Annotated in this window: 51 protein-coding genes, 1 tRNA gene and 1 riboswitch (2 of these 53 cut by a window edge); of the genes, 25 read left to right on the forward strand and 27 right to left on the reverse strand. The window is 68.4% G+C overall.

The features are described from left to right. Positions 1–300, forward strand: the final stretch of a protein-coding gene (locus ACFOD4_RS00495; protein WP_379592482.1) for a hypothetical protein. 3,492 nt of this gene lie to the left of the window's left edge; 300 of the gene's 3,792 nt are visible here — the last part of the coding sequence; the start codon falls outside the window, past its left edge; the stop codon is at positions 298–300. Positions 301–337: 37 nt separating this feature from the next. Here ACFOD4_RS00495 and ACFOD4_RS00500 read toward each other — a convergent pair whose 3' ends face one another. Then, complete coding sequence (locus ACFOD4_RS00500; RefSeq protein WP_379592484.1) at positions 338–646, reverse strand: hypothetical protein; 309 nt, start codon at positions 644–646, stop codon at positions 338–340. Positions 647–1,347: 701 nt separating this feature from the next. On the opposite strand from ACFOD4_RS00500, the gene ACFOD4_RS00505 reads away from it, so the two are divergent. The 6 genes from ACFOD4_RS00505 to ACFOD4_RS00530 all read left to right on the forward strand — a co-directional run bounded on the left by ACFOD4_RS00505 (position 1,348) and on the right by ACFOD4_RS00530 (position 6,315). Further along, positions 1,348–1,419: transfer RNA gene (locus ACFOD4_RS00505), tRNA-Thr, on the forward strand. Between the two features lie 501 nt (positions 1,420–1,920). Further along, positions 1,921–2,652, forward strand: a complete 732-nt coding sequence (locus ACFOD4_RS00510) for a maleate cis-trans isomerase family protein (protein WP_379592486.1) — start codon at positions 1,921–1,923, stop codon at positions 2,650–2,652. 66 nt (positions 2,653–2,718) lie between these two features. After that, on the forward strand, positions 2,719–3,060 hold the full coding sequence (locus tag ACFOD4_RS00515; protein ID WP_379592488.1) for a hypothetical protein: 342 nt from the start codon (positions 2,719–2,721) through the stop codon (positions 3,058–3,060). Between the two features lie 92 nt (positions 3,061–3,152). Next, positions 3,153–4,118 (forward strand): GAF domain-containing protein, encoded by a 966-nt coding sequence (locus ACFOD4_RS00520; protein ID WP_379592490.1) that lies wholly within the window; start codon positions 3,153–3,155, stop codon positions 4,116–4,118. A gap of 200 nt (positions 4,119–4,318) precedes the next feature. After that, a complete protein-coding gene (gene adh, locus ACFOD4_RS00525; protein ID WP_379592492.1) occupies positions 4,319–5,836 on the forward strand; it encodes an aldehyde dehydrogenase in 1,518 nt (505 codons plus the stop codon). Between the two features lie 56 nt (positions 5,837–5,892). Then, on the forward strand, positions 5,893–6,315 hold the full coding sequence (locus ACFOD4_RS00530) for a DUF779 domain-containing protein (RefSeq protein ID WP_379592494.1): 423 nt from the start codon (positions 5,893–5,895) through the stop codon (positions 6,313–6,315). A 2-nt stretch (positions 6,316–6,317) separates the two neighbouring features. On the opposite strand, the gene ACFOD4_RS00535 is transcribed toward ACFOD4_RS00530, so the two are convergent. Continuing rightward, on the reverse strand, positions 6,318–7,040 hold the full coding sequence (locus ACFOD4_RS00535; protein WP_379592496.1) for a methyltransferase domain-containing protein: 723 nt from the start codon (positions 7,038–7,040) through the stop codon (positions 6,318–6,320). Between the two features lie 58 nt (positions 7,041–7,098). Next, complete coding sequence (locus ACFOD4_RS00540) at positions 7,099–7,887, reverse strand: phosphatase PAP2 family protein (RefSeq protein ID WP_379592498.1); 789 nt, start codon at positions 7,885–7,887, stop codon at positions 7,099–7,101. A 151-nt stretch (positions 7,888–8,038) separates the two neighbouring features. Here ACFOD4_RS00540 and ACFOD4_RS00545 point away from each other — a divergent pair, with 151 nt between their 5' ends. The 3 genes from ACFOD4_RS00545 to ACFOD4_RS00555 all read left to right on the forward strand — a co-directional run bounded on the left by ACFOD4_RS00545 (position 8,039) and on the right by ACFOD4_RS00555 (position 10,360). After that, the gene (locus tag ACFOD4_RS00545) at positions 8,039–9,007 is read left to right on the forward strand and encodes a lipid kinase (RefSeq protein WP_379592500.1); all 969 of its coding nucleotides are present in this window, start codon (positions 8,039–8,041) and stop codon (positions 9,005–9,007) included. Continuing rightward, positions 9,007–9,756, forward strand: coding sequence for a TerC family protein (locus tag ACFOD4_RS00550; RefSeq protein WP_379592502.1), 750 nt, complete (start codon positions 9,007–9,009; stop codon positions 9,754–9,756). The genes ACFOD4_RS00545 and ACFOD4_RS00550 overlap by 1 nt, the downstream gene beginning before the upstream one ends. Positions 9,757–9,841: 85 nt before the next feature. After that, positions 9,842–10,360 (forward strand): hypothetical protein, encoded by a 519-nt coding sequence (locus tag ACFOD4_RS00555; protein ID WP_379592504.1) that lies wholly within the window; start codon positions 9,842–9,844, stop codon positions 10,358–10,360. Positions 10,361–10,478: 118 nt separating this feature from the next. Here ACFOD4_RS00555 and ACFOD4_RS00560 read toward each other — a convergent pair whose 3' ends face one another. From ACFOD4_RS00560 to ACFOD4_RS00580, 5 genes are all read right to left on the reverse strand, one after another. Further along, a complete protein-coding gene (locus tag ACFOD4_RS00560; protein ID WP_379592506.1) occupies positions 10,479–11,018 on the reverse strand; it encodes a hypothetical protein in 540 nt (179 codons plus the stop codon). A 139-nt stretch (positions 11,019–11,157) separates the two neighbouring features. Beyond that, a complete protein-coding gene (locus ACFOD4_RS00565) occupies positions 11,158–11,637 on the reverse strand; it encodes a GNAT family N-acetyltransferase (RefSeq protein ID WP_379592508.1) in 480 nt (159 codons plus the stop codon). Positions 11,638–11,677: 40 nt separating this feature from the next. Next, positions 11,678–13,105 carry a metalloprotease TldD gene (gene tldD, locus ACFOD4_RS00570; RefSeq protein ID WP_379592510.1) on the reverse strand — a complete coding sequence of 476 codons (1,428 nt, stop codon included), beginning with the start codon at positions 13,103–13,105 and terminating at the stop codon, positions 11,678–11,680. Continuing rightward, a complete protein-coding gene (locus ACFOD4_RS00575) occupies positions 13,102–15,366 on the reverse strand; it encodes a sensor histidine kinase (RefSeq protein WP_379592511.1) in 2,265 nt (754 codons plus the stop codon). Before ACFOD4_RS00575 ends, tldD begins: the two co-directional genes overlap by 4 nt. After that, positions 15,363–16,430 (reverse strand): COX15/CtaA family protein, encoded by a 1,068-nt coding sequence (locus ACFOD4_RS00580; protein ID WP_379592513.1) that lies wholly within the window; start codon positions 16,428–16,430, stop codon positions 15,363–15,365. Before ACFOD4_RS00580 ends, ACFOD4_RS00575 begins: the two co-directional genes overlap by 4 nt. A gap of 160 nt (positions 16,431–16,590) precedes the next feature. Here ACFOD4_RS00580 and ACFOD4_RS00585 point away from each other — a divergent pair, with 160 nt between their 5' ends. The 3 genes from ACFOD4_RS00585 (at position 16,591) to ACFOD4_RS00595 (ending at position 19,299) form a co-directional block, all read left to right on the forward strand. Continuing rightward, positions 16,591–17,385 carry a glycosyltransferase family 2 protein gene (locus ACFOD4_RS00585; RefSeq protein ID WP_456316857.1) on the forward strand — a complete coding sequence of 265 codons (795 nt, stop codon included), beginning with the start codon at positions 16,591–16,593 and terminating at the stop codon, positions 17,383–17,385. Next, the gene (locus ACFOD4_RS00590) at positions 17,340–18,098 is read left to right on the forward strand and encodes a TVP38/TMEM64 family protein (protein WP_379592515.1); all 759 of its coding nucleotides are present in this window, start codon (positions 17,340–17,342) and stop codon (positions 18,096–18,098) included. Before ACFOD4_RS00585 ends, ACFOD4_RS00590 begins: the two co-directional genes overlap by 46 nt. A 70-nt stretch (positions 18,099–18,168) precedes the next feature. Beyond that, entirely contained in the window at positions 18,169–19,299 is a 1,131-nt protein-coding gene (locus tag ACFOD4_RS00595; RefSeq protein ID WP_379592517.1) for an ABC transporter substrate-binding protein, read from the forward strand. Positions 19,300–19,317: 18 nt separating this feature from the next. On the opposite strand, the gene ACFOD4_RS00600 is transcribed toward ACFOD4_RS00595, so the two are convergent. Beyond that, positions 19,318–20,241, reverse strand: coding sequence for an FkbM family methyltransferase (locus tag ACFOD4_RS00600; RefSeq protein ID WP_379592519.1), 924 nt, complete (start codon positions 20,239–20,241; stop codon positions 19,318–19,320). Between the two features lie 154 nt (positions 20,242–20,395). Continuing rightward, a complete protein-coding gene (uvrB, locus tag ACFOD4_RS00605; protein WP_379592521.1) occupies positions 20,396–22,600 on the reverse strand; it encodes an excinuclease ABC subunit UvrB in 2,205 nt (734 codons plus the stop codon). 207 nt (positions 22,601–22,807) lie between these two features. Between uvrB and ACFOD4_RS00610 the strand changes: the two genes are divergently transcribed. Beyond that, positions 22,808–23,146 carry a hypothetical protein gene (locus ACFOD4_RS00610; protein ID WP_379592523.1) on the forward strand — a complete coding sequence of 113 codons (339 nt, stop codon included), beginning with the start codon at positions 22,808–22,810 and terminating at the stop codon, positions 23,144–23,146. 43 nt (positions 23,147–23,189) lie between these two features. On the opposite strand, the gene ACFOD4_RS00615 is transcribed toward ACFOD4_RS00610, so the two are convergent. Together ACFOD4_RS00615 and ACFOD4_RS00620 are read right to left on the reverse strand one after the other, a co-directional pair. Beyond that, positions 23,190–24,533, reverse strand: coding sequence for a glutamate--cysteine ligase (locus ACFOD4_RS00615; protein WP_379592525.1), 1,344 nt, complete (start codon positions 24,531–24,533; stop codon positions 23,190–23,192). Between the two features lie 49 nt (positions 24,534–24,582). Next, complete coding sequence (locus ACFOD4_RS00620) at positions 24,583–25,311, reverse strand: 16S rRNA (uracil(1498)-N(3))-methyltransferase (protein WP_379592527.1); 729 nt, start codon at positions 25,309–25,311, stop codon at positions 24,583–24,585. Here ACFOD4_RS00620 and ubiA point away from each other — a divergent pair. The 4 genes from ubiA (at position 25,304) to ACFOD4_RS00640 (ending at position 30,336) form a co-directional block, all read left to right on the forward strand. Next, positions 25,304–26,239, forward strand: coding sequence for a 4-hydroxybenzoate octaprenyltransferase (ubiA, locus tag ACFOD4_RS00625; protein WP_379592529.1), 936 nt, complete (start codon positions 25,304–25,306; stop codon positions 26,237–26,239). The two genes, ACFOD4_RS00620 and ubiA, sit on opposite strands and share 8 nt — an antisense overlap. After that, complete coding sequence (locus ACFOD4_RS00630) at positions 26,236–26,898, forward strand: class I SAM-dependent methyltransferase (protein ID WP_379592531.1); 663 nt, start codon at positions 26,236–26,238, stop codon at positions 26,896–26,898. The genes ubiA and ACFOD4_RS00630 overlap by 4 nt, the downstream gene beginning before the upstream one ends. A gap of 124 nt (positions 26,899–27,022) precedes the next feature. Beyond that, entirely contained in the window at positions 27,023–28,120 is a 1,098-nt protein-coding gene (locus ACFOD4_RS00635; RefSeq protein WP_379592534.1) for a branched-chain amino acid aminotransferase, read from the forward strand. Between the two features lie 212 nt (positions 28,121–28,332). Next, positions 28,333–30,336 carry a BCCT family transporter gene (locus ACFOD4_RS00640; protein ID WP_379592536.1) on the forward strand — a complete coding sequence of 668 codons (2,004 nt, stop codon included), beginning with the start codon at positions 28,333–28,335 and terminating at the stop codon, positions 30,334–30,336. A gap of 36 nt (positions 30,337–30,372) precedes the next feature. Here ACFOD4_RS00640 and ACFOD4_RS00645 read toward each other — a convergent pair whose 3' ends face one another. Further along, positions 30,373–32,448, reverse strand: a complete 2,076-nt coding sequence (locus ACFOD4_RS00645) for a 3-hydroxyacyl-CoA dehydrogenase NAD-binding domain-containing protein (RefSeq protein WP_379592538.1) — start codon at positions 32,446–32,448, stop codon at positions 30,373–30,375. A 352-nt stretch (positions 32,449–32,800) separates the two neighbouring features. Between ACFOD4_RS00645 and ACFOD4_RS00650 the strand changes: the two genes are divergently transcribed. Then, a complete protein-coding gene (locus ACFOD4_RS00650) occupies positions 32,801–35,644 on the forward strand; it encodes a glycerophosphodiester phosphodiesterase family protein (RefSeq protein WP_379592540.1) in 2,844 nt (947 codons plus the stop codon). Positions 35,645–35,768: 124 nt separating this feature from the next. Then, positions 35,769–36,308, forward strand: coding sequence for a histidine phosphatase family protein (locus ACFOD4_RS00655; RefSeq protein ID WP_379592542.1), 540 nt, complete (start codon positions 35,769–35,771; stop codon positions 36,306–36,308). Here ACFOD4_RS00655 and cobS read toward each other — a convergent pair. Genes cobS through ACFOD4_RS00670 form a run of 3 tightly spaced genes read right to left on the reverse strand, consistent with a single transcriptional unit; the run spans position 36,292 to position 39,401 of the window. After that, positions 36,292–37,044, reverse strand: coding sequence for an adenosylcobinamide-GDP ribazoletransferase (gene cobS / locus ACFOD4_RS00660; protein WP_379592544.1), 753 nt, complete (start codon positions 37,042–37,044; stop codon positions 36,292–36,294). The genes ACFOD4_RS00655 and cobS overlap by 17 nt on opposite strands. Then, complete coding sequence (gene cobT / locus ACFOD4_RS00665; RefSeq protein ID WP_379592546.1) at positions 37,041–38,051, reverse strand: nicotinate-nucleotide--dimethylbenzimidazole phosphoribosyltransferase; 1,011 nt, start codon at positions 38,049–38,051, stop codon at positions 37,041–37,043. The genes cobS and cobT overlap by 4 nt, the downstream gene beginning before the upstream one ends. Before the next feature lie 3 nt (positions 38,052–38,054). Beyond that, entirely contained in the window at positions 38,055–39,401 is a 1,347-nt protein-coding gene (locus ACFOD4_RS00670; RefSeq protein WP_379592548.1) for a cobyrinate a,c-diamide synthase, read from the reverse strand. Positions 39,402–39,717: 316 nt separating this feature from the next. Between ACFOD4_RS00670 and ACFOD4_RS00675 the strand changes: the two genes are divergently transcribed. After that, the gene (locus tag ACFOD4_RS00675) at positions 39,718–40,278 is read left to right on the forward strand and encodes a hypothetical protein (protein WP_379592550.1); all 561 of its coding nucleotides are present in this window, start codon (positions 39,718–39,720) and stop codon (positions 40,276–40,278) included. Continuing rightward, complete coding sequence (locus ACFOD4_RS00680; protein WP_379592552.1) at positions 40,278–40,850, forward strand: hypothetical protein; 573 nt, start codon at positions 40,278–40,280, stop codon at positions 40,848–40,850. The genes ACFOD4_RS00675 and ACFOD4_RS00680 overlap by 1 nt, the downstream gene beginning before the upstream one ends. Positions 40,851–40,948: 98 nt before the next feature. Here ACFOD4_RS00680 and cobA read toward each other — a convergent pair whose 3' ends face one another. Next, positions 40,949–41,845, reverse strand: coding sequence for a uroporphyrinogen-III C-methyltransferase (cobA, locus tag ACFOD4_RS00685; protein WP_379592554.1), 897 nt, complete (start codon positions 41,843–41,845; stop codon positions 40,949–40,951). Positions 41,846–41,859: 14 nt separating this feature from the next. Between cobA and ACFOD4_RS00690 the strand changes: the two genes are divergently transcribed. After that, positions 41,860–42,969: a cobalt-precorrin-5B (C(1))-methyltransferase gene (locus tag ACFOD4_RS00690; protein WP_379592556.1), complete on the forward strand. Its 1,110-nt coding sequence runs from the start codon at positions 41,860–41,862 to the stop codon at positions 42,967–42,969. Between the two features lie 257 nt (positions 42,970–43,226). On the opposite strand, the gene cobM is transcribed toward ACFOD4_RS00690, so the two are convergent. From cobM to cbiE, 3 genes are read right to left on the reverse strand one after another with little or no spacing between them, the layout of a single operon-like run. Continuing rightward, complete coding sequence (gene cobM / locus ACFOD4_RS00695; protein WP_379592558.1) at positions 43,227–43,976, reverse strand: precorrin-4 C(11)-methyltransferase; 750 nt, start codon at positions 43,974–43,976, stop codon at positions 43,227–43,229. Continuing rightward, the gene (locus ACFOD4_RS00700) at positions 43,973–44,353 is read right to left on the reverse strand and encodes a cobalamin biosynthesis protein (protein ID WP_379592560.1); all 381 of its coding nucleotides are present in this window, start codon (positions 44,351–44,353) and stop codon (positions 43,973–43,975) included. The genes cobM and ACFOD4_RS00700 overlap by 4 nt, the downstream gene beginning before the upstream one ends. Then, positions 44,350–45,555 (reverse strand): precorrin-6y C5,15-methyltransferase (decarboxylating) subunit CbiE, encoded by a 1,206-nt coding sequence (gene cbiE / locus ACFOD4_RS00705; protein ID WP_379592562.1) that lies wholly within the window; start codon positions 45,553–45,555, stop codon positions 44,350–44,352. Before cbiE ends, ACFOD4_RS00700 begins: the two co-directional genes overlap by 4 nt. 11 nt (positions 45,556–45,566) lie before the next feature. On the opposite strand from cbiE, the gene ACFOD4_RS00710 reads away from it, so the two are divergent. Next, the gene (locus tag ACFOD4_RS00710) at positions 45,567–46,331 is read left to right on the forward strand and encodes a cobalt-precorrin-6A reductase (protein ID WP_379592564.1); all 765 of its coding nucleotides are present in this window, start codon (positions 45,567–45,569) and stop codon (positions 46,329–46,331) included. Here ACFOD4_RS00710 and cobJ read toward each other — a convergent pair. The 7 genes from cobJ to ACFOD4_RS00745 are packed head-to-tail and all read right to left on the reverse strand — an operon-like array spanning position 46,283 to position 54,381. Next, positions 46,283–47,059: a precorrin-3B C(17)-methyltransferase gene (gene cobJ / locus ACFOD4_RS00715; RefSeq protein ID WP_379592566.1), complete on the reverse strand. Its 777-nt coding sequence runs from the start codon at positions 47,057–47,059 to the stop codon at positions 46,283–46,285. The two genes, ACFOD4_RS00710 and cobJ, sit on opposite strands and share 49 nt — an antisense overlap. Then, positions 47,056–47,781: a precorrin-2 C(20)-methyltransferase gene (locus tag ACFOD4_RS00720; RefSeq protein WP_379592568.1), complete on the reverse strand. Its 726-nt coding sequence runs from the start codon at positions 47,779–47,781 to the stop codon at positions 47,056–47,058. The genes cobJ and ACFOD4_RS00720 overlap by 4 nt, the downstream gene beginning before the upstream one ends. Continuing rightward, positions 47,778–48,410 carry a precorrin-8X methylmutase gene (locus ACFOD4_RS00725; RefSeq protein ID WP_379592570.1) on the reverse strand — a complete coding sequence of 211 codons (633 nt, stop codon included), beginning with the start codon at positions 48,408–48,410 and terminating at the stop codon, positions 47,778–47,780. Before ACFOD4_RS00725 ends, ACFOD4_RS00720 begins: the two co-directional genes overlap by 4 nt. After that, complete coding sequence (locus ACFOD4_RS00730) at positions 48,407–49,588, reverse strand: precorrin-3B synthase (RefSeq protein WP_379592572.1); 1,182 nt, start codon at positions 49,586–49,588, stop codon at positions 48,407–48,409. Before ACFOD4_RS00730 ends, ACFOD4_RS00725 begins: the two co-directional genes overlap by 4 nt. Then, a complete protein-coding gene (gene cobN, locus ACFOD4_RS00735; protein WP_379592574.1) occupies positions 49,585–52,884 on the reverse strand; it encodes a cobaltochelatase subunit CobN in 3,300 nt (1,099 codons plus the stop codon). The genes ACFOD4_RS00730 and cobN overlap by 4 nt, the downstream gene beginning before the upstream one ends. Positions 52,885–52,924: 40 nt before the next feature. Then, complete coding sequence (gene cobW / locus ACFOD4_RS00740; RefSeq protein ID WP_379592576.1) at positions 52,925–53,968, reverse strand: cobalamin biosynthesis protein CobW; 1,044 nt, start codon at positions 53,966–53,968, stop codon at positions 52,925–52,927. Next, positions 53,965–54,381, reverse strand: a complete 417-nt coding sequence (locus ACFOD4_RS00745; protein ID WP_379592578.1) for a DUF1636 family protein — start codon at positions 54,379–54,381, stop codon at positions 53,965–53,967. The genes cobW and ACFOD4_RS00745 overlap by 4 nt, the downstream gene beginning before the upstream one ends. Positions 54,382–54,519: 138 nt before the next feature. Then, positions 54,520–54,729: riboswitch (cobalamin riboswitch) on the reverse strand. 429 nt (positions 54,730–55,158) lie between these two features. On the opposite strand from ACFOD4_RS00745, the gene proV reads away from it, so the two are divergent. Further along, positions 55,159–56,379: the 5' portion of a glycine betaine/L-proline ABC transporter ATP-binding protein ProV gene (gene proV / locus ACFOD4_RS00750; protein WP_379592580.1), read on the forward strand. 27 nt of this gene lie beyond the right edge of the window; the window shows 1,221 of its 1,248 coding nt (coding positions 1–1,221); it begins with the start codon at positions 55,159–55,161; its stop codon lies off the right edge, out of view.

Consider the following 56,379-nt stretch of genomic DNA (forward strand, 5'->3'; position numbering starts at 1 on the left):
GATCCTGCCGATGAAGCGTGGCCGCATAGGGCGGTGCGCGAGGTGATCGAGGGGGCCGCAAGCGACGAGTTGGAACGCGGCATCCAAGTAGAACGCTTCAATATGCGTGGGGTCTTCTCCAAGGATCCGTATGAAGGCGGTGGTGCCGAACGAGCGCTCGCCGTGCAGGCACGGCAATGGGCGGATGTTTCGACCGCTTGGCCGCGGACAGCGGGGATGCTCGCGCGCATTGCCGAAAGCTGGGAGCATCATGCTGAGCGAGAGGACATTGAGGCACAGAAACGTTTTATGGGGGGGTGAGCTTTCGGCTGGGCAGCATCGGCCGCGTCCGGCAAGGTCATTGAGTCCAATCGTGCTTTACCGCGTCACTCGCCGGATGCGATGTCCGCCTGCTCAGATCGAGACTAGCCCGCTGTTGATGCCAGACCGCCGATGCGCATGAAAGCAGCGGAGGTAGACCCAAGCCATTCATCTCCCGCCCCTCCAGAATGTCCTCGACGAGGTCTGGAGAAAGCAGCGTGAGCTGTAGCAGGCGCCCGAGGTAGCCGCGGTCGATCTTCTCCGCGGCCGCCATGTCGGTGACCGAGCCGTAGACTCCATTGTCCAGCAGGCGTTGGTACCGGAACGCCCGAGCCAGCGCCTTCACCAGCGCCGGCCGGCGCGCGTTGTGACCGGCGCCACGCCATCGGCAATCGGAGTCACGACTGTCTTCAGCCCGGTCTGTGTCGGATGGCCAGCGGCACCCGGACCGTGATGCTGGTCGCGGCCGTCATGCCGCCCTCAAGGCGTCTGGCGCGATGGCGGTCATCGCGGCCGAGGCCGCCGAGCCCATCCAGCCGTAACCGAATGTCCGCGCCGCCTCGGCGGCCGGTTTTCTGCCAACCGGATCAAGCTCGCACTTCAGTGCACAGAAACCTCAAATTTAGTTCCCGTAAGAGTGGATCGCTTGACCGGGGCGGGGCACCCCTAGCATCTGTCCAGGTGAAGGGGGGGAGGGAGGAGGCAGATTCTCGTTACTACTGTAGGGGGTGGCAGGTTAGGCGCTGTCGACAGCCCGCCTCCATGCCGGGGCTATCCTGTCGATGCCGTCGCTGCAGGTAGAGATTGTGGCCGCTTCGGCGGTAATTTCTGTCCAGCTACCGCAAGAAAGGGTTCCTGCGACCGAGGCGCACAGATGCTCCGAACATCATACAGACAACAGATATCCTCATTTTGCGGGACATCTGAGGGACAGTAGCTCAGGTGAGTGGTGCATATTTGGACAAACGCTGAAAACTAGGGTATGCGACAGAAGGGGCCGTAACCTGCTGAATTGGGTGACGTTTCCCTTCGTAAGCCTTGCTCTGCGCCGGGTTAGCACAGCGGTAGTGCAGCGGTTTTGTAAACCGAAGGTCGGGGGTTCGATCCCCTCACCCGGCAAATTCTCCCCGCAAAGGCAAGTTCATGTTCCGGCGCGGGGGCACAGGCAGGCGAACTCGCCTACCGATCTGCGCCGGGTTTCTCCTGCTTCGGGGGCTCCCCTGTCCATTCATCCGTGATCTGTGCCTGGGCCTCCGAAATCTGGTCCAACTCGGGTGCCGATGGAGGCTTCGGAATGTAGCCTCCCGTGGCATCTTTCGAGGGGAATTGTGCTTTCGGGCCTTCCGGTGGGCGATCCGCCATGGCCTTGATCCTTTCTTTGTCCCGGAAAAACAACGTCGCAACTGCTGCACCGTTCCACGCTCCAAATGCGCTTGTCGGCCAAGGCCGGTGTTCCGGATGAACGGGCTGGCCGGGTGGAGGGGTGACCGGCCAGCCCGTTCTCTGGCAGCATCGCCCTTGGATTGCGGGCCAAGCGGCAGGAGCGGCCTTGTGCCGCATGAGCCGGGGAGGAAAGAACATGGGTTCCAGATCGTCGCGCCAAGGACAAGGAGAAAGGGTATGAGCGAGCACCGGATCCGGCTCGGCGTGCTGACGCCCTCTTCCAATACGGTGCTGGAGCCGGTGACGCAGGCGATGATCGCCGGCCTGCCAGACGTATCGGCTCACTTCAGCCGCTTTCGCGTCACCGAGATCGCGTTGTCCGAGAGTGCGCTGGCGCAGTTCGACGACACGCCCATTCTGCGCGCTGCGGAACTGCTGGCCGATGCCCGAGTCGATGCGATTGTCTGGAGCGGGACCTCCTCGGGCTGGCTTGGCTTCGCAGCGGATGAGCGGCTGTGTGCGCGCATCTCCGCGGCGACGGGCATCGCCGCCACCACGTCCATGCTGGCACTCAATGACGTGCTGACCTCGACGGGAGTGAAACGGCTCGGGCTGGTCACGCCCTATCGCGACGATGTGCAGGCGCGCATCCTCGCCAATTATGCGTCCTTCGGTTTCGATTGCGTTGCAGAGCGGCATCTCGGTCTGCAGGAGAATTTTTCCTTTGCGGGGGTGGACGCGGGTGAATTGTCCGGAATGGTAGGGGCGGTGGCGGCTGAGGGCGCCGACGCCCTGGCGGTGGTCTGCACCAATCTGCGGGCTGCACCGCTGGTTGCCGAATGGGAGGCGCGGCTCGGCCTGCCGGTTTATGACACCGTGGCAACGGCGGTGTGGAAGGGATTGTCACTGGCGGGCGCCGATCCGGCATGCATCCAGGGCTGGGGGCGGTTGTTCTCGGTGAAGCCGTAGCACCGCAAACCTCGGATCGGTCACGGGCGTTGCCCCTGCGGAGAAGATCGGTAGGAGGGCGTTGCCATGCTGTTGCGCGCACGGCTGGTGCTGGTGCTTCCGCTGCTGGGTGCTTGCGCCGGGTGGGAGAAGCCCGGGACGGATGCCGCGCAGCGGGACGCTGCCCTGGCGCGGTGCGAAGGCCAGGCCGGCGGCATCGCACCGCAATGGGAAACGGTGGTGGAACGCCCCGGCCGCTTTGTGCCCTCCTTCGTGGAATGCGGGGCTGACGGGCGCTCCTGCCGTAGCACAGGCGGCTATTTCGACTCCCCCCAATATCGGAGCCGGGATTCGGCGGCGCCGCTGCGCGAGGCGGTGGTGGAAAGCTGCATGCAGGAACAGGGCTGGCGCCGCACCGGCGGACTTTAGCCCCCGCCGAAGTGCTGTGCGCCATGCGCCGAGATATGCCACCTTGCCGCGGACAGAACCCGCTAAGGGTCCGGGAGGGAGGAAGCGGAGCCATGCGCCCAGATGCCCATCTTCACCATGCCGAGCGCGTGCACGCCACCCTGCGCGATCATTCCGCTGCGGCGCGGTCGGCTGTTGTGGCCTCCTGGCTCCGCTCCGCGCGGGATCATGGGCTGGATCCGGAAACGTCGCGTCCGCCTCACCGCATCGAGGAAGCCAGATTGCGGGAAGCGCATGAGCGGCTGGCGCCAATGCTGCGCGCGGCACGGCCCACCCTGGACCGGTTGCTGGAAACAGTGGGGGACAGCGGGTGCTGCATCCTGTTGACCGACCGCGACGGCGTGCCGCTGGAACGGCGGGGGCGCCCCGGCGATGACGCGGCCTTCCTGAACTGGGGCCTGTGGACCGGCATGGTCTGGAGCGAAGCGCGGGAAGGCACCAATGGCGTCGGCACTTGCCTGGCGGAGGGGAGGGCGTTGACCATCCATCGCGACCAGCATTTCTACACCCGGAACATCGGCCTATCATGCACCGTGGCGCCGCTGCACGACCATGAGGGACGGCTGGTGGGTTGCCTGGATGTTTCCAACTGCCGGCGCGATGCCGACCGGGCGATGGTGGCTCTGGTCGCGGCGGCTGTGGGCGACGCCGCCCGGCGGATCGAGGCGGCACATTTCCGCCAGGCCTACCCTCAGGCGCGCATCCTGCTGTCCGCCGAAGAAGCGGGAGCCGAAGGCGCGCTGTTGGCCCTCGACCGGGACGACCTAGTGATCGGCGCCACCCGCGCCGCGCGACGCCTCTACGGCATCACCGCGGAGCGCATCGCCGCAGGGTTGCCCGCCTCCGCCGTCGTGGGCGGGCCGGCGAGCACCGGGGACGGGCTGCGCGAAGCCGAGCGCGGAGCCGTGAGCCGGGCGCTGGCACGGGCGGAAGGGAACGTTTCGGCCGCCGCACGCAGCCTCGGCATCAGCCGCGCTACCCTGCACCGCAAGCTGGCGCGGCTTGGCCTGCAGAACTGAAAGGCCAGGAAAGGCAGCGCTCGCGGTTGAGGGGTGCCAGAGCACGGTCGCAGCCTCTTGGTGAGGTGCGCCATTGTCGCAGCTCTGCGACAGGTTTGCGCCGCAGCAAGGGCAGAGATGGCTGGCACCCGGCCCGTGATCGGAGGATGCTGCGGCTCAAGGGCGCTGAATGGCGCCAAATCAGCATGGGAGGGGACCCGATGACCCAGATGGAATTCGACCGCGCCTCGAAGCCGCCCTTCGCCGCACGCTATGGCAACTTCATCGGCGGACAATGGGCCGAGCCGAAGAGCGGCCGGTATTTCGAGAATACCTCGCCGGTTAACGGCAAGGTGTTGTGCGAGGTGGCGCGCTCCGATGCCGCCGACATCAACGCGGCCCTTGATGCAGCGCACGCCGCCAAGGAAGGCTGGGGCCGCACCAGCGCGACCGAGCGCGCCAACATCCTCAACCGGATCGCGCAGAAGATCGAGGACAACATCCCGCTGCTGGCCGCCGCCGAGAGCTGGGACAATGGCAAGCCGATCCGCGAAACCACGGCCGCCGACCTGCCGCTCGCCGTTGACCATTTCCGCTACTTCGCCGGCTGCATCCGGGCGCAGGAAGGCGGCATCTCGGAAATCGACCACGACACGGTGGCCTACCACTTCCAGGAACCGCTGGGCGTGGTCGGCCAGATCATCCCGTGGAACTTCCCGATCCTGATGGCGTGCTGGAAGCTGGCGCCGGCACTGGCCGCCGGCAATTGCGTGGTGCTGAAGCCGGCCGAGCAGACGCCCGCCTCCATCATGATCCTGGCCGAGCTGATCGCCGACCTGCTGCCGCCCGGCGTGCTGAACATCGTCAACGGCTTCGGGCTGGAGGCAGGCAAGCCGCTGGCCTCCTCCAGCCGCATCGCCAAGATCGCCTTCACCGGCGAAACCACCACTGGCCGGCTGATCATGCAGTATGCCAGCCAGAACCTGATCCCCGTCACGCTGGAGCTGGGTGGCAAATCGCCTAACATCTTCTTCGCCGATGTCGGCGCGGAGGATGACGACTTCCTCGACAAGGCGGTCGAGGGCTTCGTCATGTTCGCCCTCAACCAGGGCGAGGTCTGCACCTGCCCGTCCCGAGCGTTGATCCATGAGAAGCTGTTCGACCGCTTCATGGAACGGGCGCTGAAGCGCACCGCCGCCATCACCCAGGGGCATCCGCTCGATCCCTCCACCATGATCGGCGCCCAGGCCTCCAGCGAGCAGCTGGAGAAGATCCTGAGCTATATCGACATCGGCAAGCAGGAGGGTGCCGAGGTGCTGGCCGGCGGCACGCGCAACGAGCTGGGCGGCGAACTGGCGGGGGGCTACTACGTCAACCCGACCATCTTCCGCGGCCACAACAAGATGCGGGTCTTCCAGGAGGAGATCTTCGGCCCCGTTGTTTCCGTCGCCACCTTCAAGGATGACGAGGAGGCGCTGTCCATCGCCAACGACACGCTCTACGGCCTCGGTGCCGGCGTCTGGACGCGGGATGGCAATCGCGCCTACCGCTTCGGCCGCGCCATCCAGGCCGGGCGTGTCTGGACCAACTGCTACCACGCCTACCCGGCGCACGCGGCCTTCGGCGGCTACAAGCAGTCGGGCATCGGGCGGGAGAACCACGCGAAGATGCTGGACCACTATCAGCAGACCAAGAACCTGCTGGTCAGCTACAGCCCGAAGAAGCTCGGCTTCTTCTGAGCCATCCGGCGGCGGGGAGGGCAGCCCTCTCCGCGCCCAGCAGCAGGAGCGGCAGCATGAACGACAACACCCCGCCCCGCGTGCGCGCAACCGCCGCCGCCCTGGCCCTGATCGACACGCTGCGGCAGGAACACGGCCCCATCCTGTTCCATCAATCGGGCGGCTGCTGCGACGGCTCGTCACCCATGTGCTACCCGCAGGATGATTTCCTGATCGGCGATGGCGATGTGAAGCTGGGCGAGATCGGCGGCGTGCCGGTCTACATTGGCGGCGCGCAGTTCGAGGCCTGGCGGCACACCCAGCTCATCATCGACGTGGTGCCCGGGAGGGGTGGCATGTTCTCGCTCGACAATGGGCGGGAACAGCGCTTTCTCACCCGCTCCCGCGCCTTCAGAAACGAAGAGTTGGCGCAGCTTGGGGAAGCGCCACGGCCAGGGCCGGAGCCTTCGGGCGAAATCTGCGCCGTTCCGCCCCGCTGAACTCAGTCTCGTTCCGCCAGCAGCAGCACGTTGGGCAGGGGCAGCCTTCCCCAGCAGGGGCGCCGCTCGACCCGGAAGCCTCCGCCGCGCAGCACCGCCTCGATGCGCGGCAGCGGCAAGGGGCTGACCCGCGCCCCGGGCTCGCCGCGCAGCACGGCGTTGACCCGTTCCATGCCGCGGCCGAAACGGCTGCGCCAGCCCAGATCGGGGTCGAACAGCCGGATCACCATGCGCCGCCGCGCCGCCCGCAAGGCGGGTGCCAGCAACGCCATCTGTGCTGCCTCCGGCATCTGATAGAGCACGTCTACCAGAAGCAGCGTGTCGCAGTCCGGGAGGGCGGCGCGGGTTTCCGGACGTGCCAGATCGGCCTGGATGTAGCGCGCCGGCAACCCGGCGGCAGCGGCATTGGCTTCCGCCACCTGCGGGCCGATCACGTCGATGCCCGTTGCTTCCCGCGCCAGCCCCGCCTGCACCAGCAGCAGCGCGAGCTGACCGCGTCCGCAGCCAAGGTCCAGCACATGGCCAAAGCCGCCGAGCTGCGCCGCATGGCGCAGCACCACTTCCGTCGCGGGGTCGCCACGCAGCTTGCCGGGCACGAAGCCACGGCTGTAGCGGGAAGCCCCCGCATAGCGTGCGGCGACCTGGCGGATCAGCCCGGGCAGTGCCGCCATCACCGCCTCCGGCCTGGGCGCCGCCGGCTGCTGCGGCTGCAAGACCTGACTCACCTTTCCTCTGCTCCTCCTGCTGGCAGCGCCGGACGGCATCCGGCGCTGCCAGCATCAATCATGCTTCGGGGCCGGAGGGGAAGCCTGGGCGCGCAGGCGCGTGCGCGGTGCCGGCATCTGCCGCGCCCTCGCCACGGCTGCGCCACTCCTTGCGGTTGACCCAGAGCCGCAGCCCCAGCCAGCACGCCATCGCCCACGCGGCGCCCAGGGCCCAGCCCGCCAGAACGTCGGTCGGCCAGTGCACGCCCAGATAGACCCTGCTGACGCCGATGATCACCGTAAGCCCAACGGCCGCCGCCATGACATAGGCCTTCAGCCGGCGCGGGCGAGCAACCCCCGCCAGCAAGGTGCCCAGCACCAGGTAGCAGGTGGCGGAAAGCATGGCATGGCCGGACGGAAAGCTCGCCGTATGCACCTCGGCCAGATGCGCGACCAGGTCGGGGCGTGGACGGTCGAAGCCCTGCTTCAGCAGCCCGTTGATCGCCATGCCGCCGCCAAAGGACACCACCAGCAGCACGGCCGACGCCCATTTGCGCAGAAAGGCGATATATCCCAGCGCCAGCAGGCCGGCCAGGATCAGCACGGCGTGGCTGCCGAGCGCGGTGTAGTCCCGCATCATGATCTCCAGCCAGAATGGTCCGATCGGGTCGGCTCGATCGGCAGGATCGCGCAGGGCCAGCAGGATGGCCTCGTCGAACGCGCGGGTGTCGCCTTCCAGCGCCTCGTCCACAAGCCAGGCGAAGCCGAGCAGCCCCAGCGCACTGCAGAGCAGCGCCGCAAGAGCGGCGAACTGTCCCCAACCGAAACGGCGACGCAGACGTTGCAGGGCGGACGGGCCTGGGAACATGGAAGCCTTCCGGGTTGCGGTCAGGGCTGAGACGCTGCCGTGGCGTGACAGTTGCCGTAAATCTGAGGACCGACCGTAACGCAACATTGCGGAATGTATGGTTTTCCGCAATGTGACGCATGGCCGGGCATTGATGAGGATAGAGGATCCCATGCAGCATCAGGGTAGCCGGGCCGCTGCCGCGACGCCGGAGGGGAACCCTGCACATCAGGCCGCCCCCGGCCCGAAGCACGCGCTGCTGATTGTCAACCGCCGCGCCCGCAATGGCGGCGCCGTCATCGAGGAAGCGCTGGCCATTCTGCAGCGGGCCGGCTGGCAACTACAGGAAGTAGCTTGCCCCGAGGGCGGCAACGCGGCCGATGCCATCCGCGCCCATGCCGGGCAAGGAGCGCAGGCAGTGATCCTGGGCGGCGGAGACGGCACGCTGAATGGCGCCGCGCCGGCCTTGATCGAGACCGGCCTGCCTTTTGGTATCCTGCCTCTGGGCACCGCCAACGACCTGGCGCGCAGCCTGTTCATCCCGCCCGACCCGGTGGAGGCTGCCCGCATCATCGCCGCCGTCGCGCCCCGCCCCATCGACCTCGGCGAGGTGAACGGCATTCCCTTCTTCAACGTGGCCTCTATCGGCTTCTCGGCGGAGCTGGCGCGCGACCTGGGCGCCGAGGTGAAGAAGCGCTGGGGCAAGCTCGGCTACGGCATCGCCGCCTTCCGCCTGCTACGCCGTTCACGACCCTTTACCGCCTGGATCAGCCATGACGGGGTGGAGGAGCAGGTGAAAACCATCCAGGTCTCCGTCGGCAATGGACGCCACTACGGCGGCGGCATGACGGTCGCGAGCAATGCCCGCCCCGATGACGGCAAGCTCGATGTGTACAGCCTGGAGCTGAATCACTGGTGGCGCCTGCTGGCGCTGCTTCCCTATCTGCGGACCGGCACGCACGGGCAGTGGCGGGATGTGCGCGCTTTTCCCACCCAGGCCTGCGACGTACGCACCCGTCGCCCCATGCCGGTCAACACCGATGGCGAGTTGAACACCATGACTCCCGCCCGGTTCCGGCTTCTGCCGGGGGCCGTTCAGGTCTTCGCACCCTCTGAAAGTTCCGAGGAGACGTTCTTCTGATGGATGCTTTGCTTGCCCTGGCCGCCGACCCCGCGGTCTGGATCGCCCTGGTGTCGCTGATCGCGATGGAGGTTGTGCTCGGCATCGACAACCTGATCTTCATCTCGATCATCACCAACAAGCTGCCCGCGCATCAGCAGGCGCGGGCACGTCGGATCGGCATCGGGCTGGCGTTGATCATGCGCCTGGCGCTGCTCGGCACGGTGGCGCTGATCGTCCGCGCCACCGCGCCGGTGTTCGAGGTGTTCGGCCACGCCTTCTCCTGGCGCGACCTGATCCTGATCGCGGGCGGGCTCTTCCTGGTGTGGAAGGCAACCAAGGAGATCCACCACAATGTCGATCCGCCGCAGGAAGGCGACATGTTCGCGGGGCAGGGCGCGAGCCTCACCTTCGGTTCCGCCATTGTGCAGATCCTGCTGCTGGACCTCGTCTTCTCGGTGGACAGCATCATCACCGCCGTGGGCATGACGCCGCATGTGCCGATCATGGTGATCGCGGTGCTGGTTGCCGTCACCGTCATGCTGCTGGCGGCCAATCCCTTGGCCGAGTTCATCAAGCGAAACCCGACCGTGGTGATGCTGGCACTCGCCTTCCTGATGATGATCGGCATGACGCTGATCGCCGAAGGCATGGGAGCCCATGTGCCGAAGGGCTACATCTACGCGGCCATGGCCTTCTCGGTGATCGTTGAGGGGCTGAACATGCTGTCGCGTCGCGCCCGGGAACGGAAGGCGCAGCCGTTGTCCTGATGCGGAAACGGCAACCTTGGACGCATGAAGGAATTTTCATGATAGTTGCCGCCGGCTTGCCGGCGGCTCGTCTTGAGGAGGTTTCATGAGTCAGCCCATCTCTGCCGAGCGTCGCATGCTCACCGGTTCCGAACTCGCAGCGGTGGAGCGCAGCCATTATCCTGCCATCTGCGGCCTGGAGCGCCGCGAACTGGTGGAGGTGGCGCGGAACCTGCGCGAGTTCCGTGACAAGGCCCGGGACATCAGCCGTTCCCGCCGCCGGGAGATGCGGGGCAAGGCGGAGCAGCGCGGCGCCCGTCCGGCAGCGGAGACCAGCGGCCTGATGGAGAAGAAGCAGGTCTTCGCCTCCGCGCTGAAGCGAGTGAACCGGGAACTCACCCGGCAGGAAGAAACCGAGCGGCGTGGCCGGCAGGGCGAGATCGCTCGCAAAGCATTGGAGATGAAGCGGGCCAACCGCGTGCGGCGGCATCCGAGCGCCGGCCGGACCGCTCGTCACGGCATGAGGACCGTGGAAAGCGATGCCGTCACCACCTCAGTCGATCCACGGCAGGTCGGCAGCGTGTCGCAGCAGAACAAGAACTTCCAGGCACGCAACGACGGGTAACCGGCGCGGGCGGAAGGCGGCCTCAGATCGTCAGCAGCGTCGCCTCGACGTAGCATTTGGCCCGGCGGGTGTCATTCTCCCGCCGGGCCGTTTTCCTGTCACCACGGCGCATGGCCTATCAGCCCGCACTCGCCTTGGCCTGCACCCCTTCGCGCAGCCTTGTCACCTGTTGCAGCACCGCTTCGGCGGCGCCATCGCTCTCACCCGGCTCGGTGCCCTGCACGATCTTCGCCAGGCTCTCGCGGATGCTGCGCTCGGCATCCTCATACAGCGAATCGCTGCGGAAGCTGTTGGGCGCACGGCGAACCGTATCGAACGCATTCTGCGCCGCTGCCTGCATGTCCATGCGCGCCGGTGTCATGGCCTTTTGCTGGTTGCCTGCGGGTTGCTGGCCACTGCGCTCCAGCGATGTCTTCAACTGCTGCTCCGCCGACAGAAGCATGGCGGCGTAATCCGCCAGATTTCCCGCAGCGGGGCTGGATGCCTGCGCCTGGTCGGGCTGCGACCGGGGCTGGTTGGGGCTGACCTCGGGCGCCTGCGCCGGCTGTGCCGCCACGGGGGGAGCCAGAATCAGGCTGGCCCCCAGGGCCAGAATGCAAGGGGCGGCGATGCGGGATGCCGCCCCTCGCCGGGCCGTGCGGGAGGGGGAAGGGGCCATGAAGAACTCCGTTGCCGCTGAGAATGACACCGGAAAAACGAAGCGGCGTGGCTAGGGGTTGCTTCCCGCCCAACCGGCACGAGCGGTGCTCCCCTGCGAAAGCCAAGAGGGTGTGAGCAACCCTCGGCGGCGCGGCAACTCAGCCCGCCAGCTTCTCCGACGGAATGGCCATGATCACGCGACGGAAGGCGCCTTCCTGCCGTCGCTCCGCCTCGGTAAAGCCGAGGCGCGCATAGAGGGCGATGTTCCGCTCCATCTTCTCGTTGGTGTAGAGACGCACCTCCGGCAGGCCACGCCGCAACGCTTCCTGCCCCACGAAGCGCAGCATGGCGAGCCCCAGGCCCGTTCCGTGCCGGTCCGGCTCCACGGCGATGTTGTCGAGCAGCAGGCAGGGCGGGGCGGCGTCGCGCCGCTCCTCGACCACCGCCAGCGCGGCGAGGCCGCCGCCATCCTCCGCCACCCAGGCCTGGGATGCCGCGATGCGCGCGACGTAGTCGTCCTGCATCGGTGCCGGACGGCGGCCGACCACTGACACCCAGGGGGCGTAGGCGCGTTCCACCAGCGCAGCGAGCAACGGTGCCTCGCCCGCCATGGCCAGTCGCGGGGCGATGTCGGGCAATCGGCGCCGGGCGGTATCCGACCCCGGTCGCAGATCTTCCTCAGACAGCGGTGCCACCGATGGTCAGCCCGGTCATCTTCAGGGTGGGCTGACCCACCCCCACCGGCACGCCCTGGCCCTGCTTGCCGCAGGTGCCGATGCCGGGATCCAGAGCCATGTCATTGCCGATCATGGTGATCTTTTGCATGGCGTCCGGCCCGTTGCCGATCAGCATCGCACCCTTCACTGGCGCACCCACCTTGCCGTCCTCCACCAGATAAGCCTCGGACATGGAGAAGACGAACTTGCCCGAGGTGATGTCCACCTGTCCGCCACCGAAATTCACGCCCCAGATTCCGCGCTTCACCGAGCGGAGGATTTCCTCCGGGTGCTTGTCTCCGGGCAGCATGACCGTGTTCGTCATGCGCGGCATGGGGGCATGGGCATGGCTCTGGCGCCGACCGTTGCCGGTGGGTGCCACGCCCATCAGTCGGGCATTCTGCCGGTCTTGGATGAAGCCCTTCAGGATGCCGTCCTCGATCATCACCGTGCGGCCGGTCGGCGTGCCCTCATCATCCACGGTGAGAGAGCCGCGGCGGTTGGCAAGGGTGCCGTCATCGACCACCGTCACCCCGGGTGAGGCGATCCGCTGCCCCAGCAGCCCGGCGAAGGCCGAGGTCTTCTTGCGATTGAAATCGCCTTCCAGCCCATGACCGATCGCCTCGTGCAGCAGAATGCCGGGCCAGCCCGGGCCGAGCACGACCTCCATCTCGCCGGCCGGGGCGGGTATGCTTTCCAGGTTCAGCACGGCCTGGCGCAGCGCTTCGTCCACAGCGAATTTCCAGGCTTCCGGCGCCATCACCAGGTCATAGGCATGGCGTCCACCCATGCCATGCATGCCGCTTTCCCGCCGTCCGCCGGCTTCCACCACCACGGAAACATTGAGCCGTACCAGGGGGCGTAGATCGGCCAGGCGTTGCCCATCCGCGCGAAGGATCTGCACCGCCTGCCATTCCCCGGTCAGGTTCGCCATCACCTGCGTCACGCGGCTGTCGCGGGCCCGGGCATAGGCATCGATCTCCGCCAGCAGCGCTGTCTTGGCCGGGAACTCCACTGCCGAAAGGGGATTGGCCGAGTCGTAGAGGCGGGCATTGGTGGCACGTGGCCCGATGGCGGCCTTGCCGGAATGTCCGGCGGCAACGGCCCGCACGGTGGCGGCGGCGCGGGACAGGGCCGCTTCGGAGATTTCGCCGCCATGCGCGTAGCCCGACGCATCCCCGGCAACGGAACGCAGCCCGAAACCGCGGGTGGCATCGAAGCTCGCGGAGCGGATGCGACCGTCATCCAGGCTGATGGCCTCGCTTTCCACGTATTCCAGGAACAGCTCACCGTCCTCGGCGCCGCGCAACGCGGCGGAAGCCAGGCGCTCGGCATCCGTCAGCGCCAGTTCGCGGAAAAACAGCCGGTCGGTGGTCTCGAGTGCGGTCATGCCGTCTGCTCCTGCGCTTGCATGGCGGTGGCGAGGCGAAGCCGGGCCACAGTGCCGCCGCCGCGCTCGCTTTCGAGCGTCAGCGTGGCATCCATCGCACCGGCCAGCGCCCGGGCAAGATACAGCCCCAGCCCGGATCCTCCATATCGGCGGGCATGGCTCGTTTCCAACTGCACAAAGGGCTCGAAGGCGCGCTCAAGCTGGTCGGGCGCCATGCCGATGCCCGTATCGGTGACGGTGATCTCCAGCAGACCGGGCGAAATCGCCGCCGCACTCAGCCGCACCTGCCCGCCAGCCGGCGTAAACTTCACCGAATTCGCCAGCAGGTTCAGCAGGATCTGCCGCAGCCGCCGCTCATCGGCATGGGCGCGCGGCAGATCCGGCAGAGCCTCCAGCACTAGCTCGACGCCGGCCGCATCGGCGGTGGTGCGCATCAGCCTGAGGGTGCTGTCCAGCACGCTCGGGATATAGAGCGGCCGGGTTTCGACCCGCAGCGCCCCTGCGCCCGCCTGGGCAACGGCCAGCACCTCGTCGATCAGCGACAAAAGGTGCCGCCCGGCCTCCAGGATGGTGCCGGCGAATTCGGCGACTTGCAGCGGGTCCCGCTCCGCCGCGCCTTCGGCCAGCAGAGCCTCGGAAAAGCCGATCACCGCATTGAGGGGCGTGCGCAATTCATGGCTCATGGTGGCCAGAAAGCGAGTCTTGGAGAAATCCGCCTGCTCGGCCGCGCGGCGCGCCTGCTCGATCGCCGCCAGGGCGGTGTGCTCGGCCGTGACATCGGTGTAGATGCGGACGAACCCGCCATCCGGAGTAGGATCGGTGGCGGTTTCGATCACCCGTCCATCGGCCCGGGTCCGGGTAAAGGTTTCCAGCAGCGCCGGGTCATGGGTCGATCGGCTCTGGAAGATCTGCTCTGCGCGGAGGCCATTGCCGAACTGGCCGCGCTCAAGCTGGATGCGACGCAGATCCTCGAGGCGTGCGCCGGGTGCGAGTTCCTGCCGCGACAAGCCGGTCATTTCGTAGGCCAGCGTGTTGGCGACCACCACGCGGTGCTCGCGGTCGAACAAACATACGCCGTGACGCATGCTGTCCATGATGAGCTGCAGCAGGTCTGCGCGCCGTTTGGCTTCCTCCTCCGCCGCATGCAGGGCGGTAACGTCACCCAGGACGGAGATATGTCCTCCATCGGGCAGTGGCGCCGTGTTGCCGCTCAGCAGCTTGCCGTCGGCACGCCGCCGGAGAACAGGGTCCCGGCCGAAATCGAACTGGCGGCGGTAGACGACTTCTGGGTCCTCGCCCCTGGTATATTCGCTGGCGGCTTCCCGGCGGCGGAGGATATCGCGCAGATGCTCGCCGATCCGCACTTCCGACGCGCCCACCATGCCGCGGAAAGCGGCATTGGCCATGCGCAGCCGCCTGTCGGGGCCGTAAACGCAAACCCCCTGCGGCATGGCTTCCAGCACCGCATCCAGCAGGGCTGCGCGTCGGTTGGCCTCGTCTTCCGCAGCGCGCAGCGGGGTGACATCCTCCTGCACCACCAGAAATCCGCCATCGTCCAGCGGCTGGCTGGTGACCCGCAATGCGCTGCCATCGCCGCGCTGCCGCAGAAATTGGCCGCGCTGGCGCCGGTCCACATGGCGGCGGCTTTCAAACAAAGCCCGTTGCTCGTCATCCAGTGGCGTGTTGTCGATCACGAGGCTGGTGACAGTGTCGAAATCCATGCCGATATGGATGCTGCCCGCCGGCACCTCGAGCATGGCCTCGTACTGGTCGTTGTAGAGGACGAGCCGTCGTTCCGCGTCATAGATGGCGACGCCGGAGGGATTCTTCCGCAGGGCCATGTCCATCAGCCGCATTCTCTGCCGGCTGGAAGCCTCGGCCTGGCGGTGCGGCGTGACGTCCTGGGTGACGCTGGCCCATCCTCCACCGGGCAGAGGAATGGAGCGCACCTCGAGGAATCGGCCATCCGTCGTGCGCAAGACGCGACAATGGTGCTGACGGCGATCGATCTCCATGGCCGCCATGACCTGGGCTTTGGGGTCACCGGCGCCATACAGGCCCTTGTATGACGCCAGGCTGGCGATCGCCTCCAGTGACAGGCCGGCAAGGGGCGTTTCCGACTGCGGGCTGAACATGTGCTGGGCGGCGGGGTTGGCCAGCACCACCTGATCCGCGCTGTTGTAGATCAGCACGGCACTTGGCAGCGCGAGCAACAGCCGGGCCGCGTCCGCCGCGCCGTCTGTTCCGCCCCCCTCGCTCATGTCTGCCGCGGACGGCGCAGCCCGTGCAGCGCGGCGAGGGTAGCGGTCAGCACGGCCACGGCGACGGTCTGGTGCAGTGTGCCGAGCCAGGCCGGCACCACCAGCAGCAGGGTGGCGACGCCCAACGCGTATTGCAGTGCCACCACCCAGCCGAGCGCAAGAAGGCTGGTGCGCGCGAAGGAGGCCGGAAGCGCGGCGGCGCCCCAGAAGGCGGCGCCCACTGCGCCGCATGCGGCGAGCGTGGCAAGGAATCTATGGTTGAACTGCACAGCAGCAATATTCGCTGTAAAATTATGAATGAATGGTGAAAGCTGGGCGTAACCGTCCGGAATCAGGCGCCCTTCCATCAGCGGAAAGGTGTTGTAGGCGAAGCCCGCATGGATGCCGGCAGTGAAGCCGCCCGCCAGCATGGCCAGCACAACCAACCCCGCAGTGCCGTGTGCCAACCGGCGCAAGCCGGACGGATGCGGCGGCGCGTCGCGTCCCGGTCGGAACAGGCCCATCGCGGTCCACAGCACCACACCGTAGAGCAGCAACGCCAGCCCGAGATGCACCACCAGCCTGTAGGGCGAGACAGCGGTGCGGTCCGCCTCGAAGCCGGAGGCCACCATGAACCAGCCGACGGCACCCTGGGCCCCCCCCAGCAGGAACAGCAGCAGCAGGCGGGGCTTGAGGCCCGATGGGATGCGGCCGCGCAGCCAGAACCAGGCCAGCGGCAGTGCGAAGGCGAGGCCGATCAGCCGGCCCCAGAGCCGGTGCAGCCATTCCAGCCAGAAGATCTGCTTGAAGCCTTCGAGCCCGAATCCCTGGTTGACGATCTGGTACTGGGGAATGGTGCGGTACAATTCGTAGAGGCGCTCCCATTCCGTCTGCGACAAGGGGGGCAGCATGCCCGAGATCGGCGCCCATTCCATGATGGACAGGCCCGAGCCGGTCAGCCGCGTGGCGCCGCCGAGCGCCACCATGACCCAGATCATGAAGGCAATGCCGAGCAGCCACCAGCCGATGGCCTGTCGGTCGGCGAGGTCGCGGTTGCGCGGGGTGGGATGAGGATCGAACGGCATGATGCCGGCCCTTCTAGCACGGGCGGCGATCCTGCGAGCCTGGGCAGCTTGTCTCAACCCCATCGATGTGATGCTGAGGGGCCATTGGCAGCCGCAAGAGGGTGCGGCACTCCCTTGTCGCCCGCTTCCGCGCCTGCTACCCCGCGCCGCCATGCCGGAAATGACGCGCCCTGCCGACGCCGCGCCGGGCGCCCTGGAATCCGGGGCGCCGCTGTTGTCGGTTGTTGTGCCCGTGCGCAACGAGGCCCCGAACATCGGACCGCTGGTGGAGGAGATCTCCACCGCCCTGGCCGCCATCAGGCACGAGATCGTCTATGTGAATGACGGCTCGGCCGACAACAGCGCGGCGGTGCTGGCCGATCTGGCGGCGCGGGTACCGACGCTGCGGGTGCTGACCCATGCAGTATCCTGCGGACAATCGGCGGCAATCGTTTCGGGCGTCCGCGCGGCGCGCGGCGCCTGGATCGCCACGTTGGATGGCGATGGCCAGAACGACCCGGCAGACATTCCCGCGCTGTGGGACTTCGCCCAGAACGAGGCGCGGCCCGAGGCACCGGCGTTGATGGTGGCGGGCTGGCGCACAACCCGGCGGGACACCCAGGTGAAGCGCCTGTCCTCCCGGTTGGCGAATCGCATTCGGGCCCGGCTGTTGGGCGATGCCACACCCGACACGGGCTGCGGGCTGAAGCTGTTCCCTCGCGCACTGTTTCTGGAACTGCCGCCCTTCGACCACATGCACCGCTTCCTGCCCGCCCTGGTGCTGAGGCAGGGCGGACGCGTGGTCAGCCGCCCGGTCAACCACCGCCCCCGCCTTCGGGGCCAATCGAATTACGGCACGCTTGACCGGCTGGCCGTGGGCATCACCGATATTCTGGGTGTGATGTGGCTGCAGCGCCGGTGGAAGAGGCCGTGCCTGGTCGCGGCGCCGGAGCCGGTCTCCCCTCCCGCGCCGTGAGCATCGCGCCCGGCTCCCATCCGCGTTCTGCCCCGCTGGCGGCTCTGGGCAAGCTGCTGGTGCTGGCCGCCGGGCTGGCGCTGGCAGGCTGGCTGCTGCGCGAACTCGGCGGAGCACCCGGGGGCGATGCCGCAGCGCAATGGGTCCGGCGCTTTGGCATGGACCAGTCGGCCCGTGGCGAGGCGGTTTATCTGGTTATCGCCACTGTGGCGCTGGCCATCGGCATGCCGCGCCAGGCGGTCGCCTTTCTGGGGGGCTACGCCTTCGGTCCCTGGCTTGGAGGGGCGTTGTCGCTGGTGGCGCAGGGGGTGAGCTGCCTCGCAACCTATGGCTGGGCGCGGCTGGTCGGGCGTGGCTGGGCCGAGCGGCGGCTGGCGGGGCGGTTCGGCCGAAGGCTGCGCCGCCTGCGCGACGTGCTGGCAGCCAACCCCTTCGGAGCCACCCTGTCGCTGCGACTGCTGCCGGTGGGCAACAACCTGGCGCTCAACCTGCTGGCCGGGCTGTCGGGCATCCCGGCACTGCCCTTCCTGGCCGGTTCGCTGATCGGCTACCTGCCACAAACGGCCATCTTCGCCCTGGCCGGTGCCGGAGTGGCGGTGGACCGCGTCGCCCAGCTCTGGCTGGCCGGGCTGCTGTTCCTGGGCTCGGCGGCCATCGGCGTTTGGCTGCTTCGGCGCCACCGGGCTGGGCAGGCCATGGACACCGAAGACTGAGCCCCGCGCTTGCCGCATAGCCCCGCGTCGGGCTATCTGCGAGCGCCTCGCAACTGATCGGAGCCCAGCCGTGCAGCGACGCTCTTTCTGCCTCTCCGGCTTGGCGGCCGGCGCGGCTGCCCTTGCACGGCCTGCCCTCGGGCAATCCGCTACCGGCTGGCCACGCGCGCTGACGGACCTGCTCGGCCGCCGCGTCACCCTGCCCGCCGCACCGCGCGCCATCCTGCTCGGCGAGGGCTTCCAGCTGCTGAGCCTGGCCCTGATCCACCCCGATCCGGTTTCCTTGCTGGTGGGTACGGGGGGTGACTTGCGGCAGGCCGATCCCGTCATGGATGCCGCCTTCCGCCGCGCTTTCCCGGCGTTGGAACAGGTGCCACAGCCCACGACAACCGTTGGCCAGACCCTGCCGGTGGAAACCGCGTTGGCGCTGCGGCCAGACCTCATCATCCTCGCGGTCTGGCAGTTCGACTCGCCGGAAGTGCAGCAAAGCGTGACGATTCTGGAACGCGCCGGGGTGCCGACGCTGTTTGTGGATACCTTCCAGAACCCGCTCACCAACACCCCGCGCAGCATCCGCCTCCTGGGCCAGGCACTCGGGCGGGAGGAGCAGGCGGAAGCCTACGCGGTGCTTTATGACGCCCGGGTGGCGCGAGTCCGCGAGCGGGTCGCCGCCGCCCAGGGCATCCCCCCCGCCGTTCTGCTCACCGCCTTCCCTGGACGCTGGCCCTGTTGCTGGGCGGCGGGGGAGGGTGGGGCCGGGGAGTATCTGAAGGCGCTGGGCGCCCGCAACGTCGCGGGGACGATGCTGCCCACGCCGCGCGGCGGCACGCTGGGGCTGGAGCAGATTCTCAGCCTGTCACCCGACGTGTTCATCGGAACCGGCCTTCACCGCCCCGGGGACGAGGGAGGTCTCATCCTTGGCAGCGGCGCGTCACCGGAACGGGCGCAGCAGAGCCTGCGGGAGGTGTTGCGGGCACCCGAGCTGGCGAACCTTGCCGCCGTGAAGGCCGGGCGGGCGCACGGCCTGTGGAACTACTTCAGCGGCACGCCTCTCAGCTTCGTGGGGCTGGAGGCCATGGCACGGTGGGTTCGGCCAGAGCTGTTCGCCGATCTTGATCCGGCCGCTGCCCTGGCCGAGGCGAACCGCTTCACCCGCGTTGCCTTTGAGGGAACCTACTGGACCAGCCTGCCGCCGGGCTGACCACCCGGCCATCCGGCTTCACGTGCCGCGTGTCATGTAGAGATAGCCGAGGTCGCCGCCGAGCTTGGTCAGGATTTCCTGCGGGGTCATCGGCGGCGTCAGCCCGGCAGGCTCGATCAGGGAGAGGCCAAAGCCCAGATCAACGAAGTTTTGCAGGTATTGCAGGGGAGAAAGGATGGGCCGGGTGCTGCCCTCGTGGAACTCCACGACCAGCGTCAGGTTGGGCGAGCGTTCCATGAGTTGTCGGGCACCGTCAAAGACGTAGGGCTCCGCTCCTTCCACATCGACTTTCATCACCTGCACAAAGGGCACGTCGGCCAGCAGCACGTCGAGGGGCGCGGCGCGCACCTCGACCTCATGGGCGCCGTGCGGCGCGCCCATGGTGGAGCCGCCGCCGGAATACTCGTCGGTGTAGCCGAAGCGCAGCGTTCCCTCGGTAGAATGCACCGCAAGATTGTGCAGCTTCACCCGGCCGCCGAAGCCGTTGATGGAAACAGATTTTTCCAGATGGCGGAAGATCTTGGGATTGGCCTCGAAGGAATAAACCCGACCCGTGGCGCCCACCCAGGACGCCCCCAGCAATGTGTAGTAGCCAAAGTTGGCGCCCACATCGAGAAAGGTCATGCCCGGCTTCACGGCGGCGGCGATGATCTTCTCGATCCAGGGCTCCCACCGGCCTTCCAGCATCAGGTGCGAGCAGATGCCGACATCGCGCGTATCCACATAGATGCGGTGCCCTGTGTAGAGCCGCGTCAGCGCCTCATGCCCGCCCAGGAACAGGGTGTGGCTGTTACGCAGCTGACTTAGCTGCGCTTCCAATCCCGTGATGCGACGATTCATGCTGGCGTCGAGCGTTTTCAGCTGCTCCTGCAAGGCGCGAATACCCGCCTCCAGGCTGGCCATGGTTTGCGCGCTGGCGGCGGGCGGACTTGTTTCGCTCATGCGGTATCCTTGCAACGCCAGGGGGAATTTTTTCAGCTGACGCGGGCCGAAAACTACTCGTTCGCGCCCTGATCGCGCAAGCGTGAGCAACGCTCGTCCTGCGCGAGACTTCCTCTTCTTATTGCCTGCCCTGGTTTGCGCTTGCCTCCAGCCTTCAGCGCCGGCGAGATCGTTTCTTCTCCGGATCATAGCCCCCGCCGCCGGGGCCAAGGGGCTTGGGCTTCCAATCCCCCTTGCCACTCTTTTTCGGCGCGGCGGGATTCATCGAGCGCCCGGCCAAGTTGGGCTCCAATCCGCCAGCCAGTCCGAGTTCGAGATTCTCCAGCCGCTTGATCTCGTCGCGCAGCCGCGCCGCGGTCTCGAACTCCAGATCGGCGGCGGCGGCGCGCATCTGCTTCTCCAGCGTGGCGATGGAGGCGCGCAGGTCCTTGCCCACGAACTCCATCGGACCGGCCTCCTCGGCACCGGTCGGTGCCACGGTGACGTAATCCTGCTCGTAGACCGATTGCAGCACATCGGCGATGTCGCGCCGGATGCTTTGCGGCGTGATGCCATGCTCGGTGTTGTAGGCCTGCTGCTTGGCGCGGCGCCGGTCCGTCTCTTCCAGCGCCCGGCGCATGCTGTCGGTCATCCGGTCGGCGTAGAGGATCACCCGGCCCTCGGCATTGCGCGCGGCGCGGCCGATGGTCTGGATCAGCGAGGTGGTGGAGCGCAGAAAGCCTTCCTTGTCGGCGTCCAGGATGGCGACCAGCCGGCATTCCGGGATGTCGAGGCCCTCGCGCAGCAGGTTGATGCCCACCAGCACGTCGAACACGCCCTTGCGCAGGTCGCGGATGATCTCGATTCGCTCCAGCGTGTCCACGTCCGAGTGAAGGTAGCGGACCTTGATGCCCGCCTCCGTCATGTACTCGGTCAGATCCTCGGCCATGCGCTTGGTGAGCGTGGTCACCAGCACCCGGCCACCCTTGGCCATGGTGTCGCGGCACTCGGCCAGCAGGTCATCCACCTGGCCCTCGACGGGGCGGATGTCCACTGGCGGATCGGTCAGCCCGGTGGGACGGATCACCTGCTCGGCGAAGGTGCCGCCCGTGCGTTCCATTTCCCATCCGCCCGGCGTCGCCGAGACAAAGATGGTATCCGGTCGAAAGCTTTCCCATTCCTCGAACTTCAGCGGCCGGTTGTCCATGCAGGAGGGCAGGCGGAAGCCGAACTCGTTCAGGATGGATTTGCGCGCGAAGTCGCCGCGGTACATGCCGCCGATCTGCGGCACGGTGACGTGGCTCTCATCGACGATCAGCAGCGCGTTGTCCGGCAGGTACTCGAACAGCGTAGGCGGCGGATTGCCCGGGCCGCGGCCGGACAGGTAGCGCGAATAGTTCTCGATGCCTTTGCAGGACCCGGTGGTTTCCATCATCTCCAGGTCGAAGGTGGTGCGCTGTTCCAGCCGCTGGGCCTCCAGCAGCTTGCCCTCGGCGTTCAGCTCCTCCAGCCGCTGCTTCAGCTCAACACGGATGTCGCGAATGGCCTGCAGCAGGGTAGGGCGCGGCGTGACGTAGTGGCTGTTCGCGTAGATGGCGACATTCTCCATCTCACCGGCGATCTCGCCGGTCAGCGGATCGAACTCGCGCAGGGCGTCGATCTCGTCGCCAAACAGGTTCACCCGCCAGGCGCGGTCCTCGAGATGCGAAGGCCAGATATCGACCGTCTCGCCGCGCACGCGGAAGGTGCCCCGCTGGAAGGCGGCGTCGTTGCGGCGATATTGCTGCTCCACAAGCGCCTTCAACAACTGGTCGCGCCCGATCCGACCACCGAGCTGCAACTTGACCACCATGTTGGAGTAAAGCTCTACGGACCCGATGCCGTAGATGCAGGACACGGAGGCCACGATGATCACGTCGCTCCGCTCCAGCAGGGCCTGAGTGGCCGAGTGGCGCATGCGGTCGATCTGCTCGTTGATCTGCGCATCCTTCTCGATATAGGTATCGGAGCGCGGCACATAGGCTTCGGGCTGGTAGTAGTCGTAGTAGCTGACGAAGTACTCGACCGCGTTATCTGGAAAGAAGGACTTCATCTCCCCGTAGAGCTGGGCCGCCAGGGTCTTGTTTGGCGCCAGGACCAGGGCCGGGCGCTGAACGGCCTCGATCACCTTGGCCATGGTGAAGGTCTTGCCGGAGCCGGTCACACCCAGCAGCACCTGGTCGCGATCCTGCTGCTTCAGCCCGTCAACCAACTGCGCTATGGCGGCGGGCTGGTCTCCCGCCGGCTCATAGGGAGACGAGATGGTAAGGGCGCGCGCCTTCGGCGGGGCCGGGCGCTTTGGTGGCAGAAACGGAGTGGCGGCGGGGATGATGAGATTCATGCGACTTGCCCCCTGCGAGAGGCGCCCAATGTGGGAGCGATGTCGCCGAAATGCCAGCGGTCCGGGAACGCATTGTGAACGGAGCAGCTTTTATGAAGAAAAGGTTCAGCTTTCCGTGAGGCGGCAAGACTCTTTAAAGCCTCATTCATCTTTCTTGGCCAAGTTGCCGGCATGACCTTCCGGCCTTTCCTTGGGGAGATGCACAAAATGTGCGAATCGCCCGTTGTCTCCCGGTTTACCGAGGAGGAACTTGTTGAGATCACCCGACGTACCCGCACCCTGCCGGGGCGATGGACGCTGTTTCCCCACGTGGATCAGCTGGGCGAGGTAACCCTGCTGCTCACGCCTGCCTTGTGGGAAGACCAGGATGCCGGCTTCGTGCTGCAGCGCGAGATGGCTGGTATCGCGGTGCTGATGACCGATGGTGACGACGTCACACGTGAGGGACTCGCCACCGGAGTGGATCAGGCCATGAAGATCGTGTGGGAACGTGCGCTGTTCCGAAGTGCCAGCCTGGCGGAACCGGAACAGGTCTTCCGCGCCTAGGGCAAGCGTTGGGGAGGCAGGTCTTCCTCCCCAGAGCCAACCTTCAGATGGCGGCTTCGGGCAGGATGCGCGCCAAATCGCCATCCCAAACGGTTGCATGGCGTCGGAGCCAATGATCCGCCTGGGTTTCGCCCGCTTCCAGCACGTTTTCCAGAGCCGTCAGGTAGCGCTCTTCGCCCATGCCGCGGGCCACCAGGCCCTGCCGCGCGATGGCCACGGCATCCCGGCCCCATTCGCGCAGACTGCGGCCGCGGAACGGGGTGTGGATCGCCTGCTCCGGCACCGCCAGGCGAAGAGCCTGCATTTCGGGTACCGCCCAGTCCCGCACCAGCGCGGCCGCGGCCTTCTGCGCCGCGTCGTCGTAAAGCAGGCCGGTCCAGAAGGCGGGCAGGGCCTGCATCATCTCGGGGCTTCCGGCATCGGCGCCCCGCATCTCCAGGAACCGCTTCAATCGCACATCGGTGAACACCGTGGTCACATGGTCGGCCCAGTCGCCCATGGTGGCGAAGACGCCGGGGTGATCCGGCAGGCCGCCGGCCATGAACTGCCGGAAGGAGGCGCCGGCGCAATCGATCCAGCGCCCTTCGCGCATGATGAAGTACATCGGAACGTCCAGCACCCAATCGGCGAATCGCTGGAAGCCGAAGCCGGGCTCGAACGCCACGGCGGGAATTCCGGTGCGGTCCGGGTCGGTCTCGGTCCAGACCCGGCCGCGCAGGGTCCGCAGCCCATTGGGCCGGCCTTCCGCGAAGGGCGAGTTCGCGAACAGGGCGGTGGCCAGGGGCTGCAGGGCCAGGGAGATGCGCAGCTTCTCGACCATGTCGGCCTCGGGGCCGAAATCCAGGTTCACCTGCACGGTGCAGGTGCGCAGCATCATGTCGAGCCCCATCGTGCCCACGCGCGGCATGTAGTTGCGCATGATGGCGTAGCGGCCCTTGGGCATCCACGGCATCTGCTCGCGCCGCGCCAGGGGGTGGAAGCCGAGTGGTGCGAAGCCGAGGCCGAGTGTGCCGCCCACTTCCCGCACCTCGGCCAAATGGTCCCGCAGTTCCGCCTCGGCGGCGTGCAGGTCGGGCAACGGAGCGCCGGACAGCTCGAATTGGCCGCCCGGCTCCAGGCTGACCGAGGCCCCACCGCGCTTCAGCCCGATCGGGTTGCCACTGTCCAGGATGGGTTCCCAGCCCAGGCGTTCCAGCCCTTCCAGCATGGCCCGGATGCCATCCGGCTCGTAGGGCGGGGGGGAAAGGTCGTCGCGTCGGAAGCCGAACTTCTCGTGCTCCGTGCCGATGCGCCAGTCGGCGCGGTCCTTGCTCCCGGCCGCAAACCATTCGGCAAGCTCGCGCGTGGAGGAGATCGGTGTGAGGTCGGCCTCACCGGGATTGGACATCGTGACCTCAAGAATGCGCGGGACAGCAGGGTGCCGGGGGCGCGGGGACTCAGGTGGGAACGGCCCAGTCCCCCGCCAATGCCTGCAGCACGGCGAGTCCCGCGACCGCTGCCGTCTCGGCCCTGAGAATCCGGGGGCCGAGCGCAGCCGGTAGAACAAAGGCACGGCGCCGCACCGCGTCAAGCTCCTGCCCGGTGAAACCCCCCTCCGGCCCGACCAGAAACCCGATCGGAGGTGCCTTTCCGGCTAGAACCACGCCGAGCGGCTGTGCTTTGCCGCGCGCATCCCCCACCAGGAGGGGGGCTCCGTCCCAGCCGTCCAGCGTTCGGTGAAGATCCAGCGGCTCGCCGATCTCAGGCACGTCCAGCCGCTCGCACTGCTCCGCGGCCTCGCGGGCGATGGCCGCCAGCCGCTCGATGTTCACGCGGCCCACCACGGTGCGGGCGGTGATCACGGGCTGGATGTGCCGCACCCCCAGCTCCGTTGCCTTTTCCACGGTCCAGTCCAGGGCGTCGCGCTTCACCGGGGCCAGCAACAGCCGGATGTCCGGTGAGGCCGCCTGGGGGCGTTGCAGCGCTTCGGGCATGAAGCTTGCCTTGTCCTTGCGGATGGCTGCGATGTACCCCCGCCACTCGCCGTCCCGCCCGTTGAACAGCAGCACCGGATCGCCCACGGCCTTGCGCATGACCTGGCCAAGGTAGTGGCCCTGGCCGGGCAGGGCGGGAAGCTCGGAGCCGGCGGAAAGATCGGCTTGGACGTAGAGGCGCGGGATGGACATGGGGGGCTCCGGCGGCGCAAATGACGGGGTGAACTCGCACACCGATATCCGCGCCCGAGGCTGGGTCGCGCAACTCCCCGATGGTTGGCGGCCCTATGCGCTGCTGATGCGGCTGGACCGGCCGATCGGCTCCTGGCTGCTATTTCTGCCGGGCCTCTGGGCCTTCGCCCTGGCGGCACCGGGCTGGGGGCGGGGGCTGTGGCTGGCCGCCTTGTTCGGTCTGGGCTCGGTGGTGATGCGCGGCGCCGGCTGCGTGGTGAACGACCTTTGGGACCGCGAGCTGGACCGGCAGGTCACGCGCACGGCAGGCCGTCCGCTGGCCTCTGGCACCGTGCGCCCGAGACAGGCGCTGGCTTTTCTTGGCCTGCTGCTGCTCATCGGGCTGACTGTTCTGCTGCAACTCAACCCGCTCTGCTGGCTGCTGGGCGTTGTGTCGCTGGTGCCCGTGGCGCTCTACCCCCTGGCCAAGCGCGTCACGGACTATCCCCAGGCGGTCTTGGGCCTCACCTTCTCCTGGGCCGCGCCGATGGGTTATGCGGCGGCGACCGGGCATCTGGATGGCGCGGCACTGTCCCTTTACGCCGCCGCCTTTCTCTGGATCCTGGGGTACGACACCATATACGCGCATCAGGACCGGGAGGATGATGCGCTGGTTGGAGTCCGCTCCACCGCGCGCCGCTTTGGCGAGAGGACCGCGCCGTTCCTCCTGTTCTGTTATGCCGGGGCGGTGGCACTGCTGCTGCTGGCCGGTTTCCTTGGCGGCGCGGGGGCGCTGTTCTACCCGGCGCTGCTGCTGCCCGCCCTGGTGCTGGGCTGGCAGATCCGGCGGCTCAACATCCATGACCCGGTGCTCTGCCTCCGGCTGTTCCAGCGCAACCGCGAGGTCGGCTTGCTGGTCGCGGCCGCCTTCTTGATCGGACGGCTGTGACAAAACAGGATGCGGCTGGTTTCATCGCCGCCCATACGGCCCTTGGCCGCCCGGCCCTGGTGCCGGAAATCGAGCTCCATCTCGCCACCGAGATCACGCCCATCTGGCAGGCCACCGAGCAATGGCTGGCGGAAGAAGGCATCGAGCCGCCGTTCTGGGCCTTTGCCTGGCCCGGCAGTCAGGCCCTGGGGCGGCTGATCCTGGATGGCGAGATCGCGGTGGAGGGCCGACGGGTGTTGGATTTCGCCGCCGGCGGCGGACTGGCCGCGATCGCCGCCGCACGCATGGGTGCTGCCATGGTGGAGGCCGCCGAGATCGATCCGCTGGCCATCGCCGCCACCCACCTGAACGCGGCCCGCAACGGCGTGAACGTCGTCGCCGCCACGGCCGACGTGGTCGGTGCACTCCGCCGATGGGACACGGTGCTGGCCGGCGATGTCTGCTACGAGGCGCCGATGACCGGCCACATCATGCCCTGGCTGCGCCGCCTGGCTGCCGATGGCGCCGAGGTGCTGTTGGCGGATCCTGGCCGGGCCTACCTGCCGAAGGATGGCCTGATTCCTGTGCGGCGCTTCTCCGTGCCCACAACCCGGGAGCTGGAAGATCGTGACTCACGGGAGGTGACGGTTTATCGCCTCGTCACGTCCACGACAGCCTGAAAGTCAGTGATTCTGACCTATCAGAACCTGGGCGCATGGGTGGAATGACGAGTCCCAGGGGCGCGCCGCATCTCTGTTGCGGTAGGTTGCCCCCAGACGCAACAAAGATGCGAGAAGAGCACCGATGACGACCGCAAGCGAAACCCCGATCAGCGTGACCCGCACCGAGCGGCCGAGCCCGCGTCCGGAGGACGGCTCGCTCGCCTTCGGCAAGGTCTTCACCGACCACATGTTCCTGATGGACTACGAGGAAGGGAAAGGCTGGCACGACCCGCGCGTGGTTCCCTACGAGCCGCTCGTGATGGATCCCGCCACCTCGGTGCTGCACTACGGCCAGGCGATCTTCGATGGGCTGAAGGCCTTTCGCGGCAAGGATGGCCGGATCCGCCTGTTCCGGGCCCAGCGCCACGCCGAGCGCCTGAACAAGTCGGCCCGTGCCCTGTGCATCCCCGAAATGGATGCGGATCTCATCCGCCGTTCCTTCGAGGCGATCGTGGCGGCCGATGCGGACTGGGTGCCGCGCAAGGAAGGCACCTCGCTCTACATCCGCCCCACCGTGATCGCCCGCGACGTGATGCTCGGTGTCCACCCGGCGCACCGCTACACCTACTTTGTCATCTGCTCGCCGGTCGGTGCCTACTACAAGGAAGGGGTGAAGCCGGTGCGCATCCTCGCCACCGACACCCATGTGCGCGCCGTGCAGGGCGGGCTGGGCGAGGCGAAGACGGCGGCCAACTACGCCGCCTCCCTTTCTGCCCAGCAGGAGGCCGAGCGCGCCGGCTACACCCAGGTGCTGTGGCTGGACGGCGTCGAGCGGAAATACATCGACGAGGTCGGCACCATGAACATCATGATGCAGATCGGCGACGAGATCATCACGCCGCCGCTGGCCGGCACCATTCTGGATGGCGTGACCCGCAACTCCGCACTGCAACTGCTGCGCGACTGGGGCCACACCGTCTCCGAGCGGCGCATCTCGATCGACGAGGTGATGGAAGCCGGCCGCCAGGGCACGCTGCGCGAGATGTGGGGCACGGGCACGGCCGCCGTAGTCTCGCCCGTGGGCGAGCTCGGCTACAAAGGCGAGAAGCTGGTGGTCGGCAATGGCCATACCGGCCTGCTGACCCAGAAGCTGTATGACAGCATCGTAGGCATCCAGTACGGCACCGCCCCGGACGCCCATGGTTGGACCAGCGTCGTGCCGGTGCCTGTGGCCGCCTGACCAGCTCGGCAGAGGGGTTGCGCCCACTCCTCATATGACAGCGATTTAATGATTGGCCACGATGCCGCCGCGGCCAGCAATCCTGGCCAGTTTTGGCTGGCGGCGTCGGCGGTCGGTTGAGGTGACCTGCAACCCTGAGCCATGCAGCGGCATCTTCCCCCCGGCATGGTCCAATCGGCCTGCCGGCTTCCAGAATCCAGGGAGGGGCCGAGATGTCCGCCACGCAAGATCCGCTGCCGGAAGGCACCCGAAAGGGATTGATGGAGGGGGTCAGCAAGCCCGTCTTCTTCTGGGCCGTCGGGATCATCGCGGTTTTCGTACTGACCGGGATCGTCGTTCCCGAAGCCTCCAACGCCCTGTTCGCTGCGATGCAGGCTTGGATCATCGCGGATTTTGGCTGGTTCTACCTGCTGGCGGTAGCGATCTTCCTGCTGTTCATGCTGCTCCTGGGCTTCACAGGCCATGGAAAGGTAAAGCTCGGGCCGAACCACTCGGAGCCCGACTACAGCTACAGTGCCTGGTTCTCGATGCTCTTCGCGGCCGGCATGGGCATCGGCCTGGTCTTCTTCGGCGTCGCCGAGCCTGTCATGCACTTCACCATGCCGCCGGTAGGGGAAGCAGGCAGCATCGATGCAGCCCGCACAGCGATGCAGATCAGCTTCTTCCACTGGGGCCTGCATGCCTGGGCCGTCTATGCGGTGATCGGCCTTAGCCTCGCCTACTTCTCCTATCGCCATGGCCTTCCGCTGACCATGCGCTCCGCCCTGTACCCGATCATCGGCGATCGCATCTATGGCCCGATCGGACATGCCGTCGATACCTTCGCGACCATCGGCACGATGTTCGGCGTGGCAACCTCGCTCGGCCTCGGAGTGCTGCAGGTCAATGCCGGCTTCAACCACGTTCTGGGCTGGCCCATCACCTTCTGGGTACAGTTGTCGTTGATCGTCGTGATCACGGGCATGGCCACCATGTCCGTTGCCACGGGCCTGGACAAAGGCATCAAGTTTCTGTCCAACATGAACATGGCCATGGCCACGATGCTGATGCTGTTCATCTTCATCGTCGGCCCCACGACGTTCCTGCTGCGGGCCCTGGTGCAGAACCTCGGTGCCTATCTCGACCAGTTCGTGCTGCGCACCTTCTACATGTATGCCTATGCGCCCAACGAGGCGCCGGGGGCGTGGCTTGGCGACTGGACGCTGTTCTACTGGGGCTGGTGGATCGCGTGGTCGCCCTTTGTCGGCATGTTCATCGCGCGCATCTCGCGCGGGCGCACTATCCGTGAATTCGTCATGGGCGTGCTGCTGGTGCCGGCGGGCTTCTCCTTTGCCTGGATGACGGTGTTTGGCGACGCAGCCATCTTCCTCCATCTCTACAACAACAACACCGCCGTATCCGAGGCGGTCTCGCAGGATGTGACGCTGGCGCTGTTCGTGTTCCTCGAACAGTATCCGCTCGGAACTTACGTTTCCTGGTTCGCCATGGTGCTGATCATGTGCTTCTTCGTCACCAGTGCCGACAGCGCCGCACTGGTGATCGACACCATCACCTCAGGCGGCCGTGAAGATGGTCCGGTCTGGCGTCGCGTCTTCTGGGCCATCCTCAGCGGCGTTATCGCCGCGGTTCTGCTCAGCACGGGCGGCCTCAACGCGCTGCAAACGGCCTCGATCGCCAGCGCACTGCCTTTCACCATGGTGATGCTGGTCATGTGCTACGGCCTGTGGCGCGGCCTGCAGCGGGAGGGCATGCGGCAGGATGCCCTGGCCCAGAGCCTGCGCCCGCGCCAGGCCAACTGGCAGAGACAGCTGCACGGCATCCTGTCGCATCCCCGCCGCCCGGAAGCGGAGCGCTTCATGCGGGAGGTCGCGCAGCCGGTTCTGGAATCTGTTGCGGCCGAGTTGCAGCAGCGCGGCATGGAAGCCAGCGTCACCATCCGCGACGACCGCCTGCGGATGACGGCCATGCCCGGCGCGCCGGAGGAATTCCAGTACGGCGTCCGGCTGCGCCGCTACGAGATGCCGAGCTACTCCTATTTCGATACGGCTGCCGACCGGAAGAAGCGCGACGAGCACTTCTATCGTGCCGAGGTGTTTCTGGAGGATGGCGGGCAGGATTACGACGTGCTCGGCTTCGACAAGGCCGAGTTGATGCAGGACGTGCTGCAACAATACGACAGGCACTTCCAGTATCTGCATGCCCTGCGCGCCAACTGAACTGGAGCGAAACCGGGAAGGGGCCGGCCTCCGGCGTCACACCGACAGGGATGAGAAGCCGGACCCTTTGGCCGCCAGGCGCCGGAGCAGAGGCGAGGGCTGAAGCGACGCATCGTCCTGCTCTGCTGCCATCGCGTCCAGTCGCGCAGCGATCCGCGACAGGCCGGTGGCGTCGGCAAAATGCATCGGTCCGCCACGCCAGGCCGGGAAGCCGTAGCCATGAAGCCATGCGATGTCGATGTCGCCCGGGCGGATGGCCACGCCTTCCTCCAGGATGCGCGCGCCCTCGTTGATCGTGGGGTAGAGCAGGCGCTCCACCATTTCCTGCTCGCCAACATCCCGCCGCACCCGGCCGAAGCGCGCCGCCACGGCCTCGATGACGGCGGCGGCGGCCGGGTCCGGCACGCCGTGGCGAGCGCCCTCCGGGTAGGCGTAGTAGCCGGCGCCGCTCTTCTGCCCGAAGCGCCCGGCCTCGCACAGTGCATCGGCCACTGGCAGGGACTTGCCGCTGGCCTTGCGCATCCGCCATGACACGTCGAGGCCGGAAAGGTCGCTGACGGCGAGCGGACCCATGCGGAAGCCGAAGCTGCGCATGGCCGCGTCGATCTGTTCCGGCGACGCGCCGTCCTGCAACAGCCGGTCGGCCTGTTGCGAGCGCTGCGCCAGCATGCGGTTGCCGATGAAGCCCCAGGCGGCGCGCGCCACCACGGGCACCTTGCCGAGCCGCCGCGCCAGCGCCAGGGCGGTAGCCAGCGCATCTCCGGCCGTGTGCTTCGTCCGCACCACCTCCAGCAGCTTCATCACATTCGCCGGGCTGAAAAAATGCAGTCCCAGAACGTCCTGCGGCCGGGAGGTGGCGGTGGCCATGGCATCGATGTCGAGGTAGGAGGTGTTGCTGGCCATCAGCGATCCCGGCTTCATCACCCGGTCGAGCGCCGCGAAGACCTCTTGCTTGAGCGGCAGTTCCTCGAACACCGCCTCTATGGCGAGGTCGGCTTCCGCGGCGGCGCCCAGATCCGTGGCCCCCCGGATCAGCGCCTCCCGCGACCGCGCCGTCCCGGCATCGAGGCTGCCGCGCCTCACCGAGGCTTGGTGCAGCGACGCGATACGGTCCTGGCCGCGCGCCAGTGCCTCCGCGCTCGTCTCGATCAGCATCACCGGCAGCCCGGCCTGGGCGAAGGCCATGGCTATGCCGGTACCCATGGTTCCGGCGCCGATCACCGCCACCCGCTCCACAGGGCGAGGCTTCACATCGCGCGACAGCTCCGGCACCCGCGTTGCGGCGCGCTCGGCGAAGAAGACGTGCCGCAGGGCCACGCTGCGCGGATCGGTGCGCAACGGCTCGAACAGCTCGCGCTCGGCCCGCAGACCTTCATCCAGGGTCATGGTGAAGGCATTGCGGAGCGCATGGATCAGCGCGGCGATCTGCGGCTCCTCGGCGGCACGCTTCGCCAGCTTCTCCGCCGCCGCCTCGAACGCCTGGCGGGCGCCGGGTTCCGCCATCCGCCCCGGCATATCCGCCATCCGCGACGGGCGGCCACCGGTGGCCAGGGCGTGAACCCGGGCGATCGCCGCCTGCAACAGATCGCCCCGCACGATCTCGCCCAGGCCCAGGGAGGCAGCGCGCTCCGGCGTCAGCGCCTCGGCCGAGGCGATCAGCTCCAGCGCCGCCGCCGGACCGGTCAGGCGCGGGGTGCGCTGCGTGCCGCCGGCACCGGGGATGATGCCGAGGCGCGTTTCCGGCAGACCTAGCCGCGCGCCCGGGCCCAGCAGCCGCGCGTCGCAGCCCAGCGCCACCTCCAGCCCCGCCCCCAGCGCCGTGCCCTGGATCGCCGCCACCACAGGCTTGGGGCAGGCTTCGATCGCACACACCAGGTCGCGGGTGATCGGCGGCACGGGTGGCCGGGCGAATTCCTTGATATCCGCTCCGGCGATGAAGCTGCCGCCCTCCGCCGCGATCACCAGTCCGGCCGCGGCGTTGTCCGTTGCGACCTGTTGCAGCGCATCCCGCAACGCAGCCCGCAGATGGGCGGAGAAGGCGTTCACCGGCGGATTGTGCAGCCAGGCTACGGCAACGCCGTCCTGGATACGGTAGCTGACAGGCTGGCTCATCGGAGGTCGGACGTCCTTTTCTGCGGCGGTCATCGGGGGATGCCGCCGTTCGAGTTCGTGGCGCGAAAGGGATTCCGGCCCTTGTCGGCCTGCACGTCAAGGCCGCAGGGCCCGGCTACGGCCATCAGGCACAAAGCACACGGGGGATGGAGCCGCAGAGCGAGCTCCGTGCGGTGGGATCTGTGCGCTCTTTTCATGAACCTTAAGGCGCATTGTTCCCCTCGTATAACTTGGATGTGATCGCGTCTGGCTGATCAAGGCCACGTCATCATGCACTCAGCACAAAACCGACCCGGAAGCATCATCCGTTGCTGGCAGGCTCCCGCGCGCCAGAACGGGAAAGGGAGCCAGCATGGCCGGGCAGCAATCCGAGACAATCCGCTTTGCCACCTTCAATGCCTCGCTGAACCGCGCGGCGCCTGGCGAGCTGCTGGAGGACCTGGCCACGGGGGAGAACGCCCAGGCCCGCACGGTCGCCGAAATCGTGCAGCGCACGGCACCCGACATTCTGCTGCTGAACGAGTTTGACAACGCGACCGACCAGGCCGCCCTGGACCTGTTCCGCGACAACTACCTCGCTGTCGGCCAGAACACGCTGGGCCTGGCGGAAGGCTCAGCCGGCATCGACTACCCATTCGGCTTCACCGCGCCATCCAACACCGGGATCGCCTCGGGATTCGACCTGAACAATGATGGCCGGGCGGTGAGCACGCCGGGCGCGTCGGGCTATGGCGATGATGCGCTGGGCTTCGGCAATTATCCCGGCCAGTACGGCATGGCGCTGTACAGCAAGTATCCGATCCTCACCGATCAGATCCGCACCTTCCAGACCTTTCTGTGGAAGGACATGCCGGATGCGCGCCTGCCTGACGATCCCGCAACCGGCGTGCCGGGCGGTTTCTACTCGGCCGAGGAGCTGGCGGTTCTGCCGCTGTCCTCCAAGAGCCACTGGGACATCCCGGTGCTGATCGACGGCAGGATCGTGCATGTGATCGCGGCGCATCCGACGCCGCCCAGCTTCGACGGACCGGAAGACCGCAACGGCCTGCGCAACGCCGACGAGATCCGCCTGATCCGCGACTACGTCACCCCTGGCGCCGGCGACTACATCTATGACGACAACGGCCAGCGCGGCGGGCTGGAGGAAGGCGCCCGCTTCGTCATCATGGGCGACATGAACGCCGATCCCAAAGATGGCGACAGCGTCGGTTTCGCGATCAACCAGCTGCTGGAAGCGAAAGTCGTCAACGCGTCGGTGGTGCCGGAAAGCGCCGGCGCGGCGGAGGCCGCGGCGCAGCAGGGCGGCGCCAACGGGACGCATGGCGGCGATCCCGCGCAGGATACAGCCGACTTCGCCGATGCCGCGCCAGGCAATCTGCGGGTCGACTACGTGCTGCCTTCCGCCTCCGGGCTGGTGCCGACAGAGAGTGCGGTGTTCTGGCCCGGATCCGCCGATCCGCTCTTTCCGCTGACAGGCCGTTACGACCCGGCCGTGCCGCCGACCGGTTTTCCGGCATCGGATCATCGGCTCGTGTCGCTCGACGTCGCGCTGGCGGCAGGCCGCTTCAACACGCTGGACGGCACCGCGCCGGAGATCGTCGGCCATCGCGGCGCCAGCGCCTCGCGCCCCGAGCACACGCTGGAAGCCTACCGCGTCGCCATCGAGCAGGGCGCCGACCTGATTGAGCCCGACTTGGTGCTCACGAGGGACGGCCACCTGATCGACCGGCACGAGCCGATGCTGGGCGGCACCACCGACGTGTCCGAGCGCCCCGAATTCGCCGAGCGCCGCACCACCAAGATGGTGGAGGGCGAGGAGGTCACCGACTGGTTCGCCGAGGATTTTACCCTGGCGGAGATCAAGACGCTCTGGGCCCGCGAGCGCATTCCCGACATTCGCCCCGACAGCGCGGCCTATGACGACCAGTTCCGCATCCCCACCATCCAGGAGGTCATCGCCCTGGTGCGCGAGGTGGAGGCTGAGACCGGCAAAGCCATCCCGATCATCCCCGAGCTGAAGCACCCGACCTATTTCGAGTACAATGGCTACCACCAGGACGGCACGAAGATCGGCGTCGATACCAGCCGGGTGCTGATCGATATCCTGGTCGAGGAGGGCTTTACCAACCCCTCGCGCGTGTTCATCCAGTCCTTCGAGATCGCCAACCTTCTGGAGCTGCAGAACAGCATCATGCCGGAAGCGGGGATCGACCTGCCGCTGGTGCAGCTGACCTATGACCAGTACCAGGTGGATGTCGCCTTTCACCTCGATTCGGGCAATGCGGCCGAAGGCGTCGACCCGTCCCTGTTCGACCGCCTCGACTTCCCGCTGCGGCGGGACAGCATGCCGAACGGCGCGGAGAGCGACCTCTACTCGCCCGAGGGCATCGCGGCCATCGCCGAGTATGCCGAGGCGCTGAGCCCATGGGACCGCGACGTGTTTCCCTCCGCGGCGCTGGCCGAGCCTGTGGACGGCAATGGTGACGGCAGGGCCGAGATCACCCGGCAGCTCACCGGCGAGGTGGTGGACCTAGCCGCCCGTGCTCATGCTGAGGGCATGGAGTTTGTGCCCTACACGCTGCGCCTCGAGGAAGCGTTCCAGTCGCTCAACCCGGACGGCACGGTGCGTCGCCCTGTGGAGGAGTTCCTGTCCTTTATCGAGCTGGGCGCCGACAAGATCTTCACCGACAGCCCGGACGTGGGGCGGCAGATCGTCGACCAGCTCGTGGTCGGTGACCGCGCCATTGCCGCCCGCAACACCGGGGGCGGGCACGACATCTGGGTGTACGAGGCGGCGGCTTTCACCGCCTCGAAGGCCAGCAACGGCATCGATACCGCGCTTTATGCCGGCGGCGGGCGGATCGTCCTGCCGGACGGCGTGGAGAACATCGAGCTGCGCGGCGCGGCCGACACGATCGTGATCGGCAATGATCGGGGCAACCAGATCGTCGGCAATGCCGGCGACAACCTGATCCTCCCCGGTGCCGGCGCCAACCGCATCGATGGCGGTGACGGATATGACGCGGTGCAGTTCGCAGGGCGCGTTGACGAGTTCGACATTGTGGCGTGCGGCGATGCGACCCGGGTGATCAGCAAGGCCTCGGGCATTGCCAGCGAGTTGACCGGCGTGGAAAGCCTGTTGTTCCTCGATGCCCAGCGCAGCCTCGGCTGTGGCGGTGAGTGGATCACGGACTGACGCGCCGCACGGGCTGGTCCCTCGGCCGCTCCACCCGGGGCGGGCGGGGGCCAGGCTTCCGGCCGCGGCAAAATGGCGTGGCCGGCGCATTTTCATCCGCATCGATCCGCCGTAACCAGGACAGGTGACTGAGCCCTTCCTCCTTCCGCGTCTGGCGTTGATCCGGCACATGCCGGCGGCGGTTGCGCCGGGTGTATGCTACGGGCGGCTCGACCTGGCGGTGCGCGACGATGTTGATCCGGCCCTTGTGCTGGAGGCGCTGCAAGGCTTTCCGGCGAAGCGGCTGCTGTGCAGTCCAGCACGCCGCTGCCGCGAACTGGCGGAGCTTGTCACCGCCGCCACCGACCTGGTTTCCGAAGCCGACAAGCGTTTGCTGGAGTTGGATTTCGGTGCCTGGGAAGGCATGCCCTGGGATGCCGTGCCGCGTGCCGCGCTGGACGATTGGGCGGCGGACCCCTGGGGCTTCGCACCGCCAGGGGGGGAGAGCGGCGCGGAACTGGTGGCACGAGTGCGCGCCTTCCATGCGGAGATGAACGAAAGCGCCATCATCGTGGCGCATGGTGGTCCCCTGAAGGTGCTGCGCTGCCTGCTGGAAGGCCGTGCGGTGGATCTGCTGGCCCCGGCGCAGCCGCCGGGCTCGGTGTGGTTCAGCCCGCCAAAGTAAGAACCGACAGCGCCGCGCTTTCGGCGAGCACTGCCGCCGCGCCGAGCACATCGCCTGTCTGACCGCCGATCTGCCGCCGCGCCAGCATCGTGACCAGAGTCGCCGCCAGCAGCGCCGCCAGCGTCGCCCCCAGCGCCAGGCCGGCAGGCAGCAACGCCAGGCCCAGCGCTGCCATCAGCGCCAGTGCCAGGAAAGCGGGCACTGCGCCGGGCCGCCCCAGACCGGCCGAGAGGCCGTCCGATCGTGCCGGCGGCAGGGCCATGAGCGGCCCGAGCAGCGCCAGCCGCCCGAGTCCCGCCGCCACCGCCATGGCCGCCAGGGGATGTGCCAGGGACGCTAGCGCGGCGCCCCGCAGGCCAAGCGACAGGATCAGCGCCAGCACCCCGTAGCTGCCGATGCGGCTGTCGCGCATAATGTCCAGCTTGCGCGCCCGGCTGTGGCCGCCGCCGAAGCCGTCGGCGGTGTCGGCCAGCCCGTCCTCATGCAAGGCGCCGCTGGCCATCAGCATGGCCGCCAGCGCCCAGCATGCCGCCAGGCCCGGCGGCAGGCCCAGCGCGGTCAGTGCCGTCTGCACCAGCCCGCCCAGCGCCCCCAGCGCTGCGCCGATCAGAGGCCAGCACCAGACCGAGCGCGCCAGCGCCGCGCCGAAATCTGTGGGCTGCGGCAGCCATCCGGCAGGCAGCCGGGTCAGCAGGCCGAGCGCGGCACCGAACTCGGCGAGCCGCGCACGGATCATGCGGCTGGCCCTGCGATTCCAGCGGAGGCGAAGCTGGCCATGCCGCGATGGCATTCCAGCGCCGCCCGCACAAGCATGATAGCCAAGGCCGCGCCGCTGCCCTCGCCAAGGCGCAGTCCGAGGTCGAGCAGCGGCACCAGGTCCAGCGCTGCCGCCATCCGTCCGTGCCCGGACTCAGCCGAGAGATGGCCGATCAGCACGTGGTCCAGCCCGCCTGGCGCCAGCAGGGCCAGCGGCGCGGCGGCGGCTGTGCAGGTGAAGCCGTCCAGCAGCACGGGAATGCCCCGCTGCCGCGCCGCCAGCGTGGCGCCCAGGATGGCCGCCAGTTCCCGCCCGCCCAGGCACCGGGCGGCTTGCAAGGGGTCCTGCCGTGCCTCGGGGTGGCGCGCCAGGGCGGTTCGCACCAGGGCCTCCTTGCGCGCCAGCCCGGCATCGTCCAGCCCGGTGCCCCGTCCGGCCCAGCCCGCGCCGCCGAACAGCGCCGCGGCCATTGCCGCACCCGCCGTGGTGTTGCCGATGCCCATCTCGCCCAGGCAGAGCAGATCGGTTCCCGGCGCCACCGCTGCCACGCCGGCATTCACCGCGGCCAGGAAGTCGGCCTCGTCCATCGCCGGCCGCTCGGTGAAATCCTCCGTCGGCCGATCGAGCTCCAACGGCACCACGTGCAGCGCCGCGCCGCCGAGCCGCGCGATCTGGTTGATGGCGCCACCCCCCGCCGCGAAGTTCGCCACCATCTGCTCCGTCACGGCGGACGGGTAGGGCGAGACGCCCTGCGCTGCCACCCCGTGATTTCCGGCAAAGACCAGCACCGCCACCCGCTCCAGCCGTGGCTCGGACCGGCTTTGCCAGCGTGCCAGCCAGGCGGGAATGCCCTCCAGACGGCCTAGGCTGCCTGGCGGCTTGGTCAGCCGCGCCTGCCGTGAGTCGGCTGCGGCGGCTGCGGCATCGTCGCCAGGGATGGGATGCAACGCGGCTTCGCGCAGTGCCTTCAAGTCATGGAAGGGCAATGTTTATCCATCCTGCCGGGCAATGGCATGGAAAAAGCTGCCGCTGACCTGACCCCGCCGTCCGCCCGCCGGGCCCAAAACCGTGCCCCGGGCGTCGCGCAACTCGGCCAACGGAGCATCGCGGCCGGATTTGGTCAGCCGGGCATAGTGGAATTCGTGGCCCCGCAACACCTGCCCAGCCCGGCCCATCACACCGTCGGCCAGCAGCACCGCTTCCCGGTAGCCCAGGTTCATCTTCCGCCGCGCAAAGCTGGTTTCGTGGCCGAGCAGCCCGGCCATGGCGTGCCGGGTGCCCTCCGCATCCTCCAGCTCCTGGCCCAGCAGCATGAAGCCGCCGCATTCGCCATGCACCGGGCGCGTTTCGGCGAAGCGGCGCAACCCGGCCAGGAAGCGGCCGGCGCTGGCCAGCCGTGCGGCATGCAGCTCAGGATAGCCACCGGGCAGCCAGCACGCGTCACAGTGTTCGGGCGGCACTTCATCGGCCAGCGGGGAGAAGCGGTGGATCTCGGCCCCGGCCTGCCTCCATCCGGCCAGCAGATGCGGGTACAGAAAGGAAAACGCCGCATCCTCGGCGATGGCGATCCGCTGCCCCGGGGGCGGCAAGGCAGGGGCGCGACCGGTGGTGGTGGCTGGAACCGTACCGCCGCCCGCCTCCAGGATGGCATTCAGGTCAAGATGCGCCTCGGCCAGCTCAGCCAGCCGCGTCAGCAGGTCCGGCAGGGTGCCCAACTCACGCGCCTGAACCAGACCCAGATGCCGCTCCGGCAAGGTGATGCCGGTGTCGCGGGGCAGGGCGCCCCAGACAGGCAGGCCGGTGGCGGCAATGGCCTCCGTCGCGCCGGCGCGGTGCCGTTCGCTGGCGACGCGGTTCAGCACCACGCCGGCCACCCGCACGCCCGGATGGTGGGAGGCGAAGCCGCGTGCCATGGCGGCAGCACTCTGCGACTGCCCCGAGACATCCAGCAGCAGCAGCACCGGCCAGCCAAATCGTGCGGCCAGGTCGGCAGCGCTGCCTTGCCGCCCGGCTTCATCCCCCGCGCCATCGAACAGGCCCATGGCGGACTCCACCAGCAAAAGGGCTTGGTCCCGCGCCGCGCCGGCCGCCACGGCGCCCAGCAGGGCAGGCGGCATGGCCCAGCTATCGAGGTTCGGGCTGGGTCGGGCGCAGGCAACCTCGTGAAAGGCAGGGTCGATATAGTCCGGACCGGATTTCGCGGCCGCTACGGCCAACCCGCGCCGCCTGAAGGCCGCCAGCAACGCCAGCGTCAGGGTGCTCTTGCCCGAGCCGGACCGAGGGGCGCCGACCACCAGCCCGCGCGGTGCCGCGCCGTGAGGGGGAGGCGGGTTCATGCCCGTGGCGTTAGCGCGGATCGGCGTCCATGGAAATGCCGCGACGCCCTCAGGCAATGGCCTGTCCAGCCTGGCCGTGCCTGCTCTCCATGCCGCAGTGCAATGCAGATGAAGGGTCAGGAACCGGGTGTAAGGAGTTGATTTGGAAGTGGCCAGAATCGCGCGAAACCGCTTTGTCTTGCTTGCTCTGCCATGGCGCGGCGCGGTATTCAGCCGCTGGAGGGCCTGCAACACGCCCCCAACCCGACTTGCCGAAAACCCTGAACAACGGCCGGGCATGATCCCGCGCGCATCACATGAATGGAGAGCAGAGGGCATGGTTCAGCGCCACCTTCGCCAGACGCGTTCCGCCCCGATTTCCGCCTGCCTGCGCCGCGGCCTTGCCGGGTTGCTGGCGGCTGTCACCCTGTCGAGCGGTGCGATGGCCGCCGGCTTCCGCTGCGCTGATGAAGAAGCGCAACGCATGTTCGAGATCTCGGCTCTGAAAACGGAGCTGATGGTGGTCGCCACCACCTGCGACACCGAGGCGCCCTACAACGACTTCATCCGCCGGTACCAGTCCACGCTGAGCGGCAATGACCGCGCGGTGATTGCCCATTTCACCGGCCGCGACCGCCGGGCCGGGCAGCGCGCCAACGACACCTTCATCACCAACCTGGCCAATGCCCGTGCGCAGGAAGCCAACCGCGTGGGCAGCGATTTCTGTGCCCGCAACGCCATCCTGTTCAAGGAAGTGATGGCGCTGCCCTCCGCCGCCGAACTCGCGCCCTATGCCGCGTCCAAGGACCTGCTGCCGGCCACCATGGGCAGCTGCGTGCAGACCGCCTCCGCTCCCGCCACCCCGGCCCGCGCCGCCGCCCGGAAAGCTTCCCGCTGATGAAATCTGTTGCCTCGCGCGCGCCGCTCTGGCTGGCGCTGGCGCTGCCCGCGGCGCTCGCCGCCTGCGCCAAGCCCGACGCGCCGCTCAGCCAGTCCACTCGTCCCGTTTACGCGGTGGACATGATGGGCGCCGCCAAGACCTGCACGGTGGAGGACAATCCCCGCCTGATTGATGCCCGTGAAACCGAAGTGCCGATGGCGCTGACCAACGACGGCGGCTGGTGCGGGCTGCGCGTGTCCCGTCCCGGCCCTGCGCCCTTCGATGCCGGGCTGCTGACGGCACGCCCTTCGAATGGCCGTGTGCGCGTGCAGGCTGTGGGTGACTGGACCCGCATCGACTACATTCCGGACGCGGGCTTTGCGGGCGAGGACAGCTTCGTGGTCCGCCTGCTGCCGGGCTCCACCACGGTGAAGGTCAATGCCAAGGTTGAAGGAGGCGCCGCCACGGCCGCCGCCTCCCAGCCGGTGGTAACCCCGGCCGCCACCCGCGCCCAGCCGGTAACCTCGCCGGCTCCGGCTCGGTCCTCCACACCGAGCAAGGCCACTCCTCCGGCCCGCCGGGCGCGCTGAAGAGTTCCCGGGGTGGTCGAACCATCCCGGGACCCGGACATCAACGGCCCTGGACGATATTGCGCGCCAGAGGCCCATCACCTCTGGCGGCTGGGCGTTCAGCCCTCTTGAGCCTTTTCATGCCCATGATGCGACTCGGCGCCATCCTTTGGCGGGGTCCGGGACGACATTGTTTCCGCAGCGAGGGCTTTGTGGTTCGCGCCTGCGGTCCTCAACAGCGCATCCCGTGTCGCGACGATGCCGCCGATGGCAATGATGGCCGGCGCCGCGAGCCCATCTTCCCGCACCGCCTGCACGATGCCGCCCAGTGTTGAGACCAGCACGCGCTGGCGCGGCGTCGTGGCTTCGGCCACCACGGCGGTAGGGGTGGTAACAGGCAGGCCTCCGGCGATCAGCGCCTGCGTCACCTCCGGCAGCCGCCGCATCGCCATGTAGAGCAGGATGGGTTGACCCAGCCGGGCCAGGGCGGCCCAATCCAGCGCATCCTCGGCACCTTCCGCCGCATGGCCGGTGGCCAGCACTACCGCCTGGTTGACGCCGCGCTGTGTGGCTGGAATGCCCGCCGCCGCCAACCCCGCCAGCCCCGCCGTCAGGCCGGGAACGATGCGGCAGGGAATGGCGGCATCGGCGAGTGCCAGTGCTTCTTCGGCGCCGCGCCCGAAGACAAAGGGGTCGCCGCCCTTGAGCCGCACCACCCGCCGCCCGGCGCGAGCCTCGCGGATCAGCGTTGCGATGATGTCGGCCTGTCGGGCGGAAGGACGCCCGCCACGCTTGCCCATGAAGATGCGCTCGGCGACGAGCGGAGCGAGCGCCAGGATCCGGGGATCGACCAGTTCGTCATGGATCAGCGTATCCGCCTGGGCCAGCGCCGCCAGCGCGTGGAGGGTGAGGTGCTGCGGATCACCCGGCCCGGCGCCGACTAGCCAGACATGGCCCGGAGAGAGCACCGGCGCGGGGTGGCCCAGCAGCGCCTCGATCAGCGTAAGCGCGTTCACCGCGCGTACTCCGCATGACAGGCCGCGGGCAGGGGGATAATGCTGCTCCCGTGGAACACCTTGTGGATGACGCGCACCCTCCCCTGCGCCGCGGCTGGACCACGGGCGCCTGCGCCACGGCGGCGGCCAAGGCTGCCTGGCTGGCGCTGCGCAACGGCGTCTTCCCCGATCCTGTCAGCATCACCCTGCCTCGTGGCGAGCAACCCGAATTCGCCTTGGCCGAACACGCGCTGCTGCCGGATGGCGGCGCCATGGCGGCGGTGGTCAAGGATGCGGGCGACGACCCGGATGTGACGCACGGTGCCCTGGTGCGCGTTGTGGTGCGACGCCTGCCGCCGGGCTCGGGGCTGGTCTTCGCGGCGGGGGAGGGGGTGGGCACCGTGACCCTGCCCGGCCTGCCGCTGCCGGTGGGCGAGCCCGCCATCAACCCCGGCCCTCGCGACATGATCCGCCAGGCACTCGGCAAGGTGGATGCACAGGTCGAGATCGGCATTCCGGACGGGGAGCGCATCGCCGCACGCACGATGAACCCACGCCTCGGTATCCTGGGCGGGTTGTCCATCCTGGGCACCACGGGGGTGGTGGTGCCCTATTCCTGCTCGGCCTGGATCCATTCCATCCATCGCGGCGTGGATGTGGCGCGGGCGGTGGGGCTGGAGCATGTCGCCGGTGCCACCGGCAGCACCAGCGAGGCCGCCATCCGCGCACTTGATGCCCTGCCCGAACAAGCGCTGATCGACATGGGCGATTTCGTCGGCGGGATGCTGAAATACATCCGCGCTCACCCGGTGCCACGCGTGACCGTGGCCGGCGGCCTGGCAAAGATCACCAAACTGGCGCAGGGGCGACTTGACTTGCATTCGAGGCGTGGCGGCGTCGAACTGGTGGCGCTGGCCGAACTGGCGCGCGGGGCCGGGGGAAGCGCCGCACTCGGCATGCGGATCGAGGCGGCGAACACCGCGCTGGAGGCCTTCACCCTGGCGGCGGGCGAGGGTGTCGCCCTGCCTGAGGCCGTTGCCGATCGCGCACGGTGCGTGGCGCAGGCGGTGGTCGAGGGCAGCGGGGTTGCGGTGGACGTGGCGCTGTTCGGGCGGGACGGTGCGCTGCTGGCCCGGGCGGGCTAGAACAGGCTCCGCCTCCCCACATTTCCCCTGCGAGGGACCGAACTGCCTGGACCCCTGTTCAGGGAAAGTCATGCCTGATGCGGCCGGGCGCCGTATGTCGCAAGCGTTGCCATCATTGCGAAACGCCATCCGGCGGGTTCCAGGCTGGGCTGGGGCGTGCGTGGTAGCAGGCCAGGAACAGGCTTCCAGAGGCCTCATGCCTTGGGCGGGAGGGGTTTGGGAGGGGCGGCGCCCTTCCCGGCGAGCCAACGCCACCATCATCGGAATCGCCGCTGGTATTCCGCGCTGTAGAGCGCACTGTCGCGGAACTCTCCCGCTTCCAGCGCCCGCCCGATCAGGATCAGCGCCGTCCGTTCCGCCGGTTCGGCGGCGAATTTCGTTGTGATATCGCCAAGGGTGCCGCGCAGGATTCGTTCCTCGGGCCAGGAGGCGCGCACCACGATAGCCACCGGGCAGTCGGGGCCATGGATGGGCATGAGCCGCGCAACAATGTCGGGCAAAGCGTGGATGGCCAGATGGATGGCGAGCGTTGCCCCGGTCTGCGCGAAGACTTCCAGGGATTCGGGTTCCGGCATGGGCGAGGCGCGGCCGGAAACGCGGGTCAGCACCACGCTTTGCGCAAGGGCGGGCACCGTCAGTTCGCGGCCGAGGGCGGCGGCAGCGGCGGCGAAGGCGGGTACGCCGGGGGTAAGGGTGTAGGAGATGCCGAGGCGGTCGAGCCGGCGAAGCTGCTCGGCGAGGGCCGACCAGATGGAAAGGTCGCCGGAATGAAGGCGCGCGACATCCTGCCCGGCTTCGTGCGCGCGGCTGTATTCCCCCTCGATGGCGTCGAGATCGAGGGGGGCCGTGTCCACAAGACGCGCATCGGGTGGGCAGTGGCGCAGCATGTCGGGCGGGATGATGGAGCCGGCGTAGAGGCAGACCGGGCAGGCCGCCAGCAGATCGCGCCCACGGAGGGTGAGGAGGTCGGGCGCGCCGGGGCCGGCGCCGATGAAGTGAACGGTCATGCCGAAACAGTCCAGGCAGAAAGGGCGCAGGTGATGCCCGGCCCGCCGATGCGCGGCAAGATCAGGGCGCCGCCGGACGCCAGGGCGCAGCCTTCAGCCACGGAGGCAAGGCCGGTGGCGCGCAGCGCGGCGTCGGAGCGTGTCGGGCAACGCGGCTGGGCGGCGAGAATGGCCTGGTGCGTCACATAGACCAGCGGGGTGCCGAGAACGGCGGCGGCGTCCTCCAGCGCGGCGAGACCGCGGCGGAACTCCGGGGCGGCGAGGCGGGTCACGCGGTGGCCGGAGAGCGCCTCGGCGCGCCGGATCAGGGCCAGAATGTCGGCGGCCTGCGCGGCGGGGCGGGCGCCGAGCCCGGCGATGGCCTCGGGTGTGATCATGGCTTTGCCGCAGCATACTGGGTGACGGTCATCAGTGGGCGCCAACCATGGCGGGTGCCGACCTTGTCCAGCCGCTCGATGCCGATCCGGGTAAGGCTGCCGCCCCATTCGGCATGGGCGGCGATCAGGGCGGCCTCGGTTTCGAGCGTGACGGCGTTGGCGACAAGCCGGCCGCTGGAACGCAGCGCTGTCCAGGCGGCGTGCAGCACGGTCGGGTTGCAGCCGCCGCCGATAAACACGGCGTCGGGCTGTGGCAGGCCTTCCAGACCTTCCGGCGCGGCGGCCTCCAGGATGCGCAGTCCCGGCGTGCCGAGGGTGAGGGCGTTGCGGGCGGCGCGCGCGGCACGGTCCGGGCGCGGCTCCAGCCCGATGGCGCGCAGGGTGGGATGGCGCAGCAGCCATTCGATGGCCACCGAGCCGGAACCGCAGCCGATATCCCACAGCAGCTCGCCCTGGCGCGGCGCCAGCGCGGCCAGGGTGATGGCCCGCGTTTCGCGCTTGGTGATCTGCCCGTCCTGCTCGAACAGCCATTCCGGCAGGCCGGTGCTGAGCGGCAGGATACGCGCCTCCGGCCCGGCCACGACCTCGATGGCCAGCAGGTTCAGCGGGCCGGGGATGAAATCGAAGGTGTTGGCAGTGGCGGCTTGAATGCGCTCGCACGGGCCACCCAGCGCCTCCAGCAGGTGAATGCGGCTGGAACCGAAGCCGTGGCGCGTGAGCAGCGCCGCCGCCGCCGAGGGCGTCGTCGCATCGGCTGAAAGGGCCAGGATGCGTGCACCCGGCTGCAACAACGGCAGGATGGGCTCCAGGGGGCGGCCGCAGAAGGAGATCGTGGCGCAATCCTGCCCGGCCCAGCCCAGCCGCGCGCAGGCCAGGGAAAAAGCGGAGGGTGCCGGGATGCAAAGGAACTCGGTGGGCGGCACCTGCCGCGCCAGGGTGGCGCCGACGCCGAAGCAGAAGGGGTCGCCTGAGGCCAGCACGGCGGTCGGGCGCCCGCGCCGCGCCAGCAGCGTCGGATAGCCATCGGTCATGGGGCTGGGCCAGGGATGCGCCTCGCCCCGGATGAGCGGAGCGGCGAGGGCAAGGTGCCGCGCGCCGCCAAACACCGCCTCCGCGCCCCGCAGCAGGGATTGGGCGGAGGGGACCAGGCCCTCGACGCCATCCTCGCCAATGCCCAGGATGGAAAGCCAGGGATCGCTCATGCCGGGGTTTTATGCGGGTTCTGTTGCTGGGGGGAACAACGGAAGGTTCGGCGCTGGCGCGTGCCATGGCCAAGGCCGGGCAGGATGCCGTGCTGTCGCTGGCAGGGGTGACGCGGGCGCCGCGTGCCCAGCCCCTGCCCACGCGGATCGGCGGGTTCGGCGGTGTTGCCGGACTGGTGGATTATCTGCGCGCGGAGCGGATCGGCGGGGTGATCGACGCCACCCACCCCTTCGCCGCGCGGATGACGCGCAACGCCGCCGAGGCCACCGCCATCACCGGCATGCCCCTGCTGAGGGTGGATCGCCCAGCCTGGGCGATGCGGCCCGGATGGCGCAGTGTTGCGAGCATGGCGGAAGCCGCCGAAGCCCTTGGTCCCGTGCCGCGCCGTGCATTCCTCGCCGTGGGGCGGAAGGATCTGGCTCCCTTTGCCGCCTCGCCCTGGCACGACTACCTGATCCGCAGCATCGATGCCCCGCCGGCCGAGCTGCTGCCGCCTCGCGCGGCGCTGATCACCGCGACCGGTCCCTTCGCGCTGGAGGATGAGCGGCGCCTGCTGTGGGAGCGACGCATCGAAATCGTGGTGGCCAAGAATTCCGGCGGCGACGCGACCTTCGCCAAACTGCAGGCGGCGTCCGAGCTGGGGATCGGCGTCATCCTGCTGGCACGGCCCGAGGGCCCGCCGCAGATCCGCACCGTGCCGGATGCGAGGGGAGCGCTGGCCTGGCTTCATGATTTGTCCGCCACCCCAGCCCCAGGGACAGAGCGCGGAGCGTAAAGCCACGGGCGCTGCCCGTCCCGCGCAATGCTGCGGGTGGCCGCGGAGCCGACCAGCACCAGGGTTCGCATGTCGGCCAGCGCCGGATCGGCCTCGGCCAGGGAGCGGATGGTGATGTTTTCTTCGGGGCGCGTCGCGGCGGTGGCGAAGACGATGGGAGTGGAGGGCGGCAGGATTTCGCGCAGGATGTGGAAGGCGCGGCCCAGCTGCCAGGGTCGCGCCCTGGAGATCGGGTTGTAAAGGGCGATCACGAAGCCGGCCGCGGCCACGGCGCGCAGGCGGCGTTCCACCACCTGCCACGGCTTCAGATTGTCCGACAGCGAAATGGCGCAGAAATCATGGCCGAGCGGCGCGCCGAGCCGGGCGGCCACAGCGAACATGGCGGAAAGGCCGGGCAGCACCTGGATGTCGAGGTTGCGCCATTCCGCCGGGCCATGCTCCACCGCCTCGAACACGGCGCTGGCCATGGCGAACACGCCGGCATCGCCGGAGGAAACAACGGCGACCTGTGCCCCCTTGCTGGCCAGCTGTAACCCGTGGCGGGCGCGATCAAGTTCCACGCGGTTGTCGCTGCCATGCGCCCGCTGCCCGTCGCGCAGGGCTACGCGGGCGACGTAGGGGCCGTAGCCAATGATGTCCGTGGCGGCGGCGAGCGCGGTTTCGGCTTCCGGCGTACGCTGTGCCAGGTTGCCGGGACCGAGGCCGATGATGCGGAGCCAGCCGCTCATCGCACGCCACGCCGCCCGGGGATCAGCACCAGGGCGAAATAGGGGGCGGGGCTGTTGTCGCGCTGGATCAGCGGCAGGATCTGCTCCTCCGGCATGGTGCCGCGCTCGGCATAGATGGCACGCTCGGTCAGGCCGAGTTCGTCGAGCACGGCGCGCAGCTTGGGCAGGTTGCGCCCGAGCTTCATGACTACGGCGGCCTGTCCGAGGCGCAGGGCATCGGCCAGTGCCTCGGCAGGCAGGGTGGCGGGGAGAACCGTCAGGATGTCGTCGCCATGCACCATGGGTGCGCCGGCGCGGGACCAGCAGCCGGCCATGGCGGTGATGCCCGGGGTGACCTCTACGCGGTGCGTGTTGCGCAGCCGGTCGAACAGATACATGGCCGAGCCGTAAAGGAAGGGATCGCCCTCGCAGAGCAGGACGACGTCGCTTCCGGCATCGAGATGCGTGGCGATGGCGATGGCGCAGGAATCGTAGAACGCCGACATGGCCTCGGAGTAGCGTGGGTCCTGTACTGGCATGTCGGTGGTGTAGGGGTAGTCGAAGCGCAGTTCCTTGCCGGCCGGGTTCAGATGCGGCGTGGCGATGGTGCGCGCATTTCCGGCGCGGCCGCGCTTGGCGAAGGCGGCAAAGACCGCGGCCGTGCCCAGGATGCGCGCGGCGCGCAGGGTGACCAGCTCCGGATCGCCGGGCCCAACGCCGATGATGTGGAAAACCGCCCTCATTCCTGTTCCGAGGCCAGTGCGTTGACGGCGGCGACGGCCATGGCGCTGCCGCCCTGGCGGCCTTCCACGATCATCCAGGGCACGCGGTTGTCGGCGGCCAGCGTCTCCTTGCTCTCGGCGGCACCGACGAAGCCGACCGGCAGGCCGATAATGGCGGCTGGCGGCGGCGCGCCGGCATCCATGAGTTCGAGCAGGTGGAACAGTGCCGTGGGTGCATTGCCGATGGCAACCACGGCCCCGCCCAGCTTCCCGCCCCAGAAGTCCAGCGCGGCGGCGGAGCGCGTGTTGCCGATCTCCTTCGCACGCTCTGGGACGCCTGGATCCCCCAGGGTGCAGAGGATCTCGTTCTCCGCTGGCAGGCGCGCGCGGGTGATGCCCTGTGCCACCATCTTCGCGTCGCAGAGGATGGGCGCGCCGCGCAGCAGGGCGTCCCGCGCGGCAATGGCGAAAATGGGGCTGAAGCGGATGTGCCGCGCGACCCCGACCAGACCGCAAGCGTGGATCATGCGCACGGCGATGCGCGCCTCGGTTTCGGTGAAGCGGGAGAGATCGGCCTCGGCGCGGATGGTGGCGAAGGATTTCGCGTAGATGGCTGCACCGTCGCGGATATAGTCGTAGGAGGAAGTCATCGCAGTTCCATCTCGGCGGCGGCTTCGGCCAGGGTAAGGCCGGCGCGCTGCGGGGCGTCGCCCGCGCGGCCGTTCCGGACCAGGGCGTAGCGCCCGCCGGGCTGGCCGACCAGGGTAACTGGCGCCGGGCCGGGATGCGCGCAGCCTTTGGCGCAACCCGAGAGATGCAGCAAGCCCGGCAGATAGGCCTGTGCCGCGAGATGGGCGGCATCAGCGCGGGTATCGGCCAGGCCTCTGGCACAGCCCGCGCTGCCCGGGCAGGCTCGGAGGATGAGGCGCGGATCGGCCGGGTCGGTGATAAAGCCGGACAGGTCCGGTGCGATCCGAAGGCCGGGCAGCAGGATGGCGCGCCAGGGGGTGATGCGAAGCATGCCGCTGCCGTGGTGCTCCGCCAGATCGGCGAGGGCCTGGAGATCGGTGCCGCGCATCTGGCCAAAGGCCGGGGCGAGGCCGAAGGTATCGGCAAGCGCGCCGATGGGATTGGGCGCGGGCGGCTCGGGTGGCGCGGAGCGTGTGGCGAGGCCGAGGCGGGCAAGAAGGCCAGGCTCCTCAACCAGGGTGTCTCGCATCCTGCGCGGACCACAGGCGGCCAGCAGCGCGGCAATGATTTGTGATGAGGGGTTGGTGGCGACGAGGCCGGGGAGGCGCAGTTCGGCACCCGATGGCGTCAGCCGCAGCAACAGGTCGGCGCTGATGCCGGTGAGCGGCAGGGCACCCCCGGCATCCAGGGCGAGGCCGAACTTGCCGGGGAGAGGTGCCAGCGAATCATGGGCCAGGATGCGCTCCAGCTCAGCGAGCCATTCCGTCGCGCCGGGCAGCATGGTCTTGTCATGGCCGAGCAGCGGCGGCGGGATGATGTTGCGCCGGCGCTCAATGCCCGGATCCGCGCTGGCGAGACCTGCCGACCTCATGGCAGCTGCGAAGGGCGCAACGTCCTCTTCGCGCAGACCGCGGATCTGCAGATTGCCGCGCTGCGTCAGCTCGATCCATCCCGGCGCTGCTTTTGCGATGATGCGCGCCTCCGCGCTGGTGATGGCGCCGCCCGGCGGCTTCACGCGGATAAGCCAGCCATCCCCCGACTGCATCGGCTCATAGATCGACGGGCACCACCCGCGCTTCGCCGAAACCGGCAGAAAGGATGAAGAGGGGTGCGGGGAAATTGTCTTTCCGCCGCTCACGGCACGTCGTTCCGGCGCGGCCGCCACAGCCCGCGCGCGCGCGCCTCGGCGAAGCGCCCGCGCATCGCGGCGAGGGCGGCGGGGTTGTGCGCCTCCAGGAAGGCCAGCACGTCCTCGTTGCCGAGCGTCGCATCGTGCAGCAGGTCGAATTGCCGGTCGAAGCGCGCGGGGATGGTGGCGGCAAAGGCGTGCAGCCCCTCCAGTCCGCGCGCAATGTGCAGCGCGCCCTGCTGGCCGTGGCGCATCATGCCCGCGATCCATTGCGGATTGGCGGCACGGGCGCGGACCACGCGGGCAATTTCCTCTTCCATGGTTCGGATGCGTGGGGTGTCGGGGGTGCTGGTGTCGGTGTGGTACAGGGCCGGGCTGGCGCCCAGCAGCGCTGCGGCGGCGGCCAGCCCGCCCTCATGGGCGGCATAGTCGGGGCTGTCGAGCAGATCGGTCTCGGCATGATCCTGGCTGTGCAGGATAGCGTCGGCGGTGGCGAGGCGTCCCGCCAGGGCGTCGCGATCCGGGGTGCCGTCGCGGTCGCGGCCATAGGTGGCGGCGGAGGCGTCCAGATAGGCCGAACCCAGGTCGTCCCGCGTGGTCCAGGCGCCGCGCGTGATACGGTCTTCCAGGCCGGTGCCGTATTGGCCGGGGGCGGCGCCGAAGATGCGCGCGGTGGCATGCCGCCGCGCATCGCCGGTGAGACCGCGCGCCGCATCGGCCAGGGGATTGTCGCCATTATCCTCGTCGTCACGTGCCGCGACTGCACGCACCGCTTCGTCGAACAGCGCGATCTGTGCCGGGAAGGCATCTCGGAACAGGCCGGAGATGCGCAGCGTCACGTCGATGCGCGGGCGGTCGAGCACGGCGAGCGGCAGGATCTCGATGCCGGTGACGCGGGCGGAGGCGGCATCCCAGAGTGGGCGGGCGCCGAGCAGGAGGAGCGCCAGCGCCAGATCCTCGCCGCCCGTGCGGAGCGTGGTGCTGCCCCAGAGGTCGATCACCAGCGAGCGTGGCCAGTCGCCATGTTCCTGCCGGTGGCGGCGCAGCAACTCGGCGGCGGCCTTCTCAGCCAGCACCAGGGCTGAGCGTGTGGGCACGCCGCGCGGGTCGATGCTGAACAGGTTGCGGCCGGTGGGCAGCACATCGGCACGGCCGCGCGTCGGCGCCCCCGCCGGGCCGGGCTGGATGAAGCGCCCGTCGAGCGCGTCGCGCAGGGCGTCGCGCTCGGCGATAGGGGAGGCGTCCAGATGCGCGGGGTCGAAGCCGGCCGGCATGGCGGCGAGCAGGGCGTCGCGCCGCTCGGGCGAAGGCGCGCGGCCGAAGATGTGCAGCCCGTCGCGGATCTGCATTTCCTTTACGTCGCAGAGCCAGGCATCGAGCCGCGCGAGGGCTTCCTCCTCGGGGAGGTTGCGTGGGATGTTCCCTTCGGCCAGCAGGCCAGCGGCGTCGGCGCGTTCCAGGATGTCCCGCCGCAGCAAGGCGGTGCGGCGGCCGTCCAGCCCGTCGGCGGCGGCGTACTCGTCAATCAGCCGCTCCAGTTCCAGCGCGGCGCCGTGCGATCCGGCGGATTTCAACGGTGGCGTCAGGTGGCCGATGATCACGGCGCCCAGGCGGCGCTTGGCGAAGGCGGCCTCGCCGGGATTGTTGGCAATGAAGGGATAGATCACCGGCAGGCCGCGCAGCAGGGCCACGGGGGTGCAGGCGGCGGAGAGCGCCGTCGCCTTGCCTGGCAACCATTCCGCCGTGCCATGGGTGCCGAGATGGACCAGCGCCTGGTGATTCTCGCGCAGCCAGAGGTGAAAGGCGATGTAGCCGTGGCGCGGCGGCGTGTCGGGGTCGTGGTGGCCCGAGCGGCGGTCCAGCACGCTGCCGCGATCCGGCTGAAGGGCGAGGGTGAACCGGTCGAGCCGCAAGTGGCGCAGATGGAAGATACCCTCGCGAAAGGCGGGATCCGCTTCCGGCGCACCCCAGGCCGAGTGGCTGGCCTCGCGCAGCGGGGCCGGCAGGGTGCCGAGCAACGCCTTGTAGGCCGCCAGCGACAGAAAGGGTGCGGGCGCCGAGGTGGTGAGGCGCCGCGCCAGGGTGACAGCATCTTGCGAGCCTTCGCCGAGATCTTCCAGCATCGCAGCCAGGCTGGCGAAGCTGTCAAGGCCCACGGCGTGGCCTTCCTGCCCCCCCAGCGCCGGGTAGTCCGGGAGCAGGATGGCGATGCGGCGCGCGTCGCGCGGCGTCCGCGCAAGTGCTGTCCAGCCCAGGGCGCGGTCGGCGGCCAGAGCGGCGCCATCCGCATCGGGCGCCAGCAGCGTCACGGCATGGTCCAGCCCGGGAATGGGCGCGGCCTCCTGCTTGAAGCCAATGGCGGTGGTGGACAGGCGCCCGTCGATTTCCGGCAACACCACCTGCATGGCGAGGTCGCTCTGCGAGAGGCCGCGCGTGGAGTCCGCCCAGACTTCCCGTGCCGCCCCGGACAGCATGACCTGCAGCACAGGAGCGCCTGCGGCATCGAGGGGTGAGGCGCCATCCTGCCGCGCCGAGAAGGCCGTTGCGTTGAGCACCACGGCGGGCCGCCAGCGCGCCAGCCGCTCCGCGACGAAGCGGGCGCATGCGGTATCCTTCAGACTGGCTGCGTAGAGCCCGCGCACGGAAAGGCCGCGCGCGCGCAGGGCCGCTGCCAGGGCCTCCATCGGCGCGATGTCGCCGGCCTGCAGATGCGAGCGGTAAAAGGTGATGACCGCCTGCGGCGCGGTATCCTCTCCGCCGAGGCCATGCTCGCCGCAGAGAGGAAACGGAACCGGCGGCGGCACATCGTCGGGGGCGAGCCCGCCGGCATGCGCGGCGATGCGCAGCGCGGCGGCGGCATTTCCGGGTCCGCCTTCCCGGAAGCAGGCGTCGAGGCGCTGCCGCAACGCCTTATCCATCGTGGACATGGCGGCGAGCCGCGCATCGTCCCGCCCGTCACCGGGCAGGATGGCCAGCGCGATGCGCTGTCGCCGGCACAGCGCGGACACCTCCTCCGCGCCGTAGCGCCAGTATTCCAGCCCCCCCAGCAGCCGGATGACGATGCAGCGGGCGTGGGCCAGAACATCCTCGGCGTAAAGATCGACCGACATCGGGTGGCGCAGCCGGGCGAGGCTGGCCAGACGCAGCGTCGGGCGGGGCTCCGGCAGGGCCTGCCACGCCGCGGCTGCCGCCGACAGGTCGCTGTCGGTGAAAGAGAGCAGCACGATGTCAGCCGGAGCGTGGCCAAGATCCTCGGCCGCCCCGGACTCGTCGAGTGTGCGTGTCTCTTGCCGAAGCAAATGCAAAGCGTTTGGTCCTTTCTAGGGGTCAGGCCCCTGGAACAGACTATGCCAGGATCGCCTTCGCGATGGCTTCCTGGTTCATTCCCGTCTGGCCGATAACCACGAGATGCCCGTCCCGGCCATCCGTCCAGGCGCGGTCGAAATGCGAGCGGAAGCGGCGGCCGACGCCTTGCACGGCCAGGCGCATCGCCTTGTTCTTCAGCCGCACGAAGCCCTTGATGCGCAGCACGTCGTGCGCCGCCGCCACTTCGGGCAGGCGGGCGAGCAGGGCGTCGGCACTCTCGTATTCAGGCAGGACAACGACGAAGCTGTCGAAATCGTCGTGCTCGTGCTCGCCATCCACGGCATCGTGGTGGGAGGGGCGGGTGGCGAGATCGTCCTCGGCGGCCGCGTTGAGACCGAGCAGAACGGAAGGCGGAACCACGCCTTCCTGCGCCGGCACGATCTTCACCGCGCGGGGCAGGTGGGCTGTGATATCCGCGCGCACGGTGCGCAAGGCGGCCTCATCGAGCAGGTCGGCCTTGTTCAGCACCACGATGTCGGCGGCGCCGAGCTGGTCTTCAAAAAGCTCGGATAGCGGGTTGTCATGATCCAGGGACGGATCGGCCCGGCGCTGGGCAGCCACGGCGTCCGGATCGTCGGCGAAGCGACCCTCGGCGATGGCGGGGCCGTCCACCACGGTGACCACGCCGTCCACAGTGACGCGGGAGCGGATAGCGGGCCAGTTGAAGGCCTTGATCAACGGCTTGGGCAAGGCCAGGCCGGAGGTCTCGATCAGGATGTGCTCCGGCGGATCGGCACGATCAAGCAGGGTTGTGAGCGTGGGGATGAAGTCGTCAGCCACCGTGCAGCACAGACAGCCATTGGCGAGTTCGACGATGTTCTCGGCCTCGCATCCGGGAATGCCGCAATCCTTCAGCGTCTCGCCATCGACGCCGAGAGCACCGAACTCATTGACGATGATGGCGATGCGGCGGCCGTGGGCTTCCTTCATCAGGTGGCGCAGCAGCGTGGTCTTTCCCGCCCCCAGGAAGCCGGTGACGATGGTGGCCGGCGTCTTGTCCAGAGGCGTCTTGTTGAGGCTCATGCGGTTGGATCCTGTGGCGGGATGGAAGGAACGCGGCCCAGCACCGCATGGCGCAGGCTTTCCGGCCGGCGCGAGCGCAGCACGGCGCCATTGGCACTGGCGTGGTAGGTCGCAGCATAGGCGATAAGGTCGGCCGCCAGGTCCGGAGCCGCGGCGTGGTCTAGGCCGCCCAGCAGGTAGCTCCATTTGCCGGGGGCCATCATCACGGCAGTGCAGCCGTGCTCGCAGGCGGAAAGGCACGCAACGGCGCGCAGCCGCAACGGCGTCCCGGCGGCGGCGGCAAGCGCCTCAGCCACCGCGTCGTGCAGGATGCGGCCAGGTGCTGTTTCACCCTCCGCCAGGGGGCGACGGGCACGGCAGGTGGTGCAAACCACCAGGGTCGGCGGATGGGCTTCGGTCGGCTCGGTCTGCACAATCCCTCCGGCGGCGGTAAGGCACGGGGATGCGTCCGACCGCCCGCACAGGCCGGGCAGGGCCGATGCGGGACCGATAGTGCCCGGGGGTGGATGCCCGGGCCCATCGCCGCCCGCCGGGGCACCCCGCCCGGTGGCACGATCCAATGGTGGATGGCAGGTCTCCTGGCTCGCGGATCCTGGCGCCCCCCGGTCGCCTTCCCAGCTCCGCATGGCGGGGCCAGTGGCCTGTGTCCGGGGTGCTCTCCGCCTACAGTTGCGGGGGCAGCCGCGGCCTGGGGGCGAACCCCGCACCGCATTCCCTCTTCGCCCCCTGTTGCCAGAGGGACCATCCGCCATGGTGGTAGGCGGCCATGGGGGCGGGTGTCAAACCGGACGTAAGGCGCGAAGGCCCAGCTGAAACTGTGGCTGCTGTGCCGAGTTCTTGGCTTAATGTCCTGAATACATACGCAAGAGATGAGCGAAATAGAAAATCAAATTGCCAGACCAGTGAGTATTCTCCTAATGAATACTTGCTGTGCAGGGGCGCCGAATCTCTACTATAGGTTTCAATATCTGTAGATTCTTTCGTGATGCGCCGGGCTCGATTTCGTTAAGGGTGGACATCGACCCTGCGATGCTTTAGGCAACGAGCCAACTTGGGTGCCGATCAAAATTGTGGCCTTATGAAGGCAGATCCAGCACTCCGGCTCCGGACCGGGAAACCGACCGATGGCCAACCCGTAACCCTAATGGAGGTGCCGCGGCCCCGCAGGCGGGCCGTCGCCCATGAGGATCATGGACCAATTGACCCCGACCCCCAACACGGCGGCCGGCGATGACGCCGTTCCGCAAGTGAAGATTGCGATCCGCAACGTTTACAAGGTGTTTGGCGACCGCTCCGACACTGCGATGCAGATGGTGCACGAAGGCCGCGACAAGGCCGAAATCCATGCCCAGACCGGCTGCACCGTCGGCGTCGACAAGGCCGATTTCGAGATCCGTGCCGGCGAGATCTTCGTCATCATGGGCCTGTCTGGCTCCGGCAAGTCCACATTGCTGCGCCTGATCAACCGGCTGATCGAGCCAACCGCCGGCGAAATCCTGATCGATGGCCGTGACATCACGAAGATGTCCCGTGCTGAGCTGACGGCCATCCGCCGCTCCGATCTCAGCATGGTGTTCCAATCCTTCGCCCTGCTGCCCAATCGTACCGTGCTGGAAAACGCCGCTTTCGGGCTGGAGGTCGCCGGCGTGCCGTTGGCGGAACGCCAGGCCAAGGGTCGTGCCGCGTTGGAAGGGGTGGGCCTGGTCGCCTATGCCGACAGCAAGCCGGACCAGCTCTCGGGAGGCATGAAGCAGCGCGTCGGCCTCGCCCGCGCCCTCGCGAGCGAGCCCACCGTGCTGCTGATGGATGAGGCCTTCTCGGCCCTCGACCCGCTGATCCGCACCGAGATGCAGGACGAGCTGCTCCGTCTGCAGAACGAGCACAGCCGCACCATTGTCTTTGTCAGCCACGACCTGGACGAGGCGATGCGCATTGGCGACCGCATCGCCATCATGCAGCACGGCCGGGTTGTGCAGGTCGGCACGCCGGACGAAATCGTGATGAACCCGGCGAACGACTATGTTCGCTCGTTCTTCCGCAATGTCGACGTGTCCCAGGTGTTCCGCGCCGGCGACATCGCCCGCAACACCCAGGTGACGCTGATCGAGCGGCGCGGAATGGCCGTGCCCGCGGCGCTGGAGCGGATGCGCCAGCACGATCGCGACGTCGCCATCGTGGTGGGACGTGACAAGAAGTACCATGGCATGGTGTCCGTGGATTCGCTGGCCGCCGCGGCGCGGGGAGCGTCGCCCGATCCCTACAACAAGGCGATCCTGCCGGATGTGGAACCCATCGCGGCGAGCGACACCCTGTCGGATGTGATCGGCCGTGTGGCGGACAGCCCGCACCCCGTGCCCGTGGTTGATGAGGACCAGCGCTACCTCGGTTCCATCAGCAAGTCGGCGCTGCTG

Source organism: Teichococcus globiformis (assembly GCF_042646265.1).
GTDB classification, from domain to species: Bacteria; Pseudomonadota; Alphaproteobacteria; order Acetobacterales; family Acetobacteraceae; genus Pseudoroseomonas; species Pseudoroseomonas globiformis.

Bases quoted from the DNA above. Each gene is read 5' to 3' on its own strand.
- ACFOD4_RS00510 (WP_379592486.1), top strand. From the start codon at position 1,921: ATGAGCGAGCACCGGATCCGGCTCGGCGTGCTGACGCCCTCTTCCAAT.
- ACFOD4_RS00515 (WP_379592488.1), top strand. From the start codon at position 2,719: ATGCTGTTGCGCGCACGGCTGGTGCTGGTGCTTCCGCTGCTGGGTGCT.
- ACFOD4_RS00520 (WP_379592490.1), top strand. From the start codon at position 3,153: ATGCGCCCAGATGCCCATCTTCACCATGCCGAGCGCGTGCACGCCACC.
- adh (WP_379592492.1), top strand. From the start codon at position 4,319: ATGACCCAGATGGAATTCGACCGCGCCTCGAAGCCGCCCTTCGCCGCA.
- ACFOD4_RS00530 (WP_379592494.1), top strand. From the start codon at position 5,893: ATGAACGACAACACCCCGCCCCGCGTGCGCGCAACCGCCGCCGCCCTG.
- ACFOD4_RS00540 (WP_379592498.1), bottom strand. From the start codon at position 7,887: ATGTTCCCAGGCCCGTCCGCCCTGCAACGTCTGCGTCGCCGTTTCGGT.
- ACFOD4_RS00545 (WP_379592500.1), top strand. From the start codon at position 8,039: ATGCAGCATCAGGGTAGCCGGGCCGCTGCCGCGACGCCGGAGGGGAAC.
- ACFOD4_RS00550 (WP_379592502.1), top strand. From the start codon at position 9,007: ATGGATGCTTTGCTTGCCCTGGCCGCCGACCCCGCGGTCTGGATCGCC.
- ACFOD4_RS00555 (WP_379592504.1), top strand. From the start codon at position 9,842: ATGAGTCAGCCCATCTCTGCCGAGCGTCGCATGCTCACCGGTTCCGAA.
- ACFOD4_RS00560 (WP_379592506.1), bottom strand. From the start codon at position 11,018: ATGGCCCCTTCCCCCTCCCGCACGGCCCGGCGAGGGGCGGCATCCCGC.
- tldD (WP_379592510.1), bottom strand. From the start codon at position 13,105: ATGACCGCACTCGAGACCACCGACCGGCTGTTTTTCCGCGAACTGGCG.
- ACFOD4_RS00575 (WP_379592511.1), bottom strand. From the start codon at position 15,366: ATGAGCGAGGGGGGCGGAACAGACGGCGCGGCGGACGCGGCCCGGCTG.
- ACFOD4_RS00580 (WP_379592513.1), bottom strand. From the start codon at position 16,430: ATGCCGTTCGATCCTCATCCCACCCCGCGCAACCGCGACCTCGCCGAC.
- ACFOD4_RS00585 (WP_456316857.1), top strand. From the start codon at position 16,591: ATGACGCGCCCTGCCGACGCCGCGCCGGGCGCCCTGGAATCCGGGGCG.
- ACFOD4_RS00600 (WP_379592519.1), bottom strand. From the start codon at position 20,241: ATGAGCGAAACAAGTCCGCCCGCCGCCAGCGCGCAAACCATGGCCAGC.
- uvrB (WP_379592521.1), bottom strand. From the start codon at position 22,600: ATGAATCTCATCATCCCCGCCGCCACTCCGTTTCTGCCACCAAAGCGC.
- ACFOD4_RS00610 (WP_379592523.1), top strand. From the start codon at position 22,808: ATGTGCGAATCGCCCGTTGTCTCCCGGTTTACCGAGGAGGAACTTGTT.
- ACFOD4_RS00615 (WP_379592525.1), bottom strand. From the start codon at position 24,533: ATGTCCAATCCCGGTGAGGCCGACCTCACACCGATCTCCTCCACGCGC.
- ubiA (WP_379592529.1), top strand. From the start codon at position 25,304: ATGGACATGGGGGGCTCCGGCGGCGCAAATGACGGGGTGAACTCGCAC.
- ACFOD4_RS00620 (WP_379592527.1), bottom strand. From the start codon at position 25,311: ATGTCCATCCCGCGCCTCTACGTCCAAGCCGATCTTTCCGCCGGCTCC.
- ACFOD4_RS00635 (WP_379592534.1), top strand. From the start codon at position 27,023: ATGACGACCGCAAGCGAAACCCCGATCAGCGTGACCCGCACCGAGCGG.
- ACFOD4_RS00640 (WP_379592536.1), top strand. From the start codon at position 28,333: ATGTCCGCCACGCAAGATCCGCTGCCGGAAGGCACCCGAAAGGGATTG.
- ACFOD4_RS00645 (WP_379592538.1), bottom strand. From the start codon at position 32,448: ATGAGCCAGCCTGTCAGCTACCGTATCCAGGACGGCGTTGCCGTAGCC.
- ACFOD4_RS00650 (WP_379592540.1), top strand. From the start codon at position 32,801: ATGGCCGGGCAGCAATCCGAGACAATCCGCTTTGCCACCTTCAATGCC.
- cobS (WP_379592544.1), bottom strand. From the start codon at position 37,044: ATGATCCGTGCGCGGCTCGCCGAGTTCGGTGCCGCGCTCGGCCTGCTG.
- ACFOD4_RS00670 (WP_379592548.1), bottom strand. From the start codon at position 39,401: ATGAACCCGCCTCCCCCTCACGGCGCGGCACCGCGCGGGCTGGTGGTC.
- ACFOD4_RS00675 (WP_379592550.1), top strand. From the start codon at position 39,718: ATGGTTCAGCGCCACCTTCGCCAGACGCGTTCCGCCCCGATTTCCGCC.
- ACFOD4_RS00680 (WP_379592552.1), top strand. From the start codon at position 40,278: ATGAAATCTGTTGCCTCGCGCGCGCCGCTCTGGCTGGCGCTGGCGCTG.
- ACFOD4_RS00690 (WP_379592556.1), top strand. From the start codon at position 41,860: ATGACAGGCCGCGGGCAGGGGGATAATGCTGCTCCCGTGGAACACCTT.
- cobM (WP_379592558.1), bottom strand. From the start codon at position 43,976: ATGACCGTTCACTTCATCGGCGCCGGCCCCGGCGCGCCCGACCTCCTC.
- ACFOD4_RS00700 (WP_379592560.1), bottom strand. From the start codon at position 44,353: ATGATCACACCCGAGGCCATCGCCGGGCTCGGCGCCCGCCCCGCCGCG.
- cbiE (WP_379592562.1), bottom strand. From the start codon at position 45,555: ATGAGCGATCCCTGGCTTTCCATCCTGGGCATTGGCGAGGATGGCGTC.
- ACFOD4_RS00710 (WP_379592564.1), top strand. From the start codon at position 45,567: ATGCGGGTTCTGTTGCTGGGGGGAACAACGGAAGGTTCGGCGCTGGCG.
- cobJ (WP_379592566.1), bottom strand. From the start codon at position 47,059: ATGAGCGGCTGGCTCCGCATCATCGGCCTCGGTCCCGGCAACCTGGCA.
- ACFOD4_RS00720 (WP_379592568.1), bottom strand. From the start codon at position 47,781: ATGAGGGCGGTTTTCCACATCATCGGCGTTGGGCCCGGCGATCCGGAG.
- ACFOD4_RS00725 (WP_379592570.1), bottom strand. From the start codon at position 48,410: ATGACTTCCTCCTACGACTATATCCGCGACGGTGCAGCCATCTACGCG.
- cobW (WP_379592576.1), bottom strand. From the start codon at position 53,968: ATGAGCCTCAACAAGACGCCTCTGGACAAGACGCCGGCCACCATCGTC.